We start from the raw sequence: 57,671 nt of genomic DNA, 5'->3' as shown, positions 1-57,671 counted from the left end.
TGCCTATCATTACCGGAATCTGTTCTTTCCACTCCAATACCCTGAATACAATCTGTGTAGAAATATTATAGGGAAAATTGCCCACCATGGTAAACTGTCCTGCAAAAGGTACCGGCACATCCAGAATACTACCCTCGATAATAGCCTTGGAAAGAGCCGGATACTGGCGCTGCAAATACAGTACTTTTTCATTGTCCAGCTCCACTGCCCTGAATTGCTGAATCGGTAGTTCCAGCAAATACTTGGTAAGCGCACCTGCACCGGGTCCTACCTCCAATACCTGCTGCAGGTTTTCCGGCCTTTCTTTCATAACAGCCACAATCTGCTTACAGATATTTTCATTGGTAAGGAAATGCTGTCCCAGCGACTTTTTGAGCGTATATTGCATGACTGCAAAAGTAGTATTTTAGCAACCTAAATCGTGGTAAATGAGTAACGAAACACAAAAACCCATTATTGGCTTCACTTGCGGTGATTTAAATGGGATTGGATTGGAACTAATCATTAAATCTTTAATGGATCAGCGGATCCTTGACTTTTGTGTTCCTGTTGTTTTTGCCAATAATAAATGCCTGAATTTCTATAGAAAAAGCATACCCGATTCTAACTTTAACTGCACCAATATCAACCAGTTTTCCCGTCTGAATCCCAAGCAGGTAAATATTTTTACCGTTTGGGAAGAAGAAGTTACTATTACCCCGGGAGAACTGAACGAAACCGGTGGAAAATATGCGCTGAAATCATTGGAAGAAGCCACCAAAGCCCTTCAGGAAGGACATATTCACGGTTTAGTTACTGCTCCTATTCACAAAAAAAATATTCAGTCCGAGCAGTTTCAATATAGTGGTCATACTCCTTACTTCAAGGCGTTTTTCAACGTAAAGGATGTGGTGATGTTTATGGTAGCTGAAAATATGAGAGTGGGGTTGGTTACCGAACACGTAACTGTTGAGGAAGTTGCCAAACATATTACGAAAGAATCTATCCTGAGCAAATTGCAGATTATGTATCAGTCTTTGCAAAAGGATTTCGGAATTGACAAACCCAAGATTGCCGTTCTGGGATTGAATCCGCACGCCGGAGACGAAGGACTGATTGGCAAAGAAGAAATTGAAATTATTAAACCTGCTATAAAAGAAGCTAAAAATAAATCACTGGTATTTGGCCCCTATTCAGCAGATGCATTCTTTGCGAGAGGGATGCACGAGAAATTTGATGCCGTTCTTGCCATGTATCACGACCAGGGATTGATTCCCTTTAAATCTCTGGCAATTGGCGAAGGGGTCAACTATACAGCAGGCCTTCCTGTAGTTAGAACCAGCCCCGATCATGGAACTGCTTTTGATATTGCAGGTAAAGGAAAAGCCGATCATACCTCTTTCCTGGCTGCTACTTTTGAATGCATTGATATCATTCATCACAGAATGGGGCATGCAGACAGAAACAGAAATCCACTTAGAAAAATAAGTGCCCGAATGCTGGCCAATGCAGTGGATGAAAGAATTGAAGAAAACGAAGGATAATCACCATGATAGTTATAGAAAACAGCAACCTTCGCGTATCCATTTCAGAGAAAGGAGCCGAATTACAGGAAATATTCAGCAAAGAAACCCAGCTAGAGTATTTGTGGAGTGGTGATCCCGTGTTCTGGGGCAAAAAAAGTCCGGTACTGTTTCCAATAGTAGGAACATTAAAGAATGACAGCTTTCATCACAATGGCAATTCCTATTCTTTAAGCAGACATGGATTTGCACGTGATATGAACTTCAAACTCACGGAATCAAAAGAGAACAGGGCTTGTTTAACCTTACAGGCAAATGAGCAGACGCTTGCTCAGTTCCCGTTTTTATTTAAACTGAATATCATATACGAGCTAAACAAAAACCAGCTCAGCTGTACTTACGAAGTGGTGAACATTGATATAAAACCTATGTACTTTTCAGTGGGTGCACATCCTGCTTTTAAAGTGCCACTGGAATCCGCTTATGATTTCAGTGATTATCAATTGGTTTTCAATGAAAAAGAAACAGCAGGCAAATGGCCTATTTCTGCCGGAGGTTTAATTGAAGAAAACCCAATTCCCTTTTTTGAAAACTCCAGTGAAGTTGCCTTAACCAAAGAATTGTTCTATGGTGATGCCCTGGTATTCAAACACCTGAAATCTAATTCCATTGAATTAAAAAACAAGCAATCCAAACATGGATTTGTATTTTCCTGGAAAGACTTTCCTTACATGGGAATCTGGAGTGCCAAAGATGCCCCCTTTGTTTGCATTGAACCCTGGTGTGGTATTGCAGATCCGGTAAATACAACGGGAGAACTGAGACAGAAGGAAGGCATGAACCTGTTGGTGCCGGGTGAAATTTTCAGGAGGTCCTGGAGTGTTACCCTTTATTAATTCCGGCAGATTTTTTACTGATTATTGAAAATACTATTGCTTAAACCAGTATTGATGGTATAGGAACTGTAGTTGATTTCTACTCTACCCTTCCTGCCTTTCATTTTATCTTTAATGGCTTTATCTGTATCGTCAAACTCCAGCGTTATGCCTTTAGGTAACTTGTAATCTTTCGCATTAAAACTAAAAATTACTTTATCCGGCAAGCCATATTCGTCATATTTCCCATAAATTAATTCCATCTCGTAAGTTCCATTCTCCCGGGTAGTAGTAACCGATTTGCGAATCAACAAGTTCTGTTCGTCAATATATAAGGTAGATAAAATAATATCACCTGCATCTGCATTTGGTAATAGTTTCACCACCCTTACCGGAAGATTCTGAACCGTACTCATTCCTGCGTCAATCGCTACAAATCCCGTTTGCATTACCATGCTTCCAATATTAATGCTTACGCCACCCTTCGGTAAAACAGAAATCCCTCCATCTCTTTGCAATTTAAATTTATCAGGGCTTTTAAAAAACACTTTTACTTTGCCGATGGGTGCTTTAATAAAAGCCACATCGGTTTTCATTTTACCATCAGCGGTGTAGTCTTTTACCTTGTCTAGTTTGGCTTTTACTTTTATCACCAGTGCATTCATGTCTTGGGCGTTAGCACTTAACCCTCCCAAAAAAGAAAACAGTACAAACAATAATATTTTCACACTTGAATTTTTCATAAAACTAACTGAGAATATCTTTTTTTCTAAATAAGGCAATGGCCGTTCCTACAAATAAAACAATATGAATAACCAATATTGTAGCCGACTGAACAATCTTCTGTGGATTTTGAATACTGCCTATAATGGCTTCATTGGCATCGTTTACCTTGAAATCGAAAAACTCTTTCCAGGTAATCATATGGGTAGTGAACAGATAGGGTTTAATTAGATTGAATAGGGGAATATTCATGGTACTCAGAATGGTGCTAACAATAATTACACTCATGGTGGCAACAATGGGACCAATAGAATTTTCTGCAAAAAAAGACAAGAGAAATCCCAATGCTGCTACGGTTATCATAGCCAGCGCAGCAAAACAGAAAGCTCCTGCATATCTCCAGAACACATCAGACTCTTTTACAATTACCACATAACTGCTTTTCATCAGGAACAAATCATCGGTTCCAAAAATCAGCATACTTAAAAACAAACCCATAATAGCAATCCAGATCAACAACAAAACCGTGTAAATAGAAGAAGCCAGAAATTTTGCCAGCACAATAGAGGTTCTGGATTGTGGCTTGGTCATTAACAGGCGAAGGGTTCCCATATTGGCTTCACCTGAAATCATATCTGCTGCAATCAGGGCAATAAGCAAAGGAACATGCACCAGCAACAATTGCAGGATTACATAGCAGATAAAATAACCATTCAGAATTTTTCCATCCACGCTAAATGAGCTGGCAAAGTCGGCCATTACAAATTCGGCATACTCCTTTCCATCCACCCATAAGCCCAACTGAATAACGCCAATCAATGCAGTAATGGCTGCAAAAGACAAATAGGTTCTGGGTCTTTTAAAGACCTTGTATAATTCAATTTGTAAATGTTCCCACATATTGTTTTCCAGCTGTTACTTGTAAAAAATAATCTTCCAGATTATTTCTGGAAGCCAAAGAATATATATCAACTCCATTAGAGGAAAGCATTCGGTTAAAAGCAGGGATATCCGATCTTTTAATTTTTACCAACAGCTTGCCGTCCCTCTCCGGAAGCAAATCATTGCTCCATTCAGAAGATGCAATCACCCGATTTGCGGAGTCTTTGTTGGCAACTTCCATTTCCAGAATTGCCTGTTCAGCATTAATCAATGTAGATGCAGCCCCCTCTACCAGCTTCTTCCCCTTGTCAATAATTAAAATGCGGGTAGCTATCTGTTCAATTTCATTTAACAGGTGAGAAGACACAATCACCGTTTTCTTTTGCTCTCTGGAAAGGAAGAGTATTAAATTCCGGATATCTGCTATGCCCTGAGGATCCAACCCATTGGTTGGTTCATCCAACACAATTAATTGCGGATTGTGCACCAATGCTATACCTATACCCAATCGCTGTTTCATTCCCTGAGAAAAGGTTTTGACAATATCGTGCGCTCTCTCTGCCAGCCCTACTTGCTCAAGCTGGTTCATCAACAATGCACGGGAGGGATTGATACCACTTAATTTGGCAAACAATTTTAAATTTTCATACGCGCTCAGGTACTTGTATACATCTGGCTTCTCAATTACTGCACCAACCTGCTGAAGAATTTCCTTACGATGCAGTTGAAGCGGGAGGCCGAAAAGTTCAATATCACCCGCAGTAGGAGTAATTAATGTTAGCAGCATTCGGATAGTGGTACTCTTGCCAGCACCATTCTGACCCAAAAAACCATACACATCGCCCTGCTCCACTGAAAAGGAGAGCTGATCCACCGCAGTAAAGGATCCAAATTGCTTTGTTAAACCTGATACTTTTACTATCTGTTGCATTGACCTGTATAACAACAGAATAAGGCAAGATGTTTAAACTTTCAGGTATTGTTGTAATGCCTGTACATAGGCTTCAAAGGCTTTGACGCCCTCCGGAGTTACTTTACAGGTAGTTTGGGGATAATTGTCTTTAAACTGCTTAATTACTTCAATATAACCGGCGTCTTTTAGCTTTTGAACCTGAACACTTAAGTTACCGGCAGTAGCATTGGTTTTCTCCTTTATAAAAGTGAATTCAGCTTCCTTTACACTAATGAGCAAACTCATTACTGCCAATCTTAGCTGCGAATGCAATATGGGATCTAGTTCTTTAAACATTCACAGCAGCCTGACGCAGGTATTTTTTTCTTAAAATAATACCTGGGATAAACCAGCAAACCAAAGCAGCCATAGATCCCAGCAACATATCGTATCGGCTTTCGGTAAACAAACTCAGGATAAACAACCCATAAGTGATGATGGCGCCTATTTTCATAGGTACAAATTTCTTAACCATAGCTGTTACCATGGTTGGAAAAGCATATAATAAAATATAAACAGAATATAAAGAAGGCGTAAATGGCCTGATGACTTCGTCTGGTCTGCCATCTGCATAGTGTTTCATCATGGTCCATCCTTCTTGAGCTATGATTTTCTCAGTTTGCGCCGGCACAATATTCTGATAAAAACCCATGGCAAAAATACTGATTCCGAAAACCAGCCAAACAGAATCAATCAAATCATCATCATACTGTTTCGCTTTCTTTATTTTCTTTTCTCTAATGGATAAATAAACCTGAGGAATAATGGCAGCCAGCACCAGCCACCAGATATCAAAACCCAGTTTAAAATCATATTCTCTTTGCAAAAAATTTACGCCGGAAGCAATAGCAACTACTGCTCCCCACAATAAAGATCCAATGCCCGTATCGTGGTAACTGCCTTTTGCCTTTTTAATCATTTCAGCAATCAGCTGTAAACTTTCCTGTTCTGAGAAGGTAGACTCCTTAGCCATTGATTGATTTTTTAAATTTTGCTCTTAAGAGATATCCCGGAATAATCCAGGCACCTAAAACAGCAGGTATCAGTAACAATATAATTTCGCGGCTTTGAACATAAACAGAACAAACTGCCAGTGCCCAACATAGAATCCCTCCAAACTTAAGAGGTGTAAACCGCATGATAGCACCCGTTAAAAAAGTAGGCATGCCATAAAAAAGCAGAATGAATGCATACAGCAATTGCCAACTACCTATCTGAGAAATAATAAAACTTACCAGACCCATACAGACCCCAAATACAATCCACACATATCCAATAATTTCATCCGTATAGTTTTTTACCTGTGCATTTTTTTGCTGTCGGGCAATGTAATAAAGTTGATAGGCCATTGCCAGCAAGGTCAACAGCCAGACCAAACTGGAAGACTTACCCAATTGAGTAAATGTTAGTAATCCATAATGCAGAACGGCACATAAAAAAACTACCCATCCCCAAAGCAGATACAATGTTCCGTTTTCGGAATATTTGTTTTGAGCCTTGTTAATCATGCTTTCGATTAAAGCAAGGCTTTCAACTGCAGAAAATTTTTCTGTCTGACTCATTAGAGGTGAATTAATTGGTTAAAGATACCCAACTGTATGAATGATAAATTAGAATGGATACACAAATTATTGACAAGCCGCCAACAATTGTTCAGCCTGTTCTTTACCCCAATTTGGATGCAGGGCTGTTAATGGCTTGAAACTGGCAAATAATTCCAGCGATTTTTCAAAAAGTTTTTTTGCAACGGCTTTACCACCCCCGAAAGCTTCCGGCACATTCATTAAATACTGCCCCTCCAGTAAATAAGGTCTGGGATTGCCTGGCTCAAGTTGCTTGGCTTTGGCAATGGCTTCTGATGCCTGTGCACCATAGGTTTGCCAACGAGACATAGGATCTACCACTAATTGCATTACAGCAGTTTGTTGTTTTAAACAATAAATTTCTGCATTGGAAGATTCAATAGCTTCTGCCTTTGCAATTAATTCTGCAACCTTGGTAGCTGCTTTGTCTTTATCGGCAGCCGGATTCATAAATGCTGCAATGGTATAATGTCGGGCTGCATAATAATAAGGCAACCACTGTGTTTTTTCTGCTTCTGCAATACGCTCATAGTAAGCCCCTAAGGCTTGAAAATCTTCCGCCCCCTTGCTTTCTTTCAATTTGGCAAAACCATTTTGCATGGCAGATTCGTACTTCGTTTGCGCATTCAATGCTAAAACAAAGAAAAGCGCAATTAGGGATAATATTTTTTTCATACTATATATTTTAACTGGTTATTGTTGATTTTTTAGCTTCTGATATTCTTTTTCTACGCTGTTGATTTGATTACCATGATAGGCTTTAGCATACTGAAATGCAAGTCCTATACCCCAGCCTAATATGGGCCAGATAGGCCAGAAATGACCTAAATCACGAGAAGAATTATACCAGATACCTGTTAAGAAAAGGTTTACAATAATATAGCTGACTAAGCTCCATTTAAAGCCTACTCTTTCTTTGGCAATCTGCCACAGAATTTCATCCTTGTTTTCGTTTAGATTGTTCATGTTGTTTGTTTTAGTTGTTTATAAATTGCTATTGATATTTTGTTGTGTTCTGTCTACACCCCAGCTAAGAAAAATGCCGAGGAAAAAACTACGGGAAGCAGGTGGATTTATTTCTGAACGAATCAATAATCCGTCCGCATCTCTTACCCTGCTGCTGTAATTGTATCCAAAAATTTGTCGCTCGTTAAAAACATTATTAACACCCAATACCACAACTGCATTGGCTTTCCCAATTTTAGGCAACCAGTTTAAACTGAAATTATTGGTGCTGTAAGCAATGGTTTTATCGGTTAAAAACTCTTTAGGTGAACGGTTGGGATTAAAATAGGGTCTGCCTGTACTCCAGTTATAGCTCCAGTTAACGCCAAACATATTTTTGACCCAGAATTTTTTCAGAACCACACTACCACTATGTGTTGCAGCAAAACCCGGCTGTACAAAAGCTGGATAATTATTATACTCTCTTTTTGTATCCAGATAAGAATAGCTGATCCAGTAATCCAGATTTTTAAACGTCTTTCGGTCTCTCCAGAATAGCTCAATTCCCTTAGCATAACCATATCCGTTATTATTTACACTTACCGGAAATCCGCTGGATGTTTTCAATAAACTTATATAGTCTTTATAAAATGCCTGCGCTCTGAAAGTGTAACTGGATGAAATATGCTGGTAGGTTAAAATGTAATGATCTGCTCTTAAAAAGTTTACTGAGGGCTGGTTTATTAAATATCTCCTTTCAGGTGTCTGATAGAAAATTCCATAGTCCGCAGAAACCTGACTGTTCTTTGAAAGCTTATAAGACAATGCAGCCCTGGGAGCAATATTAACTTTGTTTAACAGACTGCTGTATTCTAAGCGAACCCCGGGACGAAAAGCCAGTTCATTGGTAATATACAAATCTGCTTCCGCAAAACCCGCTGTATACCTGTCTTTCACCAAAGATGGATACAAACCCAATATACTCTGGAAACGGGCACTGTCCTGGTTATTCCAGACCTCGGCGCCAAAGCGCAATGTGTTAATGGATCCGAATCTTTTTTCGGCCACCGCCCTCAACTGAAACATCCATTGGGTAGCATGGTTATTAAAAGATGCCTGATCAATTACCGGAATCTGTGTTTGAGGAACCGATAGATATTGCTGATTCTGAACCTGACTTGCTATCTGATCTTTGTTGTAACTGATACTTCCCGCCAGATTCAGCTTCCAGCCGTTTCCTAAAAATTGACGGAAACTCAGGTTGGTAAAAAGGTTCTGATTATTCAGCTGAAAAGCATTCCACAATCCAAGACTGTCGAGCGAAGGATTTCTTACCCCCAATGATCCTGAATTATAATAAGCATATATCTTGAATACCCCATTTTTCCTGGTTTTAAAACGATAATTGGCATCTGCTGTATGAAAATCAGGGACTTTAAAAAAGTCAGGCGCCTGTGGCACCAGTTTCTGATACACGGTTAAATTTGTCCAGTTATAACTGAATCCGTAGCTGGATTTTTTGTTGTTAGCAACCTGCTGCAAACCAACTGATGCAAACAGAGGAGATAAGCCCAGTTGTATTTCAGACTTTTCAGGAATGTCAAGGCTTTCCAGATTCAACACACTGCTTAATGCCTGACCATACAAAGCAGAATAACCGCCACTGCTGAACACCGTTCCATTGAATAAAAACGGAGAGAATCTTCCTCGTTGTGCAATACCCGGTACGCTGCTGTAAAAGAAATTATTAACCACTGTTCCATCAATGATAATTTTCGCTTCTTCTGCGGAACCACCACGAATAAACAGCCCTTCCTGCTCACCCACTTTCTGGGCTCCTGGCAAAGTTTGAATTGTGGCCGAAATATCCGCATTGGCTCCTGCAGTAGTGGCAATATCCAATGCTTTCAAAACAGTTCCTTTTTTCTTGTCACTGGCCTCATAGGAACCGGCGGTTATAATGACTGCTTTTAGCTCACTGATTTCCTCTTTTAAAGTGAACAAAAGAACCAGTGAATCTTTTCCCAAATCAACCCCCTGTTCCAGGGTTTTAAAGCCAATATTGCTAACAACCAAGATAACTTTCCCTTTCTCGGTGGTCTTGAAAGAAAAAGAACCTGTAGAATCTGTAAGGGTTCCATCATAGCTATCCTTAATTACAATATTAGCTCCTGCCAAAATGCGTCCTTTCTGATCTTTTACCGTCCCTTTTACCAATACCTGCCCTTTCAGTAAACTGGCCATCATAAGTCCTGCTATAAATAGGAGAATTGCTTTCATTGTATCGTTTTGCAAAACAAACATAAACTAGTTTATTTTATAAACCAAACTATTTTATAGAATTATATTAATAATTGGTCATTTTTAATCATTTTTTAATCTGCAAGGAATATCAGGAACATAAAAAAAGGCCGCCATTTGGCGACCTTTTTTATTAGATCAACTTTATTATTTGTACTGCTCAGCAATTCCTTTTGCCAAATCAGTCATTTTCTTCAATCCATCTTCAGGCAGATTACCTTTCTTGAACTCAGCTAAAACATCCGGTAATTTGTTCTCCATTTCCATTAAGAAATGAGCTTCAAATTCCTTCACTTTCTTAACCGCCACTTCACGTAATAAACCTTGTGTACCCAGGTAAATAATAGCCACCTGCTTTTCTACTGTATATGGAGTGTACTGTGCCTGCTTCAATACTTCCACGTTTCTTGCACCCTTGTCAATTACAGACTTGGTTGCTGCATCCAGGTCACCACCAAATTTAGAGAAGGCTTCCAACTCACGGTAAAGAGCCTGGTCTAATTTAAGCGTACCCGCAACTTTTTTCATGGATTTGATCTGAGCGTTACCACCCACACGGCTTACAGAAATACCAACGTTGATTGCCGGACGGATACCTGCGTTAAAGAGGTTACCTTCAAGAAAAATCTGGCCATCGGTAATGGAAATTACGTTAGTAGGAATATAGGCAGATACGTCACCTGCTTGTGTTTCAATAATTGGTAAAGCAGTTAAAGAACCACCACCTTTTACCAAATGCTTGATAGATTCAGGTAAATCATTCATATTCTTAGCAACATCGTCGTTGGCAATTACTTTCGCGGCTCTTTCCAACAAACGGCTATGCAGATAGAATACGTCACCAGGATAGGCTTCACGTCCCGGAGGTCTTCTTAATAGAAGAGAAACTTCACGGTAAGCAACCGCCTGCTTAGACAAGTCATCAAATACAATCAAGGCTGGTCTGCCGGTATCTCTGAAGAACTCACCAATGGCTGCACCGGCAAATGGAGCATAGAACTGCAATGGAGCAGGGTCAGATGCAGAAGCAGATACAATAGTGGTATAAGCCATAGCACCATTGTCTTCCAGGGTTTTCATTACTCCGGCAACAGTAGATGCTTTTTGTCCAATGGCAACATATATACAATACACAGGCTTACCTGCATCGTAAAATTCTTTCTGGTTGATGATGGTATCAATACAGATGGCTGTTTTACCAGTCTGACGGTCACCAATAACCAACTCACGCTGACCACGACCTACAGGAATCATGGCGTCGATTGCCTTGATACCGGTTTGTAGTGGTTCTTTAACAGGCTCACGATAAATAACCCCGGGTGCTTTACGCTCCAAAGGCATTTCGTATAAATCACCACTAATAGGACCTTTACCGTCAATGGGTTCACCTAAAGTATTAATAACACGACCAACTACTCCTTCACCTACTTTGATAGAAGCAATCTGACCGGTTCTTTTTACTTTGGCACCTTCTTTAATGCTTCCGCTTTCACCCATCAATACCACACCCACATTGTCTTCTTCAAGGTTAAGTGCAATTGCTTTAACACCATTCTCAAATACTACCAGCTCACCGCTTCGTACACCGTTAAGGCCGTACACGCGGGCAATACCATCACCCACCTGCAATACGGTTCCTACTTCTTCCAGTTCGGCAGAAGCATTGAAATTGCTGAGTTGCTGTCTCAGTATCGCTGATATTTCATCTGGTTTAATATCTACCATTTTGTATGATTTAAAAGTTGATCTTAATGTATACTATTATCTAATATTAGAAACAAACTGATTGTCCATGAACTGCTTTCTGATGGCACGTAAATCACTGGCAATGCTGGCATCAACCTGCTTATTATCGAACTCCAGAACAAACCCACCAATCAGTTTCTCATCCACCAATGCTTCCAGTTCAACGGTTGCAAAATTATTTGCTTTTTGAACACTGGCTTCAATGGATTTTTTCAATTCATCAGAAACAGGTGCTGCAGTAATCAGCTTTACCTGATGTATTCCTTTTAACTTGTTGTACTGCTGTATAAATGCATTGGCAATTTCAGGAAGATCGCTTTCGCGTCCTTTCTTTACCAAAAGATTACTGAACAAACCAGTTAATTCAGACACTTTACCATTAATAACTGCAGAAACAATTTTCTCTTTCTGGTCAGCTTTAATGATCGGGCTTTTCAACATGTTCAGAAAATCCCGGCTGGTTTTACAAACAGCCTGAATATATAGCATATCAGCACGAACAGCGTCCAGTTGATTTTTCTCTATAGAAAGATCAACCAGGCTTTTGGCATAACGGTCTGCTAATCTTGGGTTCGACATGCTTAGTTCAATTTAACGCCTTCAGCTAATTGTTTAATATAATTCTCTTGTTCACTCTTATTGCTCAACTCTCTGCTCAACACTTTCTCTGCTACTTCAATAACAAGAGAGCCAACCTGATTTTTTACATCGGTTAAAGCAGCATTCTTTTGTTGTGTAATGGCAGTTTGTGCTTCAGCAACAATACGATCAAACTCAGCTTTCGCTTTTTCTTTCGCATCTGCAACCATTTTATCAGCTGTTTCCTTGGCTTCCTTAATCATCACGGCTCTTTCTTCACGGGCTTTGGCCATCATTACTTCATTCTCATTTTTCAAGGCAGCCATTTCAGCTTTAACCTTATCAGCAGAAGCAATTGCATCAGCAATACCTGTTTCTCTTTCTTTTAAAGTAGACAGGATGGGCTTCCACGCTAAGCTTTTTAACAAGAAGAATACAATCAGGAAAGCCAGTAAAGTCCATACCAACAATCCTAATCCGGGGTTTAACAATTCCATATTATAGTTTTAAAACTTCAATAGTTAAGGTAAAGATTACTGCATCGCTTGCCCTGTGCGCACGATGCAGTAATAAGTTGGTGCAACTAGGCTTTTAATACAGCCAAGATACCTGCGATTACCGCGAAAAGGGCAACACCCTCAACGAAAGCGGCAGTCAGGATCATGTTTGCACGGATGTCGTTAGAAGCTTCTGGCTGACGAGCGATGCTTTCAACAGCACTTTTACCAATTTGACCGATACCAATACCGGCACCAATTGCAGCTAATCCTGCGCCAATAGCACCACCAAAGTGGCTCATGCTTACATCCAACAAAGTGTTTAGAACTGACATATTGTTTGTTTTAATGATGAAAAAAATTAATGATGCGCTTCATCGTGGTGAGCACCTTCCATTGACTGGCCAATAAATACGGCAGTTAAATTAGTGAAGATGAACGCTTGAATAAAGGCAACCAATATCTCTATAAAATAAATGAAAATGGTAAAAGCAAGGGAAACCGGTGCAAATCCCCATCCGGCAACCTTACTCATGGCACCGAAAATAAAAATCAACATTACAAAGCAGGTAATAACTATGTGTCCGGCAACCATATTGGCAAACAAACGGACAATCAATGCAAAAGGCTTGGTGAAGATTCCGAAAAATTCTACCGGCACCAAAATAGGTTTCACAAAGCCTGGAACCGGAGGATTGAAAATATGTCCCCAGAAATGCTTGTTGGTACTGAAAAGAATTACCAGAAAACTGATGAATCCTAAAACAATCGTGAAGGCAATATTACCCGTAACATTCGCTGTTCCAGGAATAAGTCCTAAAAGGTTATTAATAAGAATAAAGAAAAACACCGTTAGCAAATAAGGCATGTATTTTTCGTATGCATGACCCAGGTTGGGTTTCCCTACTTCGTCTCTAACAAAAGTAATTACGGGTTCAACTGCATTCTGAAAACCAGATGGGGCCACTTTGGCACCATTGCGCTTGTATTTATTGGCCACTTTTATCATTAAGAAACAAAGCAGGAACACCCCAATAAACATCTGAACCACATTGCGGGTTAAACTTAAATCGTACACTTTTACAGTAGTATCATGCTCACCTGCAGCATTCACAGGAATGATATGACCTTCTTCTGTTTTATATCCTTCATATACATCGTGACCATGATTGAATTTGGAGTAATTGAATAGGCTCCATCCACGCTCAGGAGAATATAAAATAACGGGCAAAGGAATGCTTACATGCTTTTCGCCAATGGTAGCGAAATGATATTCATGTGCATCCATAATATGCTCCATGATAAGCTTAGAAGGATCAAAAGCAGTTTCTTCGTGTTTTTCACCGCCGGCAGGTGTTTCGCTGGCAAATGTATTTACAGAAAAAAACAGGCTGAACGCGCTGAAAGCAGCTACTAGTAAAGATTTTAAGCTTCTTGAGGCCATACCCATCTCTAAATTTGCGGCAAAGATAAGGGTAGATGGGGTATATTTATTGCAAAACGGCTTTCTTTTTCCCAAACTGCATTTCGTGTAATCGGGCATAGAATCCTCCCACCCTCAGCAGCTCGGCATGATTCCCTTTTTCCTTTAATTCTCCCTTGTCTAACACAATGATTTGGTTGGCTTTACGTATGGTGCTCAACCGATGGGCAATCACAATGGAGGTACGGCCGGCAATCAGGGTATCAATGGCTTTTTCTATCAGCAACTCGCTCTCGGTATCAATAGAAGAAGTGGCTTCGTCAAGAATTAAAATAGCCGGGTCGTATAATAAAGCCCTGATAAAGGAAATCAACTGCCTTTGACCCAGACTGAGTGTACTCCCCCTTTCCATTACATTGTACTGGTATCCTCCGGGTAATTGCATAATAAAATCATGAACCCCAATCATTCTGGCGGCTTCTTCTACCTGTTGGATTGAAATCGCCGGGTTTCTAAGGGTAATATTGTCCATTATAGTACCCGAAAACAAGAAAACGTCTTGTAAAACAACGCCAATGCCGCTGCGCAGACAGTCCGTATCCCAGCGGCTGATATCCACCCCATCAATAGAAATCTCCCCTTCCTGAATCTGGTAAAGTCGGTTGAGCAGGCTGATGATGGAAGTCTTTCCGCTCCCGGTATGTCCTACCAGGGCTACGGTTTCTCCTGCTTTTACTTCAAAATTAATTCCATGCAATACGTTCTGTGTGCCCGTATAGGAAAAACTAACCTCCTTAAAACGGATATCCCCGCGAATCTTTGCAGGGCGGTAAGCATCTGCCGCACTGGGCTTCAACTCATCTGTATTGTCCAACACTTTCAAAACCCTTTCACCGGCAATCATCCCCATTTGCAACACATTGAACTTGTCGGCAATCACCCGCAGCGGGCGGAAAATCTGGTTCAGGTATAATATAAATGCCACCAGCAAGCCTGCATCCAGGGTTTGATCTGCAATCCACCATACCAGAATACCCATGCTCAATGCCAACACTACTTCTACCACAGGAAAAAACACACTGTAAGCAAAAATGGCGTGAATATTCGCATCCCGGTGCTTCTTATTGATCTCCTGAAAAGCTTTGGCCTCTTTTTCCTCTGCTGCAAAAGCCTGCACCACCTGCATTCCGGTAATATGTTCCTGTACAAATGCATTCAAAGCTGCCACCGCATTGCGAACCTGAATAAAACTTTTATTAACGCTTTCCTTAAAATAATATGTGGCAATAATCATGATAGGAAAGGGCGTAAGACAAACCAGGGTTAGCTTCCAGTCCATATAGAACATGGTGCCCAGGGTAATAATAATGGTAAGCAGGTCGGCCACGATGGGTATTAAGCCATCTGAAAAAATTTCGTTGATGCTTTCAATATCATTGATGGTTCGGGTGGTTAAAGTTCCAATTGGGGTTTGATCGAACTGCCTGAGGTTTAAGCCCAACACCTTTTTATACACAGTTACCCTTAAATCCTTTACCACATGCTGGCCCATCCAGGCTGTGATATAAGAAAATAAGAAACGGATACTGGTTTCCAGGAGAATAAAGGCAATCTGAAAAATGGTTACCGATATAATAAAACGGCTGACATCGCTTAAATCATGTCCGAACAAAACAATGCGAACCCAATCGGGCACCTGATTTACCTTACCGGTTGCCCCGTTTACCGTGAGCTGAATCAGATAAGGTCTGATGGGGGCTGCAATCGCCATGAAAATGGCCAGCAATAAGCTGAGATAGAAATATTTTTTATAGGGTTTAACGAAAAAAAAGATGCGCTGTAAAACACTAAAGTCAAATATTTTCTTTTTTTCGGCTGCACTCATGGAGCGCAAAGGTAAACAGAAAATAAAATCAGGCATTTTGTATCTTTGTAAGGTATGGATGCAGCCCCAATTCAGCCTTTAGAGCCCGCTTTAGCCAAGTATACCCTGAACGAAGAGCAGGAAAAAAAAGAAATCATTCGCCATTACCGTGCTTTATTAAAAGCGCTGAGACCCAAATTAAAAAAAGGGGACAAGGAATTATTGCGTACCGCTTTTGAAATGGCAGCCAATGCCCACAAAACCATGCGCAGAAAAAGTGGGGAGCCCTATATTCTGCATCCGATAGCGGTGGCCATGATTTGTGTGGAAGAAATTGGACTGGGGGTAAGAAGTAGCATCTGTGCACTTTTACACGACACGGTGGAAGACACTGATATTACGCTGGAAGATATTGAAATGGAATTTGGCACCGAGATTGCCAAAATTGTGGACGGACTCACCAAGATTTCCGGTGTTATGGACACCAATACCAGTCAGCAGGCAGAGAACTTTAAAAAAATATTGCTGACACTAACCGATGACCCAAGAGTAATACTGATAAAGCTTTCTGACAGACTGCACAATATGCGTACTCTGGACCATATGAAGCGGGAGAAGCAATTGAAGATTGCTTCGGAAACCGTTTGGGTCTATGCTCCCCTGGCTCACCGCATGGGATTATACAATATCAAGACAGAGCTGGAAGACCTTTCCATGAAATACATGGAACCAGAGGCTTACCGGGATATTGCGAAGAAACTGGCGGAAACCAAAAGAGAAAGAACCCGTTATATCAATGAATTCATTCGTCCGATCCGGGAAAAACTAATTGCGGCCGATTTTGATTTTGAAATTTACGGAAGGCCCAAGAGCATTCACTCCATCTGGAATAAAATCAAGAAAAAAGCAGTTGCCTTTGAAGAAGTCTATGACTTGTTTGCCATCCGTGTTATATTGAATGCCCCTCCCGAAAAAGAGAAGGAACAGTGCTGGAAAGTGTACTCTATGATTACCGACGAGTACAATCCCTCCCCGGAAAGATTAAGAGACTGGTTAAGCAACCCAAAGAGCAATGGATACGAAGCCTTGCACACCACCGTGATGGGGCCCCAGGGTAAATGGGTGGAAGTGCAGATCAGAACCAAAAGGATGAATGAAATTGCGGAGAAAGGACTTGCCGCACACTTTAAATACAAGGAAGGGAAAGAAGGAAACGATGAAGACCGCTTTGACAAATGGTTCGGGCAGATCCGCGAAGTATTGAGTGCACCTGACACCGATGGTGTGGATTTCCTTCAGGACTTTAAAACTTCTTTTTTAGCCGAAGAAATTTATGTTTACACGCCCAAAGGGGAAGTGAAAATGTTGCCTACGGGTAGTACCGCACTTGATTTTGCGTTTTCCATCCACTCTGCCATTGGCACCAAATGTATTGGCGCAAAAGTGCACCACAAACTGGTTCCGATTGGGCATAAATTAAGAAGCGGCGATCAGATTGAAATCATAACCAGCAACAAACAAAAACCTTCAGAAGACTGGCTGAATATGGTGGTTACCGCCAAGGCCAAGAATAAAATAAAAGACAGTTTAAGGGAAGAAAAAAGAAAGATTGCAGAAGACGGCAAATACGTTTTACAGAGAAGACTGGAATCGCTGGGAGCCGCTTACAGTCAGTACAATATTGAGGAACTGACCCAGTTTTACAAAGTGAATTCTGCACTGGACCTGCATTATAAAATTGCCACCAAAGCCATCGACCTGAAAGAGCTGAAAGACTTTCAGATTCTGGGCGACAAAATTGAAATTCCCAAACCCAAAATAGTGATTCCCGAAACGGTGGTAGATTCCAGCAAATCCGTTTCTAAAAAAGACTCTGAATTAATCATATTTGGCGAGAGCAGTGATAAAATCATGTACACGCTTGCCAAATGCTGCAGCCCCATTCCTGGCGACGACGTATTTGGTTTTGTAAGCACAGGAAAAGGATTGATTATACACCGAACCAACTGCCCCAATGCCACCCAGCTACTGGCCAATTACGGACACAGAGTGGTGAAAACCAAATGGGCGAAGAACAAGGAAATCTCTTTCCTGACTGGTTTAAAGATTGTTGGGCTAGATGATGTGGGTGTTATTAATAAAATCACCAATGTAATCAGTGGCGATTTGCGCATCAATATTTCCGGGCTTAGCATTGATTCTAAAGAAGGTTTGTTTGAAGGCATCATTAAGGTATTCGTACACGATAAAGAAGAACTGGAAGAACTGGTGAACCGTCTGAAATCTTTAAATGGTATTCAAACCGTTGACAGATTCGATACAGAGAAAGAAGCCTAAAGTTTTACTGTTTACTCTTCTTCTTATCCCTTATTTTTGCCCCTTAGAAAATAAACTATGGTTGACGTAATATTAGGCTTACAATGGGGTGATGAAGGAAAGGGTAAAATAGTAGACTATTTTGCACCGAATTATGATATCGTAGCCCGTTTTCAGGGTGGTCCAAATGCCGGACATACATTGTATGTAGAAGGCAAGAAAATGGTATTACACCAGATTCCCTCAGGTATTTTTCATCAGAATAAAATCAATATCATTGGTGGCGGGGTTGTATTAGATCCGGTTACCTTGAAAAGAGAGTGTGATGCGGTTGCTGCTCATGGCATTGATGTTCGCAAAAATTTGTTCATCTCTGAACGTACCAATATTATTGTTCCTACTCACAGAGCACTTGACAAAGCTTCAGAATTATCCAAGGGAGAAAGCAAAATTGGTTCTACCCTGAAAGGCATTGGCCCGGCATACATGGATAAAACCGGAAGAAATGCGTTGCGCGTAGGGGATTTACTCGATAAGAATTTTACCAGTCAATATATTAAGCTTCGTCTGAAGCACCAGAAATTACTGGACAATTTCCATTTCATTGAAGATATTTCCAGCTGGGAAGATGAATTCTTTGAAGCTTTGGAGTTTTTGAAAACATTAAATGTAATCAACTGCGAATATTTCATCAACAATGAAATTACCAAAGGCAAGAAAGTATTGGCCGAAGGTGCGCAGGGAAGTATGTTGGATATTGATTTCGGAACCTTCCCGTTTGTTACATCTTCCAATACCATTTCTGCGGGTGTTTGCACAGGTCTTGGGGTATCACCTAAAAAAATCAATGATGTAATGGGTGTGTCCAAAGCGTATTGTACCCGTGTGGGTAGCGGTCCATTCCCAACTGAACTGGAAGACGCTACAGGAGAAGAGCTAAGAAAGATAGGCAGCGAATTTGGCGCAACTACCGGCAGACCAAGACGTTGTGGCTGGATAGATCTGGTTGCCTTAAAATATACCTGCATGATTAATGGGGTTAACAAAATCATCATGACCAAGGCAGATGTATTGGATAGCTTTAATCAACTGGAAGTTTGTACTGCCTATGATGTTAATGGAACCATTTCAGAAGAAGTTCCTTACCAGATTTCAAGAGCAAAAATCAGTCCTGTTCTGAAATCATTCAAGGGATGGAATACAGATACTTCCCAGATTAAGACGGCAGATGCTTTACCAACAGAAATGAATACTTATATAGATTTCATCAACAATTATGTGGGTGCACCTGTTAAGTTTGTATCGAACGGACCAGGAAGAGACCAGATTGTACCCCTGTAGTTTTGGCATTTGATTTGATATTGAAAAATTTATTTGGTTAATATAATTTTGCGTACAAATTTTACGCTCTAAATCTTATTAGAAATATGGCAGCGAAGTCTGATAAGGATAAGAAATCCTCCACCCCGAAAGTGCCCGCTAAAGCAGCGGCAAGTAAACCATCTCCTAAAGCAAAAAAGAAGGAAGATGATGACGATGATGATGATTTTGAAGATGATGAACTGGAGGTAAAGTCTACCGCCAAGAAAACAGGCAGTAAATCATCTGCAAAGAAAAAGTCTGATGACGACGACGACGACATCGATGACGAAGCAGAAGATGTTGAAGACGATTGGGAAGCTTCTGAAGAAGACGACAGTTGGGATCCCGACTTCGATGAATTTGACCTGCCTAAGAGCAAAGGGAAAAAAGCAACCGGAGGTAAAAAGAAAGACGAGGAAGAAGATGATTTTAAAGTAGACGAAGACTTTAAAGAATTTGATCTCTTCAATGATAAGAGTGGTGGTTTTGATGACGACGAAGACGATGACTTCTAAATAAGAATCATTTTTGAAAAGAAATAATAAGGCATTCTCTATAAATGAAATGCCGCATGTGAAAGAGCAAATACTACAATGGATTCAACCATTTGGTGTTTGCTCTTTTTTAGATAATCATCAATACCAGTTACCTCATCACTCTGTGGATTGCCTGGCTGCGGCAGGTGCTTTGCAGGTAATCAGGGGCGCCAACACTGCAGCAGCCATTGACGCATTTTACAAAGAAGAGCAAGACTGGCTATTCGGTCATTTTTCCTACGAATACAATACACTTCAAAACTTAAGAACCCAGCCTAAGCATCCGGCAGGATTCAGTGATGCTTTTTTTTTCAGACCCGACCATATTCTGCATTTAAGCAATCAGGAACTTATTATTGAGTCTTATTCCAAAGATCCGGAACTTATCTTCAGCGAAATCAGCAATATAGCAATCAAGGAAGGGATGCAGCATTCCATTCACTGCGCCCCCAGAACCAGCAGAGAAGCTTATTTGCAAACTATTCAGGATTTATTGAAGCATATTCAGGATGGAGACTGTTATGAAATTAATTTCTGCCAGGAATTTTTTGCTGAAAACATTGAATTAGATCCGGCTGCTGTATATCGTCAGCTAACCCGATTATCGCCCAATCCTTTCGCCTGTTACTACAAAGAAAACAATGCACATTTACTTTGTGCCAGTCCGGAAAGATGGTTAAAAAAAGAGGGCAGCCAAGTATGGTCGCAGCCCATTAAGGGCACGCTCAAAAGAGACCTGAACAATTTAAATACAGATAATCAATTAAGGGAGCAGCTGTCGAACAGCCTAAAAGACAAAAGTGAAAATGTAATGGTAGTAGACCTGGTAAGAAACGATTTAAGCCGGGTTTGCAAAGCAGGTTCTGTTTCTGTTTCAGAATTATTCGGCATCTATAGTTTTCCTCAGGTTCACCAGATGATTTCGACCATAACAGGTGAACTCTTGCCTGAAAATGGCATGAATGAAATTATCCAGGCAAGCTTCCCGATGGGTAGTATGACTGGCGCACCCAAGAAAAAGGTAATGGAACTAATTCGTCAATACGAACCTATAGAAAGGGGAATCTTTTCAGGTGCAGTAGGATATATAAAACCCAATCAGGATTTTGATTTTAATGTTGTAATCAGAAGCATCTTATACAACAACGCAAATAAATACCTGAGCTATCTGGTAGGCAGTGGCATCACCATTTACAGTGATCCGGAACAGGAGTATCAGGAATGTTTATTAAAAGCCAAAGCCATTGAAAAGGTACTAGGCTACTGATTCATTCTTTTGGTCAATAAAAGAGAGCAACTCGTCTCTTCCCTGATTTTTCTCTGCACTGGTAATAAAATGTTGTGGCAGAAATTGCCAGCTGCTTTTTAAAATGTTAAAAAAAGCTTCAATATTTCTGGCAACCACGGCTGGCTTCTCTTTATCGGTTTTGGTGAAAACCAGGCTAAAGGGAATCTGCCATTTGTCCAATTGACTAATGAACTCCAGATCAATTTTCTGTGGTTCGTGTCTGCTGTCGATTAATACAAATACATTAATGAGGTTTTCTCTTTTGCGCAGATAATTCTCTATCATCTGTTCCCAACGTCTTCTGGTGCTCTGTGCAATTTTGGCAAAACCATAGCCGGGCAAATCTACCAGGTACCATCTGTTAAATCCCTTGGCATGCTTCTGAGAACTTTCTATTTCAAAGTGATTGATCAGCTGTGTTTTTCCGGGCGCAGAAGAGGTCTTTGCCAGCTTGTTATTCTTACAAAGCATATTAATTAAAGAAGACTTACCTACATTGCTTCGCCCAATAAATGCATATTCAGGTCTGTCGGGTTTGGGGCAAGCTTTATAGTCCGCATTTGAAATCAGGTAAGTTGCTTTTTTAATTTCCATACTGCAAATTAAACAAAAGCCCCCACCAACTAACTATTGGCAGGGGCTATTCTTTTCAAAACAATTTCTTGACTTACCAATGCTTTATTGTAAAGTAAGTCATATAACCCATTAAAAACTCGCTTTCAGGCTTAGGGAAAGATTTCTGCCTGGTGCAGAAATACCACTGGCAAAATAACGGTAATTCTTATCGAAAATATTCTCCAGTGCCACCTGAACCTGTAGGGCAGACTTAATCTGCAATGCAGTTCTCATATTTACCGTATGCCAGGCAGGCATCCCATCTGGTGTTGCATATTGCAGGTTATCTTCTCCGTTGGGATTATAATCGGCCAGTCTTTTCCAGCCATTAAACAATATAAAACACTCTGCATTCCATTTCTCACCCGATTTTTTTAGTGCAATTCTTCCGTGTGTTGGAGGCACATGATCCAGTGGAATACGGCCATTCACAGCATCTGTAAATTGTCCTTTTGTAAAATTGACTACTCCATCAACACTAAGCTTGGGTATAATTTGTACAGATGCATTTACGCTAAAACCATAAATATGGGCTTTGGCCTTATTCTGCAATGCATATACAGCGCTTTTAACTCCACTGTACATAATGCTGTCCTGGTTATTAAATAAAAATTTGTCTAAAACCAGTGCATTGGTAAATGAAGTGTAAAATACTGCGGCACCAAAACTGAAGCGCTCCCCGTATTGCTGAACATTGGCTTCTATATTATAGGTGTACTCCGGCTTAATCTGCAAATTGGGAACAACTACCAAACCAGTTCTGGAATCAAATACCTTAGCCAGATCATCAATATTAGGAGATCGGAAACCCGTACTAAACACCAAAGCAGCACGCAAATTCTTCGGACTGGCATAAACGATACCTATATTTCCGGTGATTGCTTTATTTACCTGCCTTACTTTCGTGAAAGGGAAACGGGTTAGTCCTGTATCCACAAATTGTGCATTCAACTGAACCAGATTAAATCTCAGTCCTTGATTCAGGGTAAAATGCGGATTGATTTTATAGGTATGCTGCGCAAATACAGCATGGGTACCCATACTGGTTGGACCATCCGAGTAACGGGTAGTTATTCTGGATTTATTCCCGGAAACAATATTGACTCTTTCAGCAGTAGAACGCAGAAAATTAGAATAAGACTCTGCACCCACATGCAGTTCATGTTTTCCATGATAATGCTTGGCATCAAAGTTTACGCCAAATACCTGAATTCTTTCCCAACGAAAATCTTTATTGTTGTTCTGAAATCTTCGGGTAATTCTGCTTTCTTCAATATCCTGAAAACTGGTTGTTAATTTAAGGTCCTGGAAAAATCCATTCTGTTCTTTTGCACTTAACTGATGGGAAGCCATATTTCTAATCTGCGGCCCATAATACCATTCAGCAAATACAGGTGTATTACCTGTTTTTTCAGATAACCGGTCATACCTGGATATATCACTGCTATTAGAAAATTGAAGATTGAATACATGCTGAATTTTTTCACTGGCCTGATACAAAAACTTCTGCGTAACATCCACCTGCTTATAACCCGAAGCTATTTGTTTATTCGGATCAGGATTGGGTACAGAGATATCAGTATTGCCGGAACGGATTACGTAAAAATCCTTTTTACCAAAATGAGGATAGGCCGCAGAACGTTGGTTACCCTGAATTAAATCACCAAAGCTTCCGTAGGTTACCGAAGTAAAAGAAGCCCATTTTTTCCCTCCAATATTAAATTGAATATTTCCTCTGTTCTCCTGAACGGCAGAACCGTAACGCAAAGTTGCAGAGCCGGTTACTTCTGATTTATTCTTCGAAGACAAAACCGGATTCCGCGTGGTAAGGCTGATTACGCCGCCCAAAGCATCACTGCCAAATAAGGTAGAAGAAGGTCCATATAAAATTTCTATCCGGTCCAACACCATATTATCCACAGTAATAATATTCTGCAAATGTCCCGCACGGTAAATAGCATTATTCATTCTTACCCCATCCACCACTGTTAAAATTCTACTGGCTTCAAAACCCCTGATAACAGGACTTCCTCCACCCTGCTGACTTTTTTGAACAAATAGTTTACCCGACTGAATAATGGCATCTGCAGTGTTATTCTGAAAATTCAATTGTGGTTTGTTATTGATGATTTCGATTGTTTGTGCCACTCGTTTAAGCTTTTCTGCAAAACGGCTGGAATACACCATTACATCATCTAACAAGGTTACTTTGTTTTGAACACTATCCTTTGTGTTTTGCGCATCTGCAATAGATATAGCAAAAAGCATAGGAATAATGGTCAATACTCTCTTGATCATTGATTCTATGTTTAATAATAAAAAATAGCCTGAGCTAGGTTGCAATAAAAAAACGTGACATAGAATCAACCCCTCGGTGGAGGCACATTAATATCAAGATAAATATGTTTGGTCCATTGAGATGCAGTAAAAAAAACCCGGACATGAGAAATCCAATAAACAGGCAATTGTAAACCCTGTTGCACCACACCCATCGACTGAATAACAATAAGCTTAACCAGAAAATCCTTGAACTTCCCCTTATGGTGTACCAGATGATTGGTTTTTTCATTAATAGCCTGTTCTCTGTGATCCGTTAATCCATCTACCTGATAGCGACCATCGGATAATGGAGTGAAAGCTACAACGTCGAACATAACCCCGCGAATCTTCATTTCCCTACCCTCTTCTACCCATGTAAATTCATGGCGTTCTAATACAAATCTTTCCAGTTTGTCTGATGCAAGTGCCTTCTCCATTTCAAGTTTAACCCTTTGCTTCTGCAATTGTAAAAATGCAAATAACAATAAAGGCAAAACCTGAATGGCTAGTAAAATTCCAACAACCAGTTTGCGGGGAGTCAATCTCTGCTATTTCTTCTTTTTCATAATAAGGCTATCTGCAGGATACCTTGCTTTCATGGTATCTCTAACTGCAAGCGACCAGTTCATCAGCATATCTTTCTCCTCATTTGTTAAAATGGCGTTTCTGTGAACTACAGTGTACGATTCCAAAGGCATTTCACCTCCTTTTACCTCATCGAACACTTCTTCCAGTTTATGAAACTGTTTGGCCAGTCTGTAGCTGGCAAACTCATTAAAATTCAAATGCTTCTTGCCATCTTTTACATGGTCATCCAACCACCAGGCCAGGGGCTGGATTTCAGCATACCAGGGATACACGGTTTGGTTACTGTGGCAATCGTTACAGGCTTTCACCAATATCTGATCTACTTCTGCTGGTACCGCATAAAGCGTACTGATATCATTTTCTTTCTTTCCGGAAAGATTTTTCTCTGGTCTGAATGCCTGAAGTACCAGTATTATTACCAATAGCGCAATCAATACTTTTTTAAACATGGTTTAAAGTTTAGTGGGTTAAGATGGTCCCTGTCATTTCTGAAGGAACCGGAATATTCATAAAGGAGAGAATGGTTGGAGCAATATCGCCTAATTTACCAGGTTTTACTTCACCTTTCCAGGTCTTATCTATCACAAACAGCGGAACAGGATTCAGGGTATGAGCTGTATTGGGCGATCCGTCATCATTTATCAGATAATCTGCATTACCGTGATCGGCAGTTAAAAAGATGGCATAACCATGTTCCAGTGCCAGTGTAACAATTTTTGCCACACATCGGTCCACTGTTTCAACAGCTTTTACTACCGCTTCAAAAACCCCTGTATGACCCACCATATCGGCATTGGCAAAATTCAGACATATAAAATCCGCAGACTCTGCGGCAATTTCAGGCAACAATTTATCGGTAAGTTCATCTGCACTCATTTCAGGCTGCAAATCGTAAGTGGCCACTTTGGGTGATGCCGCCATAATACGGGACTCACCTTCAAAAGGCAGTTCCCTTCCGCCACTAAAGAAAAAAGTAACATGTGGATACTTTTCCGTTTCTGCAATCCGAATTTGCTTTTTACCATGTGCTGCCAACACTTCCCCAAGCGTATTGGTGAGATTATCGTTTTCGAATACAACATGAACATTTTTAAATGTCTGGTCGTATTGTGTCATGGTTGTATAATGTAAAGGCAGGGGCTGCATTTGATGCTCGGGGAAAGCCTGCTGTGTAAGCACTTCTGTAATTTCCCTGCAGCGGTCTGTTCTGAAATTGAATGCAATAACCACGTCTCCTTCGGCTATGGTAGCAGTAGGCTGACCCTTAGCATCAGTAATTACAGTAGGCAAAATAAATTCATCAGTAACACCAGCTGCATAACTGCTGGCAATAGCTTCTGCTGCAGAACTTGCCTGATTCCCTTTTGCATTTACCAAACAATGATAGGCCAGTGCTACCCTTTCCCAACGCTTGTCTCTGTCCATGGCATAATAGCGGCCGGATACAGTGGCAATGGTGCCGGTTGAAGCTTTCAGATGGTTTTCCAGAGATTGAACATATCCCATTCCACTTTTGGGATCCGTATCCCTGCCATCTGTAAAAGCGTGGATATATACATTCTGTAAACCCTGTTCATGAAAAATACTGCAAAGGGCTTTTAAATGGTTGGTATGAGAATGCACACCTCCGTCACTTACCAAACCAAGCAGATGCAGTTTTTTCCCCGGTTTTCTGGCTTCGTTAATAGCGGCCAGTAACGCAGGGTTATTGGCCAAAGACCCATCTCTGACCGCCACATTTATCCGCTGTAGTTCCTGGTACACAATTCTGCCTGCTCCCAGATTCAGGTGACCTACTTCACTGTTGCCCATCTGTCCTTCGGGCAAACCCACTTCTTCACCACAGGTAATTAAAGTTGTATTGGGATATTGATGATATAATGAACTCACAAAAGGCACATGGGCATGTTGGATTGCATCTGCCGCTTTAACCTGGCCCAATCCCCATCCATCCATAATAATTAATATAACTTTCTTACTCATGCGTTAAAGTTAACTTTTTTATCATTCGGCTTTTGGCTGTACATTTATCTGACAGAAAAAAAAGGCCGATTTTGGCATGATTATAGCAGATTTTAAGGTTAAACGGATTTTATGAAGCACTGGATAATGACGATTTGTTTTTTATTGGGGGGTTTAATTACAGCTCAGGCACAATCAGACACTGATTTGGTCGTAAGGGCCTTAAAGACGGGTAACCCTGAAATGATTACTACTTATCTGGATGATTTTGTAGATCTGAAGCTATTAGATAAGGATGAAGTTAAAAACATGAGCAAAAACCAGGCTGCCATGGCTTTAAAATCATTCTATGCCGATCAGAATGTGAAAGGATTTGAGAAAGTATCCGAAGGAGGAAAAGGTACACTGATTTATATATTGGGCAAATTAACCACTTCCGGAAAAAGTTTTAATATAACGGTTCAGTTAAAACAAAAAGCGGGTAATTTCTACATTATTACCATGCGAATCAGTTAAGCCATTTACATGAATTCATTTGATATTGCCTTAGCCAATTTAGTTGAACAAGCAATTAAAGAAGATGTTGGAAATGGAGACCATTCCACATTGAGTTGTATACCGAAAGATTTAGAAGGGAAAGCCGTACTGAAAATTAAAGAAGATGGTATTCTGGCAGGCGTATCTGTTGCTGAAAAAATCTTTAAACAACTGGAGCCCAATGCGGCAATAACTATTTTTAAAAAGGATGGAGAACAAATGACGGTTGGAGAAACTGCATTTGAAATTGAAGCAACGGTGCATACCATTTTAAAAGGGGAAAGGCTGGTTCTGAATTGCATGCAGCGAATGAGCGGAATTGCCACGCTCACCAGACAGTACACCAGCCTGCTCAAAGGCTATCATACCCGATTATTGGACACCAGAAAAACAACCCCGAATTTCCGATTACTCGAGAAAGAAGCAGTAAAAATTGGAGGAGGAATCAACCACCGTTTTGGCTTATACGATATGATTATGCTAAAAGACAATCATATTGACTATTGTGGCGGAATTATCAAAGCCATTGAAAAAGCCTATGCTTATTCGCAATCGCTGGAACACCCGCTTAAAATTGAAGTGGAAACCCGCAGTCTGGATGATGTAACCATCATATGCAATCAGGCGCCGGGCAAAGTAGACCGCATCATGCTCGATAATTTTCAACCTGAACAAATTAAAGCTGCACTGGCCATTATTCAGGGCAGGGTAGAAACAGAAGCAAGCGGGGGTATTCATCTTAAAAATATTGTTGACTACGCAAAAACAGGGGTAGATTTTGTAAGCGTCGGAGGGCTCATTCACCAGGCAAGAAGTTTAGATTTAAGCTTAAAAGCCAGTTTTGTGAAATAAATGGGGGGATTCATGAAATAATTATTTAACAGCTTTCTAAATTTTGTAATTTTCCGGCATCAGAAAATCCAGCATGAAGCCAGGTATTAAAAAGATATTTTATCTTTTTTGTTTTGCCCTTTCTTTTTTCGTGATTAATACAACTCATTCGCAATCCTTTTCTAAGGACAGCATTGATGCTTTAATCAAAAAAGAGAGAGGAGTGAATGAACGGGCAGTATTATTAAATTATTTCGCTGAACTACTGGCCGACAAAAACACAGTCCTCGCTACCAGTTATGCCAACCAGGCATTAGTGCTGACTACCCAACATAAACTACATAAGGAAAAAGGCAAAGCACTTAATAATCTTGCCTGGGTTAAATACCGGAAAGGAGACTTCACTTCGGCATTTGAACACAGTACACAAGCGCTGAAATGGAACGAAGAAATGGGAAATCTGCCAGAGCTGGCAGCTTCCTATCGGTGCATGGCTTCTGTATTCAATAGTCAAAACAATTACAAAAAAGCAATTGAATTATTTAAAAAAGACCTGGAATTACATGACCGTCTTTCAGACAAACGAAGCGTAGGAAGAGCATTGAACAATATTGCCTTTTGTTTCTTAAGAGAGAAATTAATTGACAGCGCTCTTCACTATAATCAAATAGCATTAAGCTTTAATCAGAAACTCAAAGACGATTATCTTTTGGCTTTCTCTTATAGAAATATGGGCGATCTTTTTGAATTCAATGGAAAGAATGATAGTGCCAGATTGTATTATTATAAAGCCATTGATATGGCTGAAAAAGTCAATAGCATCCAATTACAACTTACAGCCAGGTATAGAATTGGCAGAAATTTAAGCAGCGATAAAAAATACAGGGAAGCCATAAAAAATCTTGAAAGGGCGCTGGAACTGGGAATTCAGATGGGTGCCAAATCTGAAACATCGGTTATTTACAATTTACTATCTGATGCTTATAAAGGAAATGGACAATTTAAGGAAGCATATACAGCACAAAAGAAATACAGTGCGCTGAACGACTCGTTATACCAGGAAAGAAGCAGGTCCAGACTGGCTGAAATGCAGGCAAAATTCGAAGCCGAAAAAAAACAATCCGAAATAAACCAGCTTAAGAAAGAAAAACAACAGCAGGATAAGGAAAGCCGGCAAAAAACTTTTCTGAATATTTCACTACTTATTACTTCTCTGATTTTTATTATCATGCTGGTAGTAATATGGAGAAAAAATAAATTTAAAACAGCTACTAATTTATTACTGAACCAACAGAAAGAAGAACTGGAAGAAACCTTATTGTTAAAAGATAAAGTCTTTTCCATTGTATCACACGATTTAAGATCGCCTATTGCTTCCCTGAATGCGGTATTACCTATGTTAGATCCGGATACATTAGACAAAGAAAGTTACAATGAACTAAAAGATAAACTAACCCAACAGGTACAAAACCTGCATTATGTTCTAGACAATCTGTTAATCTGGTCAAGGTCGAGGATGAAGGGTATTGCTGGCATTGAAAGCACTAGTTTCTCACTGAAAAATCAGGCAGATTTTTCTGTTAATCTTCTGAAAGCGCTGGCACAGCAAAAGGATATAGCTATTCATAATCAGATTGATGCAAATCTTTTTTACACGGCAGACCCCCAGCACTACGATATTATCATCAGAAATTTAATATTGAATGCCATCAAATTCACACCAGAAAAAGGCATTATTCAGCTAAACAGCGAAGAAAATGACAACCATATTCTTATTTCCGTTTCAGACAATGGGGTAGGCATGACACAGGAACAGGTAAATCGGCTTTTTCAATTAAAAACCCATTTTACCACGCCTGGCACACAAAAGGAAAAAGGGACTGGTCTGGGACTCTTAATTTGTGCAGAATATGCAGCTGCCAATAACTGGAATATTCAGGTAAAAAGCGAACCGAGCAAGGGCAGTCAATTTTCCGTTATTTTACCAAAAAAAGCAGTATGAGCAAGAAGAATACCGCAGACAAAGCTGGCTTTGTATATAGCACTAATCCTGATTTTCAGTTCAGCAGAGAAGAAGACAATCTGGTGGAAACCCTTCCCCCAGCCGATCAGCGATTATGGATTGAGCTCGACAAAAAACAAAGAGGTGGGAAAACAGTTACCCTTGTAACTGGTTTTACCGGAACAGAAGAAGACCTGGAAAAACTGTCCAAGCAACTGAAGAACTTTTGCGGAACCGGAGGAAGTGCCAAAGACGGGGAAATCATTATTCAGGGAGATCAGCGCGACAAGGTGCTGGCCTGGCTACTAAAAAACGGATACTCAAAAACCAAAAAAAATAGACCCCTGCTTAATTATTTTTTGTTAGGAAAAAATTCTAACTTACTGTCATTCTAAAACTTTTCATTCAAACTAATACCATCATGGCAAAAGCAAGTAAAAAGAAAGCTGCTAAAAAAGCAGCTCCTAAAAAAGCCGCCAAAAAAGTAGCCCCTAAAAAAGCAGCTAAGAAAGCCGCTCCTAAAAAGGCTGCAAAAAAAGCTGCTCCAAAAAAAGCTGTAAAGAAAGTAGCACCTAAAAAAGCAGCTAAGAAAGCCGCTCCTAAAAAGGCTGCAAAAAAAGCTGCTCCTAAAAAAAGCCGCCAAAAAAGTAGCCCCTAAAAAAGCAGTTAAGAAAGCCGCTCCAAAAAAGGCTGCAAAAAAAGCTGCTCCAAAAAAAGCTGCTCCAAAAAAAGCCGCCAAAAAAGTAGCCCCTAAAAAAGCAGTTAAGAAAGCCGCTCCAAAAAAAGCAGCACCTGCTAAAAAGCCAGTCGCCAAGAAGCCAGCCAAAAAAGTAAGCGCTCCTGCGCCAGTTGCAGTAGCAACACCAGCTGCACCAGCTCCGGCACCAGTAGCTACTGAGGCACCCACGCTGTTTACTCCTGAAACATCAGGCACAGAAAACAACGGTTAATTTTTAGCTGAACCAATATATCCGACCCTGTTTTTATTCAATAAGAGCAGGGTCTTTTATTTTACTCTGTTCAAATACTAAATAGAAAAAAATGAAAAGATGGCTAACTATGCTAACCTGTTTGTTGGCAATTGCACTACAGGCACAAGTAGTTTCACCAATTACAGAAAAAACAAAGTCCATGAAAAAGATGGATGGCTTTTTTCCCTTTTGGTACGATGCAGCAAATGGCAAAATCTGGTTGCTGGTAAATAAAATCAATTCTGAATTTTTGTATGTAAATAGTTTACCTGCCGGACTGGGATCTAATGATATAGGCCTCGACAGAGGACAACTGGGCGACACACGTATTGTTTATTTTCACAAAGTCGGAAAAAAATTATTGCTGATTCAGCCCAACTATAATTACCGGGCAAGTTCAGCAGATATCAAGGAACAAAAAGCAGTTGCTGAATCCTTTGCCTCGTCCACACTGGCATCCTTTACCATTGAGGCTGAGGAAAATGGGAATTACCTGATAGATATGAGTGCATTCCTGTTAAGAGATGCCCATGGTGTAGCAGATAAAATCAGAAGCATGCGTCAGGGGAGCTATACTTTTAACGAAGCCCGTTCTGCTGTGTATATCAATAACACGAGGAATTTCCCGCTAAATTCTGAATTTGAAGCAATAATTAGTTTTGTGGGTGGATCAGATGCCGGAAGACTGGTGAGATCAGTCAGTCCCTCTACTGAAGCCATTACGGTAAGGATGCATCATTCTTTTGTTCAACTACCCGACAATCAGTACAAGCCCAGAAAATATGATATCAGAAGCGGATATTTTGGAAAGACCTATTTTGACTATAGCAGTGATTTTACAGAACCCATCCAGCAAATGGTTATATCCAGGCATCGCTTATTTAAAAAAGATCCTAAGGCAAGTATCAGTGAACCCGTTAACCCCATTGTCTATTATCTAGACAATGGCACGCCGGAACCCATTAGATCTGCTTTGCTGGACGGAGCAAAATGGTGGAATCAGGCATTTGAAGCAGCAGGATATAAAAACGCGTTCATAGTAAAAATACTTCCAGACTCTGCAGACCCGATGGACATCAGATATAATATGATTAATTGGGTACATCGTTCAACCAGAGGATGGAGTTATGGAGCATCCGTAACAGATCCACGCACAGGGGAAATAATCAAAGGACAGGTAACCCTGGGGTCATTAAGAGTAAGACAGGACTATTTAATCTTTGCCGGATTACTTTCACCATACGAAACCGGCAAAAAAGTACCGGAAACCATGCGCCAGGCTGCATTACAGCGACTAAGACAATTATCGGCACATGAAATAGGACATACATTGGGATTGCAACACAATTATGCTTCCAGTGTTAACAACAGAGCTTCAGTTATGGACTATCCGCATCCCGCAGTTGTATTAAACAATAAAGGTGAAATTGACTTCAGCAATGTTTATACCAATGAAATTGGAGAATGGGATAAAAGGGCTATCCAATATGGCTACTCGCATTTTGCGGAAGGTATTGATGAGAAAAACGCACTCAATGCATTATTAGAGGAGAATCAGCGCAAAGGTTTATTGTTTATTGCCGATGCAGATGCAAGGGCAGTGGGGGGATTTCACCCGGATGCGCATTTATGGGATAACAGCACTGACCCTGTAGCAGAATTGGATAATGTACTTGCAGTAAGAAAAAAAGCATTAGAAAAATTCGGGGAGAACGCCATTCGTCCCAATGAACCCATGAGTTTACTGGAAGATGTATTGGTTCCTGTATACAATTACCACCGCTATCAGTCCGAAGCGGTAAGTAAATTAATTGGTGGAATTAATTACAGCTATAATGTAAGAGGAGACAAGCAGGTGCAACCTACTGTAATTCCTGCTGCAACTCAACAAAAGGCTTTGCAAGCAGTTTTAAAAAGCTTATCTCCGGAAGTATTAACTATTCCCAATAAGATTGTTCAAATGATACCACCCCGCCCTCCTATGTATTATGGCGTTGGTGAAACCTTCCCGAAAAGAACGGGCATGAGCTTCGACCCATTGGCTGCTGCAGAAGCACTTGCCCATTTTCAATTGTCTTTCCTTTTTAATGCGGAACGAGCCAACAGATTGGTTCAACTAAAAGCCATGAACGGAACGCCTGGCTGGGATGATGTATTGGATGCCATTATCAATGCAACCTGGAAAGCTACACCAGAAAAAGGTTTGGCCAGAGAAGTGCAAAAACAAACCCAGCAAATGGTACTAACCTGGTTGCTTGCATTAAGCAAAAACGAACAGGCCAACTATGCAGTACAGGCCATTTGTTTTAACAGACTGGACGCATTAAAAAAGTATGCAGCTGCTCAATTGAATAGCCCTAATGACAAAGCACATTTTAGTTATGCCATTGAGAGAATCAATAATCCCAAAGAGATTGCACTACCACAGCACAGGGAAATTCCTCCGGGAGCACCCATAGGATGCGAGTGGGATTGAGTAATAAATTGTTTTGCAGATTGCAGTATATAATAACAACGCTTCTGCAAGACGAAACATTTCTAATAAAAGAGGCTGCCTCATATGAGACAGCCTCTTTCATTTATTTCAAAAGCTAAACGCCTTAGATAGTATTGATTATACCAACATTCTTACAGGTTCTTCCAGCAACTGCTTCAAGGTTTGTAAGAAAGCAGCTCCTGTTGCTCCGTCTACTACTCGGTGGTCGCAGCTTAAAGTAAGCTTCATGATATTTCCGGGAACAACCTGACCGTTCTTCACAACAGGTTCCTGAGAAATACCACCCACAGCCAAAATACAGGCATCCGGAGGATTTATGATGGCCGTAAACTGATCTATACCAAACATACCCAGATTAGAAATGGTGAAGGTGCTGCCCTCCCAGTCGGATGGCTGTAATTTTTTATCCTTGGCTCTTTGAGCAAAGTCTTTAACTTCTGCACCAATCTGAGATAGAGACTTGCTGTCTGCAAACCTTACAACAGGCACCAATAATCCCTCGTCTACTGCTACCGCAACACCAATATTAATATGATCATTGTAACGGATAAAATCACCCATCCAGCTACTATTAATTTTAGGATGCTTTTTCAGCGCCATGGCAGTGGCTTTCACCACCAGATCATTAAAGCTCACTTTTACAGAAGCCACTTCATTAATCTTGGTTCTGGCCGCAATGGCTGCATCCATGTCAATTTGCATGGTTAAATAAAAATGCGGTGCAGTAAATAAGCTTTCGCTCAAACGCTTGGCAATTACCTTACGCATTTGTGAAACAGGCACATCAGTATAGCTAACCTGTCCAACTGCAGCGTTGCTTACAACAGGTGAAGCAGATTTTGCAGCAGGTGCAGATGCAGCAACAGCCGTAGCAGGCGTATACTGATCAATATCTATTTTAGTAATTCTGCCATTGTCTCCTGAACCTTTTACATATTTAAGGTCTATGCCTTTTTCTGCAGCAATTCTTTTGGCCAATGGAGAAGCAAAAATTCTTCCTGTATTCACCACTTCAGGCTCGGACACCGAAGCGGAAGTAGCTGCCGATGGTGCAGCGACTGTACTTGTGGCAGCCAGAGCCGGAGCAGCAGCTGGTGCTGGAACGGAAGCAGCAGAACCTGATCCCGCTTTTACGGCAGCTACAATAGCCGCAACATCCAATCCCTCCTTACCTATAATACAAAGTAAATCGTTTACTAAAATTTTTTCGCCCGGCTGAGCTCCCTGGTACAATAAAATACCATCCTTGTAGCTCTCCAGTTCCATAGTGGCTTTGTCGGTCTCAATGTCTGCTAGTACTTCTCCCTTCTTTACTACATCTCCTACATTTTTTTGCCAGGAAGCAATTACCCCTTCCGTCATGGTATCACTTAAGCGAGGCATTAAAACCACTTCTTCCATTGCAGAAACATCAATTCCTGAAGTTGCGCTAGAAGTTGGCTCGGGGATGGAAGCTGTAGCAGGTGCAGCCGTCTCAACAGTGGCAGCAGGTGCCGGAGCAGCAGAGTTTCCACCGTGAATCTTTAATAAATCACTGATATCTTCCCCTGGCTTGCCAAAAATGGCCAGCAAATCGTTTACCTGTAGCTTTCCGCCATTAGGAGTACCTATATGCAATAACACGCCATCCTGGTAGCTTTCCAGCTCCATGGTTGCCTTATCTGTCTCAATTTCTGCAAGAAGATCACCTTTTTTAACTGTGTCTCCAACGTTTTTATGCCATGCGGCAATTACCCCTTCTGTCATGGTATCACTCAATCGGGGCATTAATATCACTTCAGCCATTGTTCGTATCTGCTTTAAATGAGCCGTGAAATTACGTTAAAAATCAACTCAATTACTGCCCCTGTGCCAGACTGTAGGCTTTTTTATCGCCCCACATATTTAAAATTTCTGTTGAGCATACTTTAAAATCAGCCGTAAGGCGCTTATATAATTCAATGATATCAATCTGGGTCAGTGGCTGGTCTCCCACACTCTCAAAACGACAACGGTATTGATTTACCAGATTGGTGAAAACAGAACCTTTAGGCCATACCTGCGTACCGCGGTTACTGATGGTTACCAGCTTAAACAGATCCAGTGTATGTTGCAAACACTTGTCTGCCACAACAGTAGGCTGTTCATTGCTCTCAATAAACATATCTACCCCAACAATAAATTCATTCATTTCCTCATTGGATTCCAACATGGGGTTGTGCTCCAGCTTAAATACAGTTGGAGTAATCGCTGCATCCTGAAGCATTGGCTTAGGGTTATGCGCGGGTTGTTTACCAAAATTGGCAATGATGGCATTGGCAAATTCAGTTGTATTTAAAGCCGGTGTATTCTTATCTCCGAAGTCGCCAGTATGTTGACCAGACTCCAGGGTATACAGTAGTGCATTTTCAATCATTGCAGCTGACTGCATTAATCCTAGGTGACGTAACATACCAAATCCACTTAACAACAGAGCGGTTGGATTGGCAATATTCTTACCAGCTATATCCGGAGCAGTTCCATGAACCGCTTCAAAAATAGAAATATGATCTCCGATATTGGCAGAAGGCGCAAATCCTAATCCACCCACCAAACCGGCACAAAGATCACTTACAATATCCCCCTGTAAATTGGTTAGTACCACCACGTCAAATAAATCGGGGCGGCTAACCAGCTTCATACACAAATCATCTACAATTACATCATCCGCTTTTAATTCCGGATATTCCTTGGCAATTTCATAAAACACTTCAAGGAACAAGCCGTCCGTCAACTTCATAATATTGGCCTTGTGTCCGCAGGTAATTCTTCTGCAGCCTTTCTTTTTAGCCATTTCAAAAGCATAGCGGATAACCTGAGCACTTCCCGGACGGGTAATAAATCTTCTACTCAATGCTACGTCGTTGGTAAGCATATGCTCAATTCCGCCGTAGGTATCTTCTATATTCTCTCTAACAATGGTAATATCAATAGGCACTCCTGCTTTACTAAAAACGGTATCAACACCATGCAGGGTTTGGAAAGTTCTTTTATTGGCGTAGGTATTCCAGGTTTTACGGGCAGTTACATTTACACTTTTCACTCCCTTGCCCTTGGGTGTTTCCATAGGACCTTTAAATAAAATCCCCAACGATTCAATGGTTTGCTGCGCTTCCGGCGTCATTCCGTTGCTATATCCTTTGTCGAATACCCATTTTCCCATTTCTACCACTTCGTATTCAAGAGGAACTTTAGCAGCATTAAATATGGACAAAACGGCGTCCATAATCTCAGGACCAATTCCATCTCCTTTAGCTACGGCAATTTTAGTCATAATCGTTGATTTTTGTGGTGCAAAAGTACAGCCGAATCAATGATTTTAAGCATTTATTCACAGGTTAATTTCTTAAAATTGACCATATAGAATGTTAATTTACCTACATTTACAATGATCAATAACAATATCTATGGTTTCTAAAATTTCAGCGGGAATTGAAATCACAGTAGAAGTTTTCTATCAGTCCGATTACAGCAATCCACTGAAAGGAGAATTCATGTTTGCCTACCGAATAACCATAGAGAACCACAATAAATTTTCGGTACAATTACTCAGAAGACACTGGTTTATTTTCGATAGCAATGCAGAACACAGGGAAGTAGAAGGAGAAGGTGTTGTGGGAGTACAACCGATACTGGCTCCGGGAGAGCAGTACACTTATGTAAGCGGCTGTAATTTAAAAACAGAAATGGGGAAAATGCAGGGAACTTATACCCTCATCAATCAATATTCGCAGGAAACATTTAAAGTACCCATTCCGGCTTTCGATTTAATAGCACCCTCTAAAATGAATTAACCTGTTACAAGGTTAACCAGGCTTGTACCTGGATTCTTCAAATAATTGAACGGGATCTTTCTTCATGAGGGAGTCCATGCTAATCCCTTTATTTTTAGCCGCCCATTTTTTTACAATTTGCCAGCCAACAAATTGCCCGATATTACCGGGGGAGTCTTTTCCCAGTGCATTGGTAAATGGTCCGTCAGTTACATATTCCCGAATCAGTTGCGGATCGGTTTTGTATAGCATATCATTCTGAACAAAGAAAGCCCAGATATTTTTTTCATTGGCATAACAGGCATCCAGTTGTTTTTGCTGATAACCAATAATTAAAGAGTCGGCAGTTGATGGAAGCAAATGATCTGTCAGATAAATTCTCTTTCCTGATTCCACCATTTGTGCAATTAATGGTTTTCCGAAATACTGACCAGGGTAGAGGTCCATTACAATTGCATTCATGGCGTTAACCGGAATATAGGCCGGTTCAAATCTTCTTGAAACATAAGCAGGATAAAGCATTTGTCCCTGTTCGCTGGTGTAAAGAGGATGATCTTTACCCATGAACAATTGTAATCCAATGGCAATAGCATCTTCTGTTATAATGGTAGCAAAGCTGTTAACAGGCCCCACAAATGAGATGATTTTTTTGGGCAAAGGGTACTCAGGAAAATAATATTTCACTAGTTGCAACCCATTTTTTACTGTATTAAATTCTTCAGATTGCTTTTTAAAAATGGCTGTGCCCGATTTGTACAGGGGTAAATAGGCTTTGTAAAAACTTTTCAGATCTGTGGTTTCTCTTTGCGGCAAGAGTTCCAGTATATTAGACAGAAAGTCGGTAGTAAATCCGGGATATTTTTGATTCAGGCCCTGAATAGCCGCTTCCAGTTGCGTGGTATCAATAGAAAAAAAATCGTCTTCAAAATGCTGAATATCCACTTTCACTTTTATATGAGATACATCCGGAGAGGCTTCCCGGTTGTTGCAGGAAACTAAACCAAGGGCTAGTACGGATATCAGGAAAAATTGTTTCATATGCGAATTAACGGAAAGGATTGCCATCCTATTGTTAAATTGATGAAATTTGCAGCATGAAAATATTCATAGCCCAGCAAAATTATCATATTGGCAACTTTGCATACAACACGGCCAAAATAATCGAAGCAATTAAAGCAGCCAAAGCTGCAGGTGGAGATTTGATTCTATTCAGCGAAATGACCGTTTGCGGATACCCTGCCAGGGATTTTGTTGAGTTTGAAGATTTCATTGAAAAATGTACGGAAGCAATAAATACCATCAAGGAATATGCAGATACCATTGGGGTGCTGATTGGAAGTCCGGTTAAAAATAATCACCAGAGAGGGAAGGATTTGTTTAATGCCGCCTACTTTTTATATGAGAAAGAGGTAAAAGCTGTAGTGCACAAAACCCTCTTACCTACTTACGACGTCTTCGACGAATACCGATATTTTGAACCTGCATACGAATGGAATATCATTCACTTTAAAGGGAAAAAACTGGCAGTAACGATTTGCGAAGACATCTGGAATTTGGGAGACAATCCCTTATACAGAATTTGTCCGATGGATGAATTAATGAAATTCAATCCGGATATCATGCTGAATCTAAGCGCCTCTCCTTTCGACTACACACACGACGAAGACAGAAAAGCAGTCATTAAAGCGAATGTGCAGAAATACAGGATTCCCCTTTTTTATTGCAATGCAGTAGGAAGTCAAACAGAAATAGTTTTCGACGGCGCTTCGCTGGTTTTTGACAAAGAAGCCAACCTTATGAAAGCTTTTCCCATGTTTGAAGAAGCATTGGATTATGTTGAGTTAAATGATAACGGAAGCATCAACGGTCCCATATTGGAACCAGCCAGCAGAATACCGGAAAAAGAATTGAATCCGGCCAAACTGGAACCCGAATTAAATATTGAACAGGTCTACAATGCACTGGTATCAGGCATTCGGGATTATTTCAGCAAAATGGGCTTTACCAAAGCCATATTGGGTTCATCCGGCGGGATTGATTCTGCTGTAACCCTTGCCATCGCCTGTGATGCACTAGGGGCTGAAAATGTAAGAGCCATTTTAATGCCCTCTCCTTACTCTACTGATCATTCAGTAAACGATGCGGTTGCACTCAGTAAAAATCTGAACAACCCTTTTGATATTATCAGGATAGATTCGGTTTACCAATCTTTTTTGCAAACACTGGAGCCACTGTTTAATGGATTGCCCTTTTCACTGGCAGAAGAAAATATTCAAAGCAGAAGCAGAGGAAACCTGTTGATGGCCATCGCTAATAAATTTGGATACGTACTATTGAATACTTCCAACAAAAGTGAACTGGCCACCGGATATGGAACACTCTATGGAGATATGGCAGGAGGTCTGGGAGTATTGGGAGATTGTTATAAACTGCAAGTGTATGAACTGGCTAAATTCATCAATCGCAACAAAGAAATTATCCCGACAAATATTATTTACAAAGCACCCAGTGCAGAATTAAGACCCAATCAAAAAGACAGCGACAGTTTGCCGGACTATCAGGTATTAGACAAGCTATTGTATCAATACATTGAAAAACGCCTAAGTCCGGATAATATAAAAGCTCAGGGGTTTGATGCAGCATTGGTTGACCGTACCATTAAAATGGTCAACAACAATGAATACAAACGTAACCAGTTTTGTCCAATCATACGTATTTCGCCCAAAGCATTTGGAGTGGGTCGCAGAATGCCGATTGTTGGAAAATACCTGAGTTAATAAAAGTACACCGGCATTAATCCTGACGGCTTAAAACCAGTACCGGTACATGACTATGGAATGCCAGTTTTTTGGTATGACTGGAAGAAAAAATTCTTTCAAAGAAATTATGTTCCTTGGGCACTGTAATCACCAGGTCAACGCCCTGTTCATCTACAAATTGATTGATACCATCCAGAAAATTCTTTGCGTGAGAAAAGTGATAGCTTGGATTCAGTTTATCCATCACGGTATGTACGGCAAAACTCTCCCCCATTACAGTACCAGGAAAAGTTTCTTCAAATTCACTGGGTTCCCCTTCAATATTAAACACAGCTAAGCTAGCACCTGTTATTTGTTGAAAAGCAGCAATCTGATTAACCGGAATGTATTTTTCTGCATCATTGAAGTCGCAGGCAAACATGAGTTTTTTTACTGGCTTAAAAACACAATTGGCCGGAACGATAATTAAGGGCAGAGAAGTATTTTCAGCTATATGAACCGTGTTACTGCCAATTAAAGTTTCTTCCAGCGCCCCACCTCCGGTAATACCCATCACAACCAATTCAATAGGATCTTTTTCCTGTAAATCTTCCAACGCAGAAAGTATGGAACCATAAACGGCAAGTGTATCAAAAATTAAATGGCTATCAGAATATTTTACGAGCAAATCAGCTCTGAACTGCAAGAGTCTGCTTTCAGCCGTTTCCCTGAACCCATCCACTTCCGGTATTTGAATACCGGGCATCATTGGATCAATGGCAACAGGTATTTCATAAGCATGCAACAGGATAATGCGTTCAGCATTTACCTGCTTGGCAAAATGAACCGCATAGTCTGCAGCATTACTGGCAGTTGCTGAAAAATCGGTAGGTAAAACGATGGTTTTCATGTTTCGGTGATTTAGCATGAAGTTCCTACTAAATTTCTACACAAAAAATGAAAAAAATCATGAATTATAAGTTTTCTATAATTCCGGCAATTCCTTGTCCGCCGCCCACACAGGCAGTAACCAATCCGTATTTTTTATTCAATCGCTTCATATCGTTTAGCAGTTGTACAGTTAGTTTACAACCTGTGCAACCCAACGGGTGTCCCAATGCAATGGCACCTCCGTTTATATTTACTCTGGATGGATCCAATCCCAATTCTCTTATAACAGCCAGAGACTGAGAAGCGAATGCCTCATTCAATTCAATTAAATCTATATCAGCCAGGTTCATGCCGGCTTGCTTCAACACTTTAGGAATGGCAGCTACCGGACCAATTCCCATGATTCTGGGATGCACACCTGCAGAAGCACAATTCACCAGTCTACCAATGGGTGCCAAACCAAGCGACTTCATCATTCTCTCACTCATTACAATAGCAAAAGCAGCGCCATCACTGGTTTGAGAGGAGTTACCGGCGGTTACTGATCCGTTAACTGCAAAAGCTGGCTTTAATTTAGACAGCCCTTCAACGGTGGTATCCGCTCTTAATCCCTCATCCGTATCAACAACATAGGAACGGGTAGCTTTTTTACCCTTTTCATTTAAGTAAGTTTCTTCCACAGTAATGGGAAGTATGCCCGATTTAAAATAACCATTCTCAATTGCATTCTTTGCTTTCATATGAGACTGATAGGCAAACTCATCCTGGTCTTCTCTGGAAACATTATACTCATTGGCAACTGCTTCTGCAGTTAAGCCCATACTTAAATAATAATCAGGTTCATCTTTTGCAATGGCATAGGAAGGAACGGTTTTCCAGCCGGCAGTGGGAACCATACTCATACTTTCTGTTCCACCTGCAATAATACATTCAGCCATGCCCGTTCTAATTTTAGCAGTTGCTGTAGCAATACTCTCTAACCCACTTGCACAATATCGGTTGATTGTGATACCGGCGGCATCAATACCCAATGCTTTGGCTGCTATAATTCTTCCAAACTGCAATCCTTGTTCTGCTTCAGGAACAGCATTACCAACAATCACATCATCAACCAGCTTCGTATCCAGCTGAGGCACGGAAGCAACCAATCCCTTGATAACTTCTACAGCCAGATCATCGGGTCTGAAAAACCGGAATCCACCTTTCTTACTTTTCGTTACTGCGGTTCTGTAACCTGCTACAATGTAAGCTTCTTGCATAAACTGAATTTATTAATACCAAATGTAAGAAAAAGGTTTAAAAGTTGTTTATGCAACTAAATTTTAAATGGTCCTTTGGGGGTATTTTCGCAAAAACTTATCAATTGTATACGTTAATAAGAAATCTGCTGTTCAAGGCGCCTCCTGAAAAAGTGCACTATTTTTCAATGAATAGCCTGAAAATAGCTACTTCTCTTGGCCTGGGGGATACCTTAATCAGAAATTCCTTTCAATACAAAGGGACCGATCTGGAGAAAACCGTAATGGGAATTCGTTTTAAAAACCCTGTAGGATTGGGTGCCGGATTCGATAAAAATGCAGCCTACCTGCATGAACTGGAGGCATTGGGATTTGGATTTGTAGAGATAGGAACTGTTACACCAAAAGCCCAGGCAGGCAACGACCTTCCGCGCCTGTTCAGATTACCGGCAGATCAGGCATTAATTAATCGGATGGGGTTTAACAATGAAGGGGTAGATGCCATAAAAAAAAGACTGGTAAACTGGAATAGCCGTGGTAAAAACAGCGACCTGGTTGTGGGCGGAAACATTGGTAAAAACAAAGTGACTCCCAACGAAGAAGCCTGGAAAGATTATACCATCTGTTTTAATGAGCTTCACAATGAAGTTGATTATTTTGTTGTGAATGTAAGTTCTCCCAACACACCTGGCCTTAGAGAACTTCAGGAAAAAGACGCACTTAGAAAAATATTCGGAGAACTCCAATCCATTAACGCAGGAAAAAATCAACCCAAACCCATCTTATTAAAAATAGCTCCGGATTTATCTCAGCCTCAACTGGATGATATTGTAGCCTTATCCATGGAAATGAAATTAAGTGGTCTGGTAGCATCCAATACCACATTGGACAGATCTAACCTTAGCCCGGCATCTGCCGCATTAAGCAATGAAATTGGCATGGGTGGACTTAGTGGAAAACCCGTGAGGGAAAAATCAACCCGGATTGTCCGCTATATTGCAGAACAAACAGTTGGAACCATCCCCATTATAGCCAGCGGTGGCATATTCACCGGAGAAGATGCAAAGGAAAAATTAAAAGCAGGTGCGGCTTTAATTCAGGTATGGACCGGATTTGTATATGAAGGCCCATCTATTGTAAAAAACATTTGTACTTACTTAGCAAAAAATAAATAACCCCATACATGGAGCACTTATTCACCACGGAGAGCTTAATCAGCTTTTTGATTCTTACCATTCTTGAAGTGGTACTTGGCATTGACAATGTAATTTTTGTCAGTATTATCATGAACCGGATGCCCAAGGCATTTCAGAAAAATGCAAGACTGATCTGGATGGTAACCGGCATTATCACAAGAACTATTTTATTGTTTGGATTAAGCTGGCTGCTATCTCAAAAAGGCAAACCAGTATTCAGTGTAGCAGGAAAAGATTTTGATTTGGCCAGCCTGGTAATGCTGGCGGGAGGATTGTTCCTTATTTATAAAACAGTAAAGGAAATTCACCATAAGCTGGAAGGAGAAGAAGATGCTTTGGCAGGAAGAAAATCAAAAGAATTAGGAATTGCCAATGGTATTGCACAAATCATCATGATCGACATGGTCTTCAGTTTCGATAGTATCATTACTGCAGGTGGTACAGCCAAGCACCTGGAAGTAATGATTGCCGCTGTAGTAATTGCAATGATTATTATGTTTTTATTCAGCCCCAATATTTCTTCATTTATACATAAGCATCCAACCCTTAAAATGCTTGCTTTGTCTTTTCTGGTAATGATTGGTATGGTCCTATTGGTAGAGGGATGGAATGCAGAACAGGCACATGAACTCCACTTAAAGCATTATGTATATTTTGCCATGGCATTCTCCTTTATTGTTGAGTTGCTGAATATGAAAGCCAGAAAGAAAACAGTGCCAGTTAAACTTAGAGAACATCATATTGAAGTTCCTCAGGAAGGATATAATGATCAGGCAAAATAAATAGCCTATTATAAACAGAGCATAAAAAAAGCAGGTGACTAACTATTCACCTGCTTTTTTATTTTTATTCTTTAGTATACTTAAAAGTCAAAACCCAGTGCGAAATAGTATACCGGCGCGCCTTTAAATATTCCTTTCATTGGCCAGCCAGCGTCGAACTTCATAAAGTAGCCCAACAATGTACTTCTTACACCAAAGCCGTAACCGCCGGCAAAAGGTCCCAATCCGCCAGCATCAATTCTTACTACAACTGGTGTTTGGTTATTGGCAATTACTTCACCCGGACGTTTGATACCGTTGTACTTGCCATTCCATGCAGTTCCCAGATCAACAAACTGTACCAACTGAAAATTACGCAGGAATGCATTGTTGATGGGTCTGTCGAATAAGGTAGAGAATAAAGGCAGACGGAATTCACTGTTAATTACAAAAGCATTGTTACCGTTAGCTATATTCTGCCTGTAACCGCGCATATTTACGGCAAGAGACTGGAAAGCATAGCTTTGATCTGCAGCCGGCTGATTACCATTATTGAATTTAGGTCCAATCCAGCCATCTACTCCTCCCAGATAATAAATAAGCTTTTGATTCCCCCAAGAGAAATCAGCTGCAACTCTACCTGCCCAGATAAAGTTGCGATAAATTTTATGATAGTACCTGCCATCAAAGCCGAAGTTCATAGTGGCTTTGCCATTATTCAAAGCTGTTTTCTGAGTAGGCATATTAATGTCCAGGTATACCTTGTATCTAAGACCATTCCAGATATTCTGTGTTGGATTAATGGTATTATCGTGCACATACTCTAATCTAGATAAGATATACTTGGATACAGTATCATTATATGCCAATGCAGCAGGATTAGGTTGACCAGCCAAATTATCAAATGATTTTATAACGCCTCTGTCCGAACGTAATCCAATGGTAGCCCTGATGCTTTTTACTTCATTAATAGGATAAGTTACATTAGCCTGATACAAATTGGTATAGAGCATATTGTTAACCTGTATATTGTAGAAGTTTGTGATATTGCTTCTATAATAAGTAAGCCCCCAGTCTAATTTTCTGCGGTTGTTCTGAAAAGAAAGTAAAAGGTCCTTATCGGAAAGGGAAGTACCGAAACGCATACCTGCAACAAATTTCACATCTTCCATCAGGTCGCTAACTCCTACACGGAAAGTGAAGTTGAAATCATTCCCATTGTTCAGGCGAATCGGACCAGCACCACCTGCATAAGGTTGATAACGGTTAATCAAAACATTGTTAGAGAATCCACCCAGTAAATAATCTGAACTGAACTTTAAACGGTAATCGTACAACTTAGATCTGGCCAATGAAGACTGCCTTTGTTGTGGATTTGCCGCTGCATTAATTTTTACTGTAGTATCCGGCAATTCATCTGCAAACTCATTCTGAAAAACAATTACTTTTTTAGCCGTATCATTTGCAGGCTTATTATTATTGTATTGTATGGCTTTTCCCTCTACCAGTTTTTTCTCATCTAAAATTTTCTTTACATACTCTGTATTTCTTGCCGTAACATTTCTTCTGGCCAGTGCCTGTTCATCTACTTTGAGCTTGTAAACAAATTTAAAATCGCCCTCTCTTCTTACTTCACTTACCTGACCGTTATTCCCGGCAATTCTTGTTTCCAGTAATGAGCTCTGATAATTGGTGATCGGGAAAGTATAGGTAGAATCTTTGAACACCTGAAAATAACTTACACTGTCCGGTTCTTGTTTTTGCCAGGCCATCAATGTAGAATCAAATTCCTTAGGTGCCGGATTGCGCAAGATTTCTTCTCCTATGTAGTACAAGGTATCCAGACCATTCCTTTGCGTAGAAAAGAATCCTGCCCATCGGTTGCCAATTCCATTTTCATCAGACACAAATGTGAAGTGATTGGTATTGTATTGCATTGGATAACGGGCATTCCCCATTTTTACATTGGTCAACTGAGAAATCTGCTTTTCGTTGCTGCTGTTCAGAATATCAACCATGTAAATATTAAAAGGATAACGGCTGGGTAGTACAGTGTCTTTATTAGGCGCATTGTTACCAGGTCTGTTCGAAGCAAAAATAATTCCTACCCGGTTTGGAAAAGATACAATGGTGGGATCCAGGTCGTCGTAAACGTCATTGGTAATTTGTGTTGCTTTCTGCTCCTCAATTTTATAAGTATAAATGTCCGCGTGACCATTTTTTACTGCACTTAAAACCAGGGTATTGGCGTCCAGCATAAAGCTGGCATCCAGGATCTGATCAAATCCATCAATGGTTTGCTTGAAGCGTTTGTATCTGGCTATCAAATCGTATACAAACATGTTAATTTTTCCTTTTTCCCAGTAAATCACAAGTAAGCGAGTGCCTTTACCATCCCATGCCATGATGGGATAGTTTGGATTTACATCCTGACCATTGGTTAAAACTCCACTTTTCAACAAAACTTTTGAATCATAGAAATTCTCCATCAGCTTTACTGTGTAGACTCCTTTCTTGAATTCAAGAACAGAATAGGTATTGCTTCGCGGATTGGGATTGGCCTGAAAGCGGAAATAATCCCTCTTACCAATTTCCTCTGTAACTGTTAGTTGTCCTTTTAACTGATTTCTGCGCTGACGAATGTCTTTAATATATCGGTCCTGTTGAAACTGCATAAAATCGTTCAATACATCATTGAATTTTTTCTTGCAAATTCTAAGACAGGCGTTATTGATATTCTTGTACATTCTGGCCAGGTACAACAAATAGGTAATATTTTCTCTGCGATATTTTTCACCAATATAATTCCAGAAAGCATGACCGGCAAGGACAGGCTTTTCAAATGCAAACTGATAAAATGAATTATATCTGCCGCTCAACATGGCACTTTTTAATTCATCGTCCTTTTCTGTACTCCACGACTGACCTGCATAAGCTACATATCCATCTACCATCCATTTAGGCAAATCCAGCAAAGCCTGGTTACTGGCAAACTCGCCAATATCGTCGCCAAATAAGAGATTATCAGTAAGCACTTTGGCTATACCCTCTCTTATTTGTGTTTTTAATTTATTGTGATTCCCGTTGTAATAAACGATAATTTTATTGTTCACCAGTTTGGTTACTCCTCCCGCATTTTGCCAGTCGGACCCCAATCCAATATTGCTGCTTTTAAAATCATTGTAGTTGTTGTAAACCACAATATTGGCTCTTCGCTGCAATGAATATTCAATGAAGTTTTCAATGGATTTTAATTCTTCCTCAGCCACCTGGCTAACAAATTTTCCAAGTTCAACACCTCCCTGCGTAATATAGGTATTGAAATTAGGAGACTGGTAAAATTTCCAGTTGAACTTCTGATGCTGAATTCTGTTCTTACCAAATTCAACACTGTTTACCTGTGCCTTCAGTTCTGTTGAACCAAGGATTCCAAGAAAAAAAATGAGTTTACTGATTCTATTCAATTGCATATCCGAACTTTGGTCTTTAAAATTAGTCATTTACCATTAAAAGCAGGTAAAATAGGTGTATGTTAAAGGTTAAGGTTTTTACATTTAGTCCCATTCAGGAAAATACGTATGTGGTTTACAACGAAGATCAAAAAGCAATTATCATTGATCCGGGTTGCTATTTCCCTGCAGAAAAGGAACAATTGTTCCAGTTTATTCAAACAAATGAACTGGAAGTGGTTAAATTGTTGAACACGCATTGTCATTTGGACCATGTTTTTGGAAACAAATGGGTTTATGAAACTTTCAAGACGCCACTTCATATACATCCCGATGAAGAAGCCATGCTAAAAATGGCCCCTCTCTCCGGCGAAAAATGGGGGCTTCCCTTTGAAAACTACCAAGGACCCTTACAATTCCTTCATCCAGGAGATACTGTTTTGCTGGGAAATGATGCCTTGAAAGTGATATTTGCTCCCGGTCACTCCCCTGCCAGCATCTGCTTCTACAGTGAATCACAGTCATTTTTAATTGGGGGTGATGTGCTGTTCAGAGAAAGTATCGGAAGAACTGATTTGCCGGGAGGAAATCATGAACTACTGCTTCAAAGCATAAGAAACAACCTGTTTACCCTGCCAGATGAAGTAAAAGTTTATCCTGGCCATGGTTTAACCACCACTATTGGCTACGAAAAAAGAAATAACCCTTTCCTTCAATAAATCAAGTCGGCATTAAAGGTCTTGTTGCATAGATGCATTGAAAGCGGTGATGAAAATGGCACCCAGATTTTTATGAGGTGGCACGTAGTCATCAAATTTTTCTCTGGCACTGCCACTGAATCTCACAGCTAGATTGTTCCATAGATTGGGCCACTTTAAATTTTTACCTAAACGGATGTCTTCACTAATCACATTAATTAATCCCTGATTAATAACTCCGGTTCCAATTTGCTTGGAAGAAATAATATGAGCTCCGGGAGCAATTTCCAACACTTCATTTAAACGCTGATAACCACCGCAACTGCCCAATAACACCAGTTTGGCAGAAGAAGGCATTTTGTGAACAGTCTGATTCAGATAATAACTATGTCCCCGGTGAATAACCACACTGGGATGGAGTTTCTGTTCATTTAAATAGGCAATTAAACTATCCTGAGACTGTGTATCCAAATCTTCTGTTTCGTCTAATGGCAAGTTGGCAAAAATGGTAATGGGAACTCCTTTTCTGGAACTCACTTCCACCCACTGTGATTTTTTGGTGATTTTCCAGTTGGGATTTCTGAACCTGTTTAAGAATGCATTGAAGATAACCATCCCGTCCTTATCACCGTAAAAGAATTGCTGCATAACTACCCTTCCATTCAACTCATCCTTCAACAACTGATTCGGCAATTCATACACAGGCATGATTCCCAGCTTCGCAGATAAATCAATTTTGTTGTTCGGCTCCAGGGAGGAAAAAATAGTTTCGAGTAACTCATAAATCACTTTCCCTCTCTTGTTATTGATTTCAGTGCAACGATTTAATTCGGCGCGAACCTGATTCAGCATTAGTTTTTTTAGAGAAGGATTATAAATGCTTGCATAAGAATCCGCCACATCAACCGCATCTTCCAGTGAATTTGTTTTTTCCAATCCATTCACAAATCCCTTCATCAGCTTCTCTGCATCCTGCTTATCCATTTTGGCAAGAAAATCGTCCAGTTTATTATAAGCAGCTGCAATTTTTTATAAACTTTTTATAATAATCATAATTAACCCATTTCAAAATAGAATCTGCCCTGGGAACTTTCATTCCCGAAAAAATCCTTGGATACACTCCGCTAACATAACTCGAAGTATACAGTTCTTCCTCTCCGGTTACAGCCAGGTAATACAATTCCTGCGGACTTAAGCGACTGATTATTTTAAAACGGACCGCCGGATTATTTTCATCGTGTAAGGCATTGATTTCATTGATATATAATTCAATGCCTTTTGATTTTAATTTGGCACTTAATACTTTAGCAGCCATAGGGGTATCTCCGGCCTGCATTCTGCTTGCATAATCTATTCGGGTTCTTACCAGCAAACTATAATATCCAGATGAAGTATCATTTCCTACATAACGGGTAATAGAATCCATTTTTAGTTTGCCTGTATACAGCTGATCTAAAAAAGGAAAATACATTCTGCCAGTACTTGTTAAAGCCAGTTGTGCCACAATTTTCACAAAAGGATGATTCACAGATTGAATCTTTTTACCAAGGGGATTGGGGGCCGCCGCATAGCTATATAATTCTTCCGGATTTCTGAATGCAGCCTGTATAATTAAACTTTCAGCAGAAGCGGTGGCCGGGCTTTTTACCAGAATGGGTAAAATTCTATCCGGGTTTCTAACACATTGTTTTACTACTATACTGTCTTTAACTTCATTGATACCCACATTCTTTACCAGGCCAATATTTTCTGCAAATAGTCCTGCTGACTCCAGGTCAAGAACCTGCATCAGAGGGGCAATTGATTCTCCTTTCAACTGAGAACGCATAGCGGTTTGATACGTCTCCAGGAGTTTCACAATAGAGGTTGGCGCCGGCCTGTTCACTGTACTATTATTCAAATAGCCGGTCAATATTTCATTTACGCCTCTTAACCAGGTATATTTTCCATTGTTATCAATCAATTCACTTCTTTCAATAAAATTCCTCAGCTGAAATAATATCCGGTCAACATTACGTTGATCTTCCTCTGAAATGGGAACAAGTTGGGCTTTATTGGCGCGGATGGCATCCCACGATCTAACAATGTACTCATGATGTAATTGTCTCATTGCCGGTATCTGGGGCATTGAGTCTGTTTGCTGGCCAAAGCCAGTATTCATACTGAATAAAAAGAGACAGAAGAAATAGAAATATTTATACATATTGGCTGTAAAAATAGTCAATCAGTCAGTTAACAATTAGATAATAATACAAAATGCCATTTATGCCGTGGAATGAAATTAACTTTGTGTAAACAGAATGTTAATATGGAAGTGAAGCCGAAACAGATTTTAATTGCGGATGACGAACCGGATATCCTGGAAATTATCCGCTATAATCTGGAAAAGGAAGGCTACGATGTGCATACGGCAAAAGACGGAAATGAAGCCATTGATAAAGCCAAGCAGCTATATCCCGACCTCATCATTTTAGATATCATGATGCCCAGAAAGAATGGGGTTGAAGTTTGCTCCATATTAAGGACCCAACCCAGCTTCCAGGACACCCTGATTATTTTTTTAACCGCAATGAGCGACGAAAGTTCGCAAATCAAGGGATTGGAAACAGGGGCAGACGACTATATCAGTAAACCCATCAGTCCGAAAGTACTAGTTAGCAGAGTGAATGCATTATTCAGACGTGTGTCTACCAAAGAAGCAGGAAAAACCTTACAGATTGGTAATATCAGCATAGATCCGGTTAAGTTTCTGGTTACCATTAACGGCAACGAAGTGGTACTGGCAAAAAAAGAATTTGAATTAATTTATTTGCTGGCATCCAAGCCGGGAAGGGTTTTTTTAAGAAACGAAATCCTCACCCAAGTCTGGGGCAATGAAGTAATAGTTGGTGACAGAACCATTGATGTACACGTAAGAAAAGTAAGACAGAAACTAGGTATTGACTGCATTACTACCGTAAAAGGGGTTGGCTACAAGTTTGAAATTTGACAAAAGCTTAAGTTTCAATTGTGTAATTTGCTTACATGCTGAACACCAAAAACCTATCTCCCAAACAGTTATCAGCCTTTACTGCTGCCATTCTGGCCATACCTATTTCATTGGGTATCTGGCTAATACAACCAGACATAACCATTGCATTTATATCCTTATTAGTAACCTTTCTGGGAAGCTATTTTTTAATTGGCTTTGTACTCGAGTCTTTTATTTACCGAAAAATCAAATTGATTTACAAATTCATTTATCAAACCAAAGCCAGCAAAAGAGAGGAAACCTATTATAAATACATTTTGCCTCAAAAAGGAATTGATGAAGTAAGAGAAGATGTAGAAAAATGGGCAGAGCAAAGAAGCGCAGAAATAGAAATGTTGAAACAGAATGAGGTTTTCCGAAAAGAATTTTTGCAAAACCTGGCCCATGAGTTTAAAACACCCATTTTTGCCATTCAGGGTTATATTGACACGCTTAGAGACGGGGCCATCGACAATAAGGAAGTTAGTCTGCGTTTTCTGGAAAACACTTCCAAGAATGTAACCAGAATGGTAAACCTGGTTAAAGACCTGGATGCCATTTCCAGATTAGAAACGGGTGAACAGCCCTTACACAAGGAATACTTTGTAATTCAGGAATTAATCAAGGAAATTTTTGAAACACTCTCCATTAAAATTGATGCTAAAAAAATCAATGCCAGCATTAAAAAAGGTTGCGAGTTCCCCATTACTGTATTTGCAGATAAAGAGAAAATAAGACAGGTAATTAATAACCTGGTGGTAAACTCCATAAAATACGGAAAAGAAAACGGCCAGATTATAGCCAGTGTGTATAAAACAGATGAAGAACATGTGCTCGTAGAATTGAGCGACGATGGAATTGGAATAGCCGAAGAGCATTTGCCAAGGGTTTTTGAACGATTTTACAGAACCGACCGGGGAAGAAGCAGGGATGTTGGAGGAACAGGTTTAGGCCTGGCAATCTGCAAGCATATTATTGAAGCCCATAGTCAGACCATACATATCCGGTCGAAAATTGACGTTGGCACTACAGTAGGTTTTACGCTCTCTATCAAATAAATACAAATTTGGTTTTATTTGTATATTATCTAATTATTAACTTTTCTTAAACGAATGTCCCAACCTGCCCATTAAGGTACTTTTGCTGAAAATAAACACTATGGGCATAAACAATATCGGCCGTTTTTTCATGCCAAAAAACCAGCTATTCTACGAGTTATTTGAAGACGTGGCAGAAAAAGTTCACGAGATGGGTGGCAAACTAAAGGAAATGGTCAGTGAAGCAGACCAGGACAAGAGAAGAGCAATCCTTGCTCAGATTGAAGACCTGGAGCATAAGAACGACGATAATACCCATAAAGTGTTTACAGAATTGGGCCGTAATTTCATTACTCCTTTCGACCGCGAAGACATTCACTATCTGGCAACAGCATTGGATGATATTGCTGACTATATTTTTGCGTCAGCTAAGAAAATCAATTTCTACAGTGTAAACCCTAACGATACCGGCATACAGAAAATGGCGGATCTTATACTACAGGGCACCGTTGAAATTAAGAAAGCGGTTATGGGCTTAAGAAATATGAAGAACCTGAGAGAGATGACAGAAGCCATGGTAAAAGTAAACAGTATTGAAAATCAGGCTGATGATGTATTTGATATGAGTATTGAAATGTTATTCCAGCAGGAAAACGATTTCAAGGAAGTAATCAAGAAAAGAGAAATCTATCAGGTTATGGAAATTGCTACGGATAAGTGTGAAGACGCTGCCAATGTAATTGAGTCCATCATTATTAAATACGCCTAAGAGGCATTAAACATAGTTATGTTTACACTATTAGTGATCATTATTGTTTTGGCCTTTATTTTCGATTATATCAATGGGTTTCATGATGCGGCCAATTCAATTGCAACCATTGTTTCAACTAAAGTATTAACTCCATTTCAGGCTGTATTGTGGGCTGCGGTTTTCAACTTCGCTGCTTTCTTTATTTCCAAATACATTTTTAAAGAATTTGGTATTGGTAATACTGTTGCTAAATGGGTGAATGCTGATTTCATTACGCTGGAAGTATTAATGGCTGGTATAATGGCCGCCATCACCTGGAACCTAATTACCTGGTGGTTTGGTATCCCTTCCAGCTCCTCACACACATTAATGGGTGGATTCATTGGAGCCGCTCTGGCACATGCAGGTGGACTAAGCGGAGAAGCGGGCGATGTTATCAACTATGCAAAAGTGGTTCCCACTTTTCTGTTTATCTTCTTCGCGCCATTAATTGGTATGTTCATTGCATTTGTTATTACCATTATTATCGTGCATTTATGTAAACGATCGAACCCCTACAAGGCAGAAAACTGGTTTAAGAAACTACAGCTGGTTTCTTCAGCTGCATTCAGTATCGGGCACGGTGGAAATGATGCACAAAAAGTAATGGGGATTATTGGAGCAGCCATCATTTTCTATGAAAAGAATGCACATGGCGTAATCATGGACTTCAATACATTCGTTACAGCCTATCCATGGGTTCCATTTACCAGTTTCTTGTGTATCGGTCTTGGTACATTAAGTGGTGGCTGGAAAATTGTGAAAACCATGGGTACCAAAATCACTAAAGTAACCCCATTAGAGGGGGTTGCTGCAGAAACTGCTGGTGCTATTACCTTATTCATGACCGAACACTTTAAGATACCAGTGTCTACTACACATACCATTACCGGTGCTATTATTGGGGTTGGAGCAACCAAAAGATTAAGCGCTGTAAGATGGGGTGTAACCGTAAATCTTTTGTGGGCATGGATTTTAACCATTCCAATTTCTGCAATGATTGCCGGAATATTCTATGCCATTATTAAATTGATTGAGTAAAATAATCAACCAAAGCATTCAATTAGCGTATATTGCAGAAAACATTATACGCTTTTTTTATGGCAAAAATTTTAGTTACAGGAGGTACAGGTTATATAGGTTCCCATACTATCGTAGATTTAATTGAGAATGGATTTGATGTTATATCTATAGATAATTTTTCCAGGTCAACAACCATTGCATTAGCTGGTATAGAAAAAATTACAGGTAAGAAAGTAAAGAACTATACCGTAGACCTGAAAAACTTCGATGAAACACAGGCAGTATTTCAGGAGAATCCGGACATTGACGGTATCATTCATTTTGCTGCATACAAAGCAGTGGGTGAGTCTGTAGAAGAGCCCCTGCGCTATTATGAAAACAATATGTTCGGGTTAATTAATTTATTGAAGTGTGTTCAGGAATTCTCCATACCTAATTTTGTTTTTTCTTCTTCCTGCACTGTTTACGGAAATCCGGATGCCATACCGGTAACAGAAAACTCTCCTATTAAGCCAGCAGAATCTCCTTATGGAGCAACCAAACAAATGGGAGAAGTTGTAATTAAAGATTTTACTAAAGCAATACCTACTAAAACAATCTTATTAAGATATTTTAATCCGGTAGGAGCACACCCGTCTTGTAATATTGGAGAACTGCCAGTAGGTAAGCCGCAGAACTTAGTACCGGCCATTACGCAAACAGCAATAGGCAAACTACCTAAAATGTGGGTACATGGAAACGACTACCCTACCAAAGATGGTTCCTGCGTAAGAGACTATATTCATGTTTCTGATATTGCACATGCACATACACTGGCCATTCAGTATTTAATGGACGGGAAAAATGAAACCAACTGCGATGTATTCAACCTGGGAACAGGCGATGGCGTTAGCGTATTAGAAGCTATCCACACTTTTGAAGAAGTTAGTGGTGTAAAACTAAACTATGAAATAGGACCTCGCAGAGCAGGTGATGTTATTGCTATTTATGCCAATAACGATGCGGCTGTTAATAAGCTAGGCTGGAAAATTAAATACGGCATTAAAGAAATGATGGACACAGCCTGGAAATGGGAGTTGAAGATGAAACAGGAAGCGGATCAGGCTGTTAACAACTAGTTTTTCAACTGATTATAATAATTGAAAAGCTTTTCCAAATCAGATTGCTTTCTGAATTTTGTTTTTCTTTTTTAATGAAGGCAGTCATTTCTGTAGCCTTATCTGTCATAAGAGCAAGCACATGTTCTTCTTTGGTAATTTTTACCAGTTTTGTACCAGCTGCTGCATAAAAATTAACCAGTTTCTCAGTTGTGGTAACGGCTCCGGTGCCAAATACTTGTTTGGTTTCAGTTTCAAATTTAGTATCCATCAGCAATCGCAATTTGCCATTGGCTAAAATTTGATAGAAGTTATTCTGATCCAAACCATCAATTGGGTCAAATCCCTTTTCAAACACCGTGATGCTTCCATTGGGCATTTCAAATTCAACCTTGTAAATAGGACTAACGACTTCCATATCTGCACCTGAAGGTTCCTGATAAAACAATCGGTTGAAATGCAGTAAAAGTTTGTATTTAAAGTCACCGGACAGTTTGCCGGTCTTGGTATATAGATTGGCTTTCAGGTATTCAGGATGAAACAAATAATCGGCATGCTCAATGGTAGCCGACTTAGAACGCACATCAACACCGTTCTCATCTTTTAAAAAGATACGGGTTCCCAAACCCTGAGCATTAGCAGTGTACATGAAAGCAACTGCAAACAATACAAACAGAATTTTCATACTGTTAATATAATAAAGATTATTGATTAAGCATTTTCTCCGCATTTTCAGCCATCTGCAATGCTTCAATAAACTCATCAATTTCACCATTAATTACGGCATCCAGATTGTAAGAAGTTAAACCAATTCTATGATCCGTAACCCTTCCCTGCGGCCAGTTATAGGTTCGTATTTTAGCACTGCGGTCACCGGTACTAACCAGGGTTTTACGCTGACGGGCAATTTCATCCTCCTGCTTTCTCACCTGCTCTTCGTATAGCTTGGTTCTTAACATAACCATGGCTTTCTCCCGGTTGGCCAACTGAGAACGCTCGGTCTGACAAACTACTACAACACCGGTTGGAATATGCGTAAGGAACACTTTGGTTTCTACTTTATTTACGTTCTGACCACCCGCACCACCACTACGGGCAGTTTCCATTTTTACATCACTTTCCTTCAATTCAAAATCCAGTTCTTCGGCTTCCGGCATTACCGCAACAGTAGCTGCAGAAGTATGTACCCTACCTTGGGTTTCAGTATTGGGTACACGTTGTACACGATGCACCCCACTTTCAAATTTTAATGTTCCGTAAACATCTTCTCCGCTCACTTCTACTACTACTTCTTTGTATCCACCTACAGTTCCCTCACTTTCACTCACCACGGAAGTTTTCCATCCTTTCTTTGAGCAATATTTCAGATACATACCTAATAAGTCACCGGCAAATAAACTGGCTTCATCTCCACCTGTTCCTGCCCTGATTTCCAAAATGGCATTCTTATCATCCTGTGGATCTTTGGGAATCAATAACTTGGTAAGCTCCTTTTCCAAAGCCTCTTTTTTTCTTCCAGCTCAGGCAATTCCATTTTGGCCAATTCGCGCATTTCATCATCGGAACTATTCAATGCCTCTTTGGCATATTGATGATCTGCCAATACTCTTACATATTCCTCGTAAGGCTTAACAATTTTTTCCAATGAACGGTATTCCTTGCTGTAAACGCCAAACTCCTTCTGGTTATTAATAATTTCCGGATTGGTAAGGGCAATTCCAACCTGGTCAAATCTGGCTTTTATGGCTTCGAGCTTATTCAGCATAATGTGGGCATATTTTGGGAGTGCAAAAGTACGGTTTTAAAGGGGTTTTACGTGCCGGAAAAGCTGTCAATTGAAGGTTTTACCCCCTAAATATTAACGAATCATCGGGAGAAATACCTTGAAAATGAAGTAGGTTTGAGGCTGCAAAAGAGCCACATGTCAATAGAAGTAAGTCAGTTACATAAAAAATACGGTACACAAACCGCAGTGAACAATCTCTCTTTTACCATACAGAAAGGAGAGATCGTTGGCTTTTTAGGACCTAATGGAGCGGGAAAAAGTACAACTATGAAAATGATTACAGGTTCCATTGAACCGGATAGCGGAACCATTTTGGTAGCTGGAATCAATATGGCAGAAAACCCAATGGCCTGTAAACAGAAAATCGGCTATTTATCAGAACTGAATCCGCACTACTACGATTTGTATGTAAAAGAGTACCTGCAATTTGTTGGCTCGGTGCACCAGTGTAATAACCTGACACAACTAAT

The 57,671-nt window shown here is 40.2% G+C and carries 53 protein-coding genes and 1 pseudogene (1 of these 54 cut by a window edge); 23 read left to right on the top strand and 31 right to left on the bottom strand.

What is annotated here, in order from left to right; all coding sequences use genetic code 11:
• On the bottom strand, positions 1-388 hold the 5' portion of the coding sequence (gene rsmA / locus P767_RS0113800; RefSeq protein WP_026764997.1) for a 16S rRNA (adenine(1518)-N(6)/adenine(1519)-N(6))-dimethyltransferase RsmA. The gene continues 374 nt to the left of window position 1, outside the view; 388 of the gene's 762 nt are visible here — the first part of the coding sequence; it begins with the start codon at positions 386-388; its stop codon lies beyond the left edge, outside the window.
• Between the two features lie 40 nt (positions 389-428).
• Here rsmA and pdxA point away from each other — a divergent pair, with 40 nt between their 5' ends.
• Both pdxA and P767_RS0113790 read left to right on the top strand, forming a co-directional pair.
• The gene (pdxA, locus tag P767_RS0113795; RefSeq protein WP_026764996.1) at positions 429-1,523 is read left to right on the top strand and encodes a 4-hydroxythreonine-4-phosphate dehydrogenase PdxA; all 1,095 of its coding nucleotides are present in this window, start codon (positions 429-431) and stop codon (positions 1,521-1,523) included.
• Between the two features lie 5 nt (positions 1,524-1,528).
• Positions 1,529-2,398, top strand: coding sequence for an aldose 1-epimerase family protein (locus P767_RS0113790; protein WP_026764995.1), 870 nt, complete (start codon positions 1,529-1,531; stop codon positions 2,396-2,398).
• 14 nt (positions 2,399-2,412) lie between these two features.
• Here the strand turns inward: P767_RS0113790 and P767_RS0113785 are convergent, their stop codons facing one another.
• From P767_RS0113785 to P767_RS0113715, 15 genes are all read right to left on the bottom strand, one after another.
• Positions 2,413-3,105 carry a LolA family protein gene (locus P767_RS0113785; RefSeq protein ID WP_157611547.1) on the bottom strand — a complete coding sequence of 231 codons (693 nt, stop codon included), beginning with the start codon at positions 3,103-3,105 and terminating at the stop codon, positions 2,413-2,415.
• A gap of 19 nt (positions 3,106-3,124) precedes the next feature.
• Positions 3,125-4,000, bottom strand: a complete 876-nt coding sequence (locus tag P767_RS0113780; protein WP_026764993.1) for an ABC transporter permease — start codon at positions 3,998-4,000, stop codon at positions 3,125-3,127.
• Positions 3,978-4,913, bottom strand: a complete 936-nt coding sequence (locus P767_RS17160; RefSeq protein ID WP_037351888.1) for an ABC transporter ATP-binding protein — start codon at positions 4,911-4,913, stop codon at positions 3,978-3,980. Before P767_RS17160 ends, P767_RS0113780 begins: the two co-directional genes overlap by 23 nt.
• A 33-nt stretch (positions 4,914-4,946) precedes the next feature.
• Positions 4,947-5,231 (bottom strand): winged helix-turn-helix domain-containing protein, encoded by a 285-nt coding sequence (locus tag P767_RS0113770; RefSeq protein WP_026752680.1) that lies wholly within the window; start codon positions 5,229-5,231, stop codon positions 4,947-4,949.
• Positions 5,224-5,907, bottom strand: a complete 684-nt coding sequence (locus P767_RS0113765) for a hypothetical protein (RefSeq protein WP_026764992.1) — start codon at positions 5,905-5,907, stop codon at positions 5,224-5,226. The genes P767_RS0113770 and P767_RS0113765 overlap by 8 nt, the downstream gene beginning before the upstream one ends.
• Positions 5,900-6,496: a hypothetical protein gene (locus P767_RS0113760; protein WP_026764991.1), complete on the bottom strand. Its 597-nt coding sequence runs from the start codon at positions 6,494-6,496 to the stop codon at positions 5,900-5,902. Before P767_RS0113760 ends, P767_RS0113765 begins: the two co-directional genes overlap by 8 nt.
• A gap of 66 nt (positions 6,497-6,562) precedes the next feature.
• Positions 6,563-7,192 (bottom strand): hypothetical protein, encoded by a 630-nt coding sequence (locus P767_RS0113755; RefSeq protein ID WP_026764990.1) that lies wholly within the window; start codon positions 7,190-7,192, stop codon positions 6,563-6,565.
• Positions 7,193-7,210: 18 nt separating this feature from the next.
• Complete coding sequence (locus tag P767_RS0113750; RefSeq protein ID WP_026764989.1) at positions 7,211-7,483, bottom strand: 2TM domain-containing protein; 273 nt, start codon at positions 7,481-7,483, stop codon at positions 7,211-7,213.
• Between the two features lie 18 nt (positions 7,484-7,501).
• A complete protein-coding gene (locus P767_RS0113745) occupies positions 7,502-9,742 on the bottom strand; it encodes a TonB-dependent receptor (protein ID WP_026764988.1) in 2,241 nt (746 codons plus the stop codon).
• Positions 9,743-9,910: 168 nt separating this feature from the next.
• A complete protein-coding gene (atpA, locus tag P767_RS0113740) occupies positions 9,911-11,488 on the bottom strand; it encodes a F0F1 ATP synthase subunit alpha (RefSeq protein WP_026764987.1) in 1,578 nt (525 codons plus the stop codon).
• 36 nt (positions 11,489-11,524) lie between these two features.
• Positions 11,525-12,088, bottom strand: coding sequence for an ATP synthase F1 subunit delta (atpH, locus tag P767_RS0113735; protein ID WP_026764986.1), 564 nt, complete (start codon positions 12,086-12,088; stop codon positions 11,525-11,527).
• Between the two features lie 2 nt (positions 12,089-12,090).
• The gene (gene atpF, locus P767_RS0113730) at positions 12,091-12,585 is read right to left on the bottom strand and encodes a F0F1 ATP synthase subunit B (protein WP_026752688.1); all 495 of its coding nucleotides are present in this window, start codon (positions 12,583-12,585) and stop codon (positions 12,091-12,093) included.
• 86 nt (positions 12,586-12,671) lie between these two features.
• Positions 12,672-12,920 (bottom strand): ATP synthase F0 subunit C, encoded by a 249-nt coding sequence (atpE, locus tag P767_RS0113725; protein WP_026752689.1) that lies wholly within the window; start codon positions 12,918-12,920, stop codon positions 12,672-12,674.
• A gap of 26 nt (positions 12,921-12,946) precedes the next feature.
• A complete protein-coding gene (atpB, locus tag P767_RS0113720; RefSeq protein WP_026752690.1) occupies positions 12,947-14,029 on the bottom strand; it encodes a F0F1 ATP synthase subunit A in 1,083 nt (360 codons plus the stop codon).
• Positions 14,030-14,075: 46 nt separating this feature from the next.
• Positions 14,076-15,929 (bottom strand): ABC transporter ATP-binding protein, encoded by a 1,854-nt coding sequence (locus tag P767_RS0113715; protein WP_245586894.1) that lies wholly within the window; start codon positions 15,927-15,929, stop codon positions 14,076-14,078.
• Between the two features lie 18 nt (positions 15,930-15,947).
• Between P767_RS0113715 and P767_RS0113710 the strand changes: the two genes are divergently transcribed.
• From P767_RS0113710 to P767_RS0113695, 4 genes are all read left to right on the top strand, one after another.
• Positions 15,948-18,209, top strand: a complete 2,262-nt coding sequence (locus P767_RS0113710; RefSeq protein ID WP_026764984.1) for a RelA/SpoT family protein — start codon at positions 15,948-15,950, stop codon at positions 18,207-18,209.
• Positions 18,210-18,266: 57 nt separating this feature from the next.
• Positions 18,267-19,529 carry an adenylosuccinate synthase gene (locus P767_RS0113705; protein ID WP_026764983.1) on the top strand — a complete coding sequence of 421 codons (1,263 nt, stop codon included), beginning with the start codon at positions 18,267-18,269 and terminating at the stop codon, positions 19,527-19,529.
• An 86-nt stretch (positions 19,530-19,615) separates the two neighbouring features.
• Positions 19,616-20,065, top strand: a complete 450-nt coding sequence (locus P767_RS18410) for a hypothetical protein (RefSeq protein WP_026764982.1) — start codon at positions 19,616-19,618, stop codon at positions 20,063-20,065.
• A gap of 13 nt (positions 20,066-20,078) precedes the next feature.
• The gene (locus tag P767_RS0113695; protein ID WP_026764981.1) at positions 20,079-21,353 is read left to right on the top strand and encodes an anthranilate synthase component I family protein; all 1,275 of its coding nucleotides are present in this window, start codon (positions 20,079-20,081) and stop codon (positions 21,351-21,353) included.
• Here the strand turns inward: P767_RS0113695 and yihA are convergent.
• The 5 genes from yihA to gpmI form a co-directional block, all read right to left on the bottom strand.
• Positions 21,342-21,968 (bottom strand): ribosome biogenesis GTP-binding protein YihA/YsxC, encoded by a 627-nt coding sequence (gene yihA, locus P767_RS0113690; RefSeq protein ID WP_026764980.1) that lies wholly within the window; start codon positions 21,966-21,968, stop codon positions 21,342-21,344. The genes P767_RS0113695 and yihA overlap by 12 nt on opposite strands.
• Before the next feature lie 111 nt (positions 21,969-22,079).
• Positions 22,080-24,287, bottom strand: coding sequence for a TonB-dependent receptor (locus tag P767_RS0113685; RefSeq protein WP_037351883.1), 2,208 nt, complete (start codon positions 24,285-24,287; stop codon positions 22,080-22,082).
• Between the two features lie 65 nt (positions 24,288-24,352).
• Entirely contained in the window at positions 24,353-24,850 is a 498-nt protein-coding gene (locus P767_RS0113680) for a hypothetical protein (protein ID WP_026764978.1), read from the bottom strand.
• A gap of 6 nt (positions 24,851-24,856) precedes the next feature.
• Positions 24,857-25,345: a heme-binding domain-containing protein gene (locus P767_RS0113675; protein WP_026764977.1), complete on the bottom strand. Its 489-nt coding sequence runs from the start codon at positions 25,343-25,345 to the stop codon at positions 24,857-24,859.
• 10 nt (positions 25,346-25,355) lie between these two features.
• Entirely contained in the window at positions 25,356-26,879 is a 1,524-nt protein-coding gene (gpmI, locus tag P767_RS0113670) for a 2,3-bisphosphoglycerate-independent phosphoglycerate mutase (RefSeq protein ID WP_026764976.1), read from the bottom strand.
• A gap of 111 nt (positions 26,880-26,990) precedes the next feature.
• On the opposite strand from gpmI, the gene P767_RS0113665 reads away from it, so the two are divergent.
• The 6 genes from P767_RS0113665 (at position 26,991) to P767_RS0113635 (ending at position 33,675) form a co-directional block, all read left to right on the top strand.
• Positions 26,991-27,374 (top strand): DUF4783 domain-containing protein, encoded by a 384-nt coding sequence (locus P767_RS0113665; protein ID WP_084799958.1) that lies wholly within the window; start codon positions 26,991-26,993, stop codon positions 27,372-27,374.
• Between the two features lie 9 nt (positions 27,375-27,383).
• On the top strand, positions 27,384-28,247 hold the full coding sequence (gene nadC / locus P767_RS0113660) for a carboxylating nicotinate-nucleotide diphosphorylase (RefSeq protein ID WP_026764974.1): 864 nt from the start codon (positions 27,384-27,386) through the stop codon (positions 28,245-28,247).
• A gap of 73 nt (positions 28,248-28,320) precedes the next feature.
• A complete protein-coding gene (locus P767_RS0113650) occupies positions 28,321-30,228 on the top strand; it encodes a tetratricopeptide repeat-containing sensor histidine kinase (protein ID WP_084799956.1) in 1,908 nt (635 codons plus the stop codon).
• Positions 30,225-30,623: a translation initiation factor gene (locus tag P767_RS17155; protein ID WP_051417362.1), complete on the top strand. Its 399-nt coding sequence runs from the start codon at positions 30,225-30,227 to the stop codon at positions 30,621-30,623. The genes P767_RS0113650 and P767_RS17155 overlap by 4 nt, the downstream gene beginning before the upstream one ends.
• Positions 30,624-30,649: 26 nt before the next feature.
• Entirely contained in the window at positions 30,650-30,886 is a 237-nt protein-coding gene (locus tag P767_RS18405; RefSeq protein ID WP_216593239.1) for a hypothetical protein, read from the top strand.
• A gap of 383 nt (positions 30,887-31,269) precedes the next feature.
• A complete protein-coding gene (locus tag P767_RS0113635) occupies positions 31,270-33,675 on the top strand; it encodes a zinc-dependent metalloprotease (RefSeq protein WP_026764972.1) in 2,406 nt (801 codons plus the stop codon).
• 138 nt (positions 33,676-33,813) lie between these two features.
• On the opposite strand, the gene P767_RS0113630 is transcribed toward P767_RS0113635, so the two are convergent.
• On the bottom strand, positions 33,814-35,481 hold the full coding sequence (locus tag P767_RS0113630) for a pyruvate dehydrogenase complex dihydrolipoamide acetyltransferase (protein WP_026764971.1): 1,668 nt from the start codon (positions 35,479-35,481) through the stop codon (positions 33,814-33,816).
• Between the two features lie 52 nt (positions 35,482-35,533).
• Positions 35,534-36,988 (bottom strand): NADP-dependent isocitrate dehydrogenase, encoded by a 1,455-nt coding sequence (locus P767_RS0113625; protein ID WP_026764970.1) that lies wholly within the window; start codon positions 36,986-36,988, stop codon positions 35,534-35,536.
• 133 nt (positions 36,989-37,121) lie between these two features.
• On the opposite strand from P767_RS0113625, the gene apaG reads away from it, so the two are divergent.
• Positions 37,122-37,508 carry a Co2+/Mg2+ efflux protein ApaG gene (apaG, locus tag P767_RS0113620; protein WP_026764969.1) on the top strand — a complete coding sequence of 129 codons (387 nt, stop codon included), beginning with the start codon at positions 37,122-37,124 and terminating at the stop codon, positions 37,506-37,508.
• Positions 37,509-37,520: 12 nt separating this feature from the next.
• Here apaG and gldB read toward each other — a convergent pair whose 3' ends face one another.
• Positions 37,521-38,525: a gliding motility lipoprotein GldB gene (gldB, locus tag P767_RS0113615; RefSeq protein WP_037352814.1), complete on the bottom strand. Its 1,005-nt coding sequence runs from the start codon at positions 38,523-38,525 to the stop codon at positions 37,521-37,523.
• 56 nt (positions 38,526-38,581) lie between these two features.
• Between gldB and P767_RS0113610 the strand changes: the two genes are divergently transcribed.
• Positions 38,582-40,264 carry an NAD+ synthase gene (locus P767_RS0113610; protein WP_026764967.1) on the top strand — a complete coding sequence of 561 codons (1,683 nt, stop codon included), beginning with the start codon at positions 38,582-38,584 and terminating at the stop codon, positions 40,262-40,264.
• 16 nt (positions 40,265-40,280) lie between these two features.
• Here P767_RS0113610 and P767_RS0113605 read toward each other — a convergent pair whose 3' ends face one another.
• Both P767_RS0113605 and P767_RS0113600 read right to left on the bottom strand, forming a co-directional pair.
• Positions 40,281-41,135, bottom strand: coding sequence for a universal stress protein (locus P767_RS0113605; RefSeq protein ID WP_172637551.1), 855 nt, complete (start codon positions 41,133-41,135; stop codon positions 40,281-40,283).
• Positions 41,136-41,199: 64 nt separating this feature from the next.
• A complete protein-coding gene (locus P767_RS0113600; RefSeq protein ID WP_026764965.1) occupies positions 41,200-42,375 on the bottom strand; it encodes an acetyl-CoA C-acyltransferase in 1,176 nt (391 codons plus the stop codon).
• A 50-nt stretch (positions 42,376-42,425) separates the two neighbouring features.
• Here P767_RS0113600 and P767_RS0113595 point away from each other — a divergent pair, with 50 nt between their 5' ends.
• Both P767_RS0113595 and P767_RS0113590 read left to right on the top strand, forming a co-directional pair.
• On the top strand, positions 42,426-43,529 hold the full coding sequence (locus P767_RS0113595; protein WP_245586893.1) for a quinone-dependent dihydroorotate dehydrogenase: 1,104 nt from the start codon (positions 42,426-42,428) through the stop codon (positions 43,527-43,529).
• Between the two features lie 8 nt (positions 43,530-43,537).
• Entirely contained in the window at positions 43,538-44,332 is a 795-nt protein-coding gene (locus P767_RS0113590) for a TerC family protein (RefSeq protein ID WP_026764963.1), read from the top strand.
• Between the two features lie 80 nt (positions 44,333-44,412).
• Here P767_RS0113590 and P767_RS0113585 read toward each other — a convergent pair whose 3' ends face one another.
• Positions 44,413-47,781, bottom strand: coding sequence for a hypothetical protein (locus P767_RS0113585; RefSeq protein ID WP_037352812.1), 3,369 nt, complete (start codon positions 47,779-47,781; stop codon positions 44,413-44,415).
• Between the two features lie 59 nt (positions 47,782-47,840).
• On the opposite strand from P767_RS0113585, the gene P767_RS0113580 reads away from it, so the two are divergent.
• Positions 47,841-48,479 (top strand): MBL fold metallo-hydrolase, encoded by a 639-nt coding sequence (locus P767_RS0113580; protein WP_026764961.1) that lies wholly within the window; start codon positions 47,841-47,843, stop codon positions 48,477-48,479.
• Between the two features lie 12 nt (positions 48,480-48,491).
• On the opposite strand, the gene P767_RS0113575 is transcribed toward P767_RS0113580, so the two are convergent.
• Positions 48,492-49,442: a hypothetical protein gene (locus P767_RS0113575; RefSeq protein WP_026764960.1), complete on the bottom strand. Its 951-nt coding sequence runs from the start codon at positions 49,440-49,442 to the stop codon at positions 48,492-48,494.
• Positions 49,443-49,467: 25 nt separating this feature from the next.
• Positions 49,468-50,568, bottom strand: coding sequence for a hypothetical protein (locus tag P767_RS0113570; protein WP_157611545.1), 1,101 nt, complete (start codon positions 50,566-50,568; stop codon positions 49,468-49,470).
• A gap of 165 nt (positions 50,569-50,733) precedes the next feature.
• Here P767_RS0113570 and P767_RS0113565 point away from each other — a divergent pair, with 165 nt between their 5' ends.
• The 5 genes from P767_RS0113565 (at position 50,734) to galE (ending at position 55,436) form a co-directional block, all read left to right on the top strand.
• Complete coding sequence (locus tag P767_RS0113565; protein ID WP_245586892.1) at positions 50,734-51,447, top strand: response regulator; 714 nt, start codon at positions 50,734-50,736, stop codon at positions 51,445-51,447.
• A 35-nt stretch (positions 51,448-51,482) separates the two neighbouring features.
• The gene (locus tag P767_RS0113560) at positions 51,483-52,526 is read left to right on the top strand and encodes a sensor histidine kinase (RefSeq protein WP_026764957.1); all 1,044 of its coding nucleotides are present in this window, start codon (positions 51,483-51,485) and stop codon (positions 52,524-52,526) included.
• Between the two features lie 100 nt (positions 52,527-52,626).
• Positions 52,627-53,274, top strand: a complete 648-nt coding sequence (locus tag P767_RS18395; RefSeq protein ID WP_026764956.1) for a DUF47 domain-containing protein — start codon at positions 52,627-52,629, stop codon at positions 53,272-53,274.
• Between the two features lie 18 nt (positions 53,275-53,292).
• The gene (locus tag P767_RS18390; RefSeq protein ID WP_037351879.1) at positions 53,293-54,336 is read left to right on the top strand and encodes an inorganic phosphate transporter; all 1,044 of its coding nucleotides are present in this window, start codon (positions 53,293-53,295) and stop codon (positions 54,334-54,336) included.
• Between the two features lie 59 nt (positions 54,337-54,395).
• Entirely contained in the window at positions 54,396-55,436 is a 1,041-nt protein-coding gene (gene galE, locus P767_RS0113545) for a UDP-glucose 4-epimerase GalE (RefSeq protein ID WP_026764954.1), read from the top strand.
• Positions 55,437-55,440: 4 nt separating this feature from the next.
• On the opposite strand, the gene P767_RS0113540 is transcribed toward galE, so the two are convergent.
• A complete protein-coding gene (locus tag P767_RS0113540; RefSeq protein ID WP_157611542.1) occupies positions 55,441-56,100 on the bottom strand; it encodes a hypothetical protein in 660 nt (219 codons plus the stop codon).
• A gap of 19 nt (positions 56,101-56,119) precedes the next feature.
• A pseudogene (gene prfA, locus P767_RS17145) lies at positions 56,120-57,180 on the bottom strand (peptide chain release factor 1).
• A 156-nt stretch (positions 57,181-57,336) separates the two neighbouring features.
• On the opposite strand from prfA, the gene P767_RS18935 reads away from it, so the two are divergent.
• Positions 57,337-57,671, top strand: a 335-nt coding sequence (locus P767_RS18935) for an ATP-binding cassette domain-containing protein (protein WP_245586891.1), incomplete at its 3' end; no start/stop codon positions are given.

Source organism: Sediminibacterium salmoneum NBRC 103935, from assembly GCF_000511175.1.
In the GTDB taxonomy this organism is placed as follows: Bacteria; Bacteroidota; Bacteroidia; order Chitinophagales; family Chitinophagaceae; genus Sediminibacterium; species Sediminibacterium salmoneum.
This window is presented reverse-complemented; position numbering and strand designations above follow the sequence as displayed.

Bases quoted from the DNA above. Each gene is read 5' to 3' on its own strand.
- atpF (WP_026752688.1), bottom strand. From the start codon at position 12,585: ATGGAATTGTTAAACCCCGGATTAGGATTGTTGGTATGGACTTTACTG.
- P767_RS0113585 (WP_037352812.1), bottom strand. From the start codon at position 47,781: ATGCAATTGAATAGAATCAGTAAACTCATTTTTTTTCTTGGAATCCTT.
- P767_RS0113635 (WP_026764972.1), top strand. From the start codon at position 31,270: ATGAAAAGATGGCTAACTATGCTAACCTGTTTGTTGGCAATTGCACTA.
- atpB (WP_026752690.1), bottom strand. From the start codon at position 14,029: ATGGCCTCAAGAAGCTTAAAATCTTTACTAGTAGCTGCTTTCAGCGCG.
- P767_RS0113570 (WP_157611545.1), bottom strand. From the start codon at position 50,568: ATGAGACAATTACATCATGAGTACATTGTTAGATCGTGGGATGCCATC.
- P767_RS18405 (WP_216593239.1), top strand. From the start codon at position 30,650: ATGGCAAAAGCAAGTAAAAAGAAAGCTGCTAAAAAAGCAGCTCCTAAA.
- P767_RS0113675 (WP_026764977.1), bottom strand. From the start codon at position 25,345: ATGTTTAAAAAAGTATTGATTGCGCTATTGGTAATAATACTGGTACTT.
- P767_RS0113650 (WP_084799956.1), top strand. From the start codon at position 28,321: ATGAAGCCAGGTATTAAAAAGATATTTTATCTTTTTTGTTTTGCCCTT.
- P767_RS0113565 (WP_245586892.1), top strand. From the start codon at position 50,734: ATGAAATTAACTTTGTGTAAACAGAATGTTAATATGGAAGTGAAGCCG.
- P767_RS0113665 (WP_084799958.1), top strand. From the start codon at position 26,991: ATGAAGCACTGGATAATGACGATTTGTTTTTTATTGGGGGGTTTAATT.
- P767_RS0113755 (WP_026764990.1), bottom strand. From the start codon at position 7,192: ATGAAAAAAATATTATCCCTAATTGCGCTTTTCTTTGTTTTAGCATTG.
- P767_RS0113610 (WP_026764967.1), top strand. From the start codon at position 38,582: ATGAAAATATTCATAGCCCAGCAAAATTATCATATTGGCAACTTTGCA.
- P767_RS0113765 (WP_026764992.1), bottom strand. From the start codon at position 5,907: ATGGCTAAGGAGTCTACCTTCTCAGAACAGGAAAGTTTACAGCTGATT.
- P767_RS0113685 (WP_037351883.1), bottom strand. From the start codon at position 24,287: ATGATCAAGAGAGTATTGACCATTATTCCTATGCTTTTTGCTATATCT.
- P767_RS0113715 (WP_245586894.1), bottom strand. From the start codon at position 15,929: ATGCCTGATTTTATTTTCTGTTTACCTTTGCGCTCCATGAGTGCAGCC.
- P767_RS0113790 (WP_026764995.1), top strand. From the start codon at position 1,529: ATGATAGTTATAGAAAACAGCAACCTTCGCGTATCCATTTCAGAGAAA.
- P767_RS0113580 (WP_026764961.1), top strand. From the start codon at position 47,841: ATGTTAAAGGTTAAGGTTTTTACATTTAGTCCCATTCAGGAAAATACG.
- P767_RS0113710 (WP_026764984.1), top strand. From the start codon at position 15,948: ATGGATGCAGCCCCAATTCAGCCTTTAGAGCCCGCTTTAGCCAAGTAT.
- P767_RS0113605 (WP_172637551.1), bottom strand. From the start codon at position 41,135: ATGAAAACCATCGTTTTACCTACCGATTTTTCAGCAACTGCCAGTAAT.
- P767_RS0113540 (WP_157611542.1), bottom strand. From the start codon at position 56,100: ATGAAAATTCTGTTTGTATTGTTTGCAGTTGCTTTCATGTACACTGCT.
- P767_RS17155 (WP_051417362.1), top strand. From the start codon at position 30,225: ATGAGCAAGAAGAATACCGCAGACAAAGCTGGCTTTGTATATAGCACT.
- nadC (WP_026764974.1), top strand. From the start codon at position 27,384: ATGAATTCATTTGATATTGCCTTAGCCAATTTAGTTGAACAAGCAATT.
- P767_RS17160 (WP_037351888.1), bottom strand. From the start codon at position 4,913: ATGCAACAGATAGTAAAAGTATCAGGTTTAACAAAGCAATTTGGATCC.
- P767_RS0113630 (WP_026764971.1), bottom strand. From the start codon at position 35,481: ATGGCTGAAGTGATATTAATGCCCCGATTGAGTGATACCATGACAGAA.
- gpmI (WP_026764976.1), bottom strand. From the start codon at position 26,879: ATGAGTAAGAAAGTTATATTAATTATTATGGATGGATGGGGATTGGGC.
- P767_RS0113745 (WP_026764988.1), bottom strand. From the start codon at position 9,742: ATGAAAGCAATTCTCCTATTTATAGCAGGACTTATGATGGCCAGTTTA.
- galE (WP_026764954.1), top strand. From the start codon at position 54,396: ATGGCAAAAATTTTAGTTACAGGAGGTACAGGTTATATAGGTTCCCAT.
- P767_RS0113600 (WP_026764965.1), bottom strand. From the start codon at position 42,375: ATGCAAGAAGCTTACATTGTAGCAGGTTACAGAACCGCAGTAACGAAA.
- P767_RS0113560 (WP_026764957.1), top strand. From the start codon at position 51,483: ATGCTGAACACCAAAAACCTATCTCCCAAACAGTTATCAGCCTTTACT.
- pdxA (WP_026764996.1), top strand. From the start codon at position 429: ATGAGTAACGAAACACAAAAACCCATTATTGGCTTCACTTGCGGTGAT.
- apaG (WP_026764969.1), top strand. From the start codon at position 37,122: ATGGTTTCTAAAATTTCAGCGGGAATTGAAATCACAGTAGAAGTTTTC.
- P767_RS0113750 (WP_026764989.1), bottom strand. From the start codon at position 7,483: ATGAACAATCTAAACGAAAACAAGGATGAAATTCTGTGGCAGATTGCC.
- gldB (WP_037352814.1), bottom strand. From the start codon at position 38,525: ATGAAACAATTTTTCCTGATATCCGTACTAGCCCTTGGTTTAGTTTCC.
- P767_RS0113595 (WP_245586893.1), top strand. From the start codon at position 42,426: ATGCAACTAAATTTTAAATGGTCCTTTGGGGGTATTTTCGCAAAAACT.
- P767_RS0113575 (WP_026764960.1), bottom strand. From the start codon at position 49,442: ATGGATAAGCAGGATGCAGAGAAGCTGATGAAGGGATTTGTGAATGGA.
- atpA (WP_026764987.1), bottom strand. From the start codon at position 11,488: ATGGTAGATATTAAACCAGATGAAATATCAGCGATACTGAGACAGCAA.
- atpE (WP_026752689.1), bottom strand. From the start codon at position 12,920: ATGTCAGTTCTAAACACTTTGTTGGATGTAAGCATGAGCCACTTTGGT.
- P767_RS18395 (WP_026764956.1), top strand. From the start codon at position 52,627: ATGGGCATAAACAATATCGGCCGTTTTTTCATGCCAAAAAACCAGCTA.
- atpH (WP_026764986.1), bottom strand. From the start codon at position 12,088: ATGTCGAACCCAAGATTAGCAGACCGTTATGCCAAAAGCCTGGTTGAT.
- P767_RS0113760 (WP_026764991.1), bottom strand. From the start codon at position 6,496: ATGAGTCAGACAGAAAAATTTTCTGCAGTTGAAAGCCTTGCTTTAATC.
- P767_RS0113780 (WP_026764993.1), bottom strand. From the start codon at position 4,000: ATGTGGGAACATTTACAAATTGAATTATACAAGGTCTTTAAAAGACCC.
- P767_RS0113770 (WP_026752680.1), bottom strand. From the start codon at position 5,231: ATGTTTAAAGAACTAGATCCCATATTGCATTCGCAGCTAAGATTGGCA.
- yihA (WP_026764980.1), bottom strand. From the start codon at position 21,968: ATGGAAATTAAAAAAGCAACTTACCTGATTTCAAATGCGGACTATAAA.
- P767_RS0113590 (WP_026764963.1), top strand. From the start codon at position 43,538: ATGGAGCACTTATTCACCACGGAGAGCTTAATCAGCTTTTTGATTCTT.
- P767_RS18390 (WP_037351879.1), top strand. From the start codon at position 53,293: ATGTTTACACTATTAGTGATCATTATTGTTTTGGCCTTTATTTTCGAT.
- P767_RS18410 (WP_026764982.1), top strand. From the start codon at position 19,616: ATGGCAGCGAAGTCTGATAAGGATAAGAAATCCTCCACCCCGAAAGTG.
- P767_RS0113705 (WP_026764983.1), top strand. From the start codon at position 18,267: ATGGTTGACGTAATATTAGGCTTACAATGGGGTGATGAAGGAAAGGGT.
- P767_RS0113625 (WP_026764970.1), bottom strand. From the start codon at position 36,988: ATGACTAAAATTGCCGTAGCTAAAGGAGATGGAATTGGTCCTGAGATT.